Raw genomic sequence first — 57671 nt, 5'->3', positions numbered from 1 at the left:
ACCACTCCGCAACAAAGGAGTGATTCTTATTAAAAGATAAAGGTATTCAACTTTGATTCATGCTCGTATGCGGAGCGGTATACTTGTAGCCAAATCCCCAAACCGTTCGAATTAGCCGTGGCTCCTTCGGGTTCAATTCAATCTTCTTGCGAAGGTTGACGATATGTACGTCTATAGCACGGTCTGTCACGAAGGAATCAAAGCCGCGAATCGTATTTATAAGTTCTTCTCTACTAAATACTTTGCCCGGATACGCAAGAAATAATTTCATCAGCTCATATTCGGAGAATGTTGTTTCAACTAACTGCCCACGAACTAGCAATAGGCGTCTCTCAAAATCAAGCTGAATGAGTTCACCCTCCACGTTCACTTCCACTGCTGCGGAAACCTGCTGTGCTGTCTCATTCTGCATCGTATTCGATCGACGAATCAACGCCTCTACCCTAGCTGTCATTTCGTGCATGCTGAATGGTTTGCACATGTAATCATCCGCTCCAGCCTTTAAAGCCTGAACCCTTTCTGACACTTCACTCTTCATGGAAAGAATCATAATCGGCACGTTAGAGCGCTTTCTAATTAGCGCACAAACTTCCATTCCATCCAGATCGGGCAAGATCAAATCAAGCAGCACCAAGTCAGGATCAAACTCAGATGCAATTCTTAATCCATCATCCGCTCTATAAGCTTGCATGACGGAATAGCCTTCCTCGGATAAATACATAGACAGCATATCACTCATCATGACGTCATCTTCAATAACTAAAACCTTATACATTGTCGTCACCCTTTTTGAGGATTGAGGATTGAAGATTTCTGTCAAAAATTTTTGTATCTCTACTATACCTTAACGTCATTAAAGGAACAATACTTGTTAGAAATTTGTTAGGTTTTATTGTCGAATACCTCTTTTGCATTTCGAAGCCCTTCCAAAAGCCGTTTTAACGCCACTTCCAGCTCAATAATAGCGTTTTGCAAATTGTCCGATTCAAGCTCCGGCTGCTTCACAATACGCTCTACTTCGCAGGCTGCCTCTAACAAATCATAGGCAGATAAATATCCAGCAGCCCCCTTTAGGGTATGAGCCATTCGTTTGACAATTGTTAGCTCCGATTGCTTGACCATCATACGAAGCTGATCAGCGAAGGAATCGTAATCAAGCATAAATTGCTCCATCATATGCAGCAAAATTGGGAGTTTTCCATTTACTCTCGCCAGCGCGCTTTCAACGTCCATCCCATCAATAGATGGCAATGGCTCTCTATTCGCTGCTTCTAATGTACGTGAGCGTTCTTTCAAACCAGCCTTGGCGACTGGCTGTATGTTCGGACTGCTGACTTCCTTGAGCCAATAGGAAATAACATTATGCAGCCGCTCGGAGGAAATCGGCTTCGTCACTACATCGTTCATGCCAAGCTTCAAATAACGTTCGTGATCATTGCGAAGCACGTTTGCAGTTACGGCAATGATCGGGATATGATCGTACTCAGATTGCGTACGGATGATGCGAACCGCATCCGATCCATCCATGACGGGCATATGAATATCAATCAAAATAATATCCCAGCGCTCTTCAGCGAGCTTATTCAGCACTTCTTCGCCATTCTCAGCTAAGCCAACCTCGTAACCCCGCTCCTTCAAAATTTCTATCGCCACCAGTTGATTAATCTTATTGTCCTCTGCTAACAATATCCGCGTATTTGTCATGTTTTGTTGAACCGTCGCTACGAGCGCCTCGATTTCTTGTTCATTCACATCAGAGCCCTTATAATCGAGAACACTTTCAATTGCACGAAGCATAGCCGTTCGCATGATCGGCTTAATTAACAATGTGACCGGTCTTTGCTCAACAGGAAGCTGCATCATTTCATCGCGTCCATAGGAGGTTGTCATTGCAATGGTTTTGACGCCGGCTAGTTCCGCATCGCGGTGGAATTCGAGCCAGGTTTCTGCACCGTACATATCCGGCATCTCCATATCCAGTACGATGAGCTTAGGCAATGCACCAGCTCCAATGCGGCGCAGGCGATCTCTAGCCATTTTCCAAGAATGGAATGGAATTGGCGTCAAGCCGAAGGATTCGACAATATCACTCCAGTGCACTCGCATCTCGTCATCATCCTCTACGATCCACACAGGCTGCTCCAATAAATCCTGATGAGCCTGCAACCGCGTTTCCGTATACTTATGAATAACGGTGAATGGCAGCGTAAAGGAAAACATGCTTCCAACGAGCGCTTCGCTAGAAACCTTCAGTTTACCTCCCATTAATTCAACAAATGATTTCGATATGACAAGTCCAAGACCTGTTCCACCAAACTTCCGAGTTGTTGATCCATCGGCTTGCGTAAATGGTTTAAACAGCTTCTGAACTTGCGCCTCGCTCATCCCAATCCCCGTATCAGAGATGATGAACTTCACGCTTACTCCTTTATCCGTCTCCTCCACCAGCTCCAGCTTCAGCCTTACTTTTCCTCTATTCGTGAACTTGATCGCGTTCATGCATAAATTGAGCAAAACCTGTTCAAGACGCAGGGCATCGCCAATAATCGTTTGCGGCAAATCCTCTGGTGTATCAATAATAAATTCAAACTGCTCTTTACCGCCCATAAATACGCTTAATTGATCGGTTATCCGGTGCATCAGTTCCTCTGGTTGGAACGGCCGACGTTCAATATCCACCTTGCCTGCTTCAATTTTGGAGAAATCCAAAATATCATTAATAATTCGCAGCAGCGTCTCCGACGACGTATTCATCTTGTCCATGTAATCCTTCTGTGACGCAGACAACCCTGTTTTGCGCATTAATTGCGTCAAGCCGATTATTCCATTAAGCGGGGTGCGTATCTCATGGCTCATCAATGCAAGGAATCGGCTCTTCGCTTGGTTCGCTTCCTCTGCTTCTTGCGTAGCGCGAACAAGCTTCTCCTGCACCATCTTCTGCTCCGAAATATCTCTTGCTATACATGAGAAAAACAGCTCTCCGGTGTCTTCATCCTGATGTGGAACGATGACCATGGATACGTGCAGCGGTTCGCCATTTCTCTTCAACAACTGAGCGTCGCTTTCCCAATAACCGAATTTCTTGGCTAATGTGGCTCCTCTCACAAGCTCCGTATACATTTCCGGATGAGAATATTCTTCTACCATATGTACCTCATCCGCGCTGCTTTGCAAGCCCAGCATTTCTCTGCCTGCCCCATTCATATAAACGAGCTTGCCTTCCGAGCTAACGGAGGCTATTAAATCCTTGGCCGACTCGACAATGTCGAGCAAACGGTTGCGCGCCTTCTCCACATGTTTGCGGTCAGAAATATCGAGAACCATGCCTACAACACCGGAGAACCGTCCATTGCGATCACGCAAACCGTTCGAGCTGTGCAGCGTCGGAATTCGTGTTCCATCTTTATGGATAAAGGTCCATTCTCGCTCATAGGAGAAGCTTTCGCTGCGGAGTTCCTTGAATACCTCAAGACCCGGCTGAATCGTTCTGCCGAGCTGTTCTGTAAGCTTCTCGGCTTCCAAGCGAATCTCATCAAGATCCATGAACAACAACGGTGTAGCACTTCCAGCTAACTCCGAAGTCTTATAACCCAGCATCTCTTCTGCTGTTTTATTCAGATAGGAGACCTTATACTGATCATCAAGCACAATAAATCCATACTGATTTTGATTGATGATTGCTTCAAGACGATCGAACATTTCTTGTAAATGCTCCATCATGCCGTTCACGGAATGGCCAAGCTGACCGATCTCATCATACGGCTCAACCTCAAGATGCTCAGCCTCGAAGCTCCCCGCTGCAGCCTGCTCCGTAACGCCCAAAATACGTTCTAACCGTTTCACAATACGTTCGAAGTAGAGGAAGAAAAAGATAACAATAATCGCTTCCGAGACAGCAATCGTCGTGAAAATACGCCAGAAGATTGGCTTTACTTCTTCCTTCAGCTTGGACATCGGTTCTTGTAGTGCAAATCGCCATGGCGTTTCACTCACCTTCGTATGGAAAACCGCATATGAATTGCCTGCTATGCTAATTTTCGAAACACCCTCATTGGAGCTAAGCATCTTATCCGCGATGGGTGACAAGGTAGACTGCTCGTCATCTAAGCTTTTGCTCATCATTTCTTTGTCATCCGAGCAATAAATGATGCCGCCTTCATCATTAAACATGCGAATAACCGAATGATCACCAGCAAATTCAATGAATGGCTGTAGTGTAGCGAATACAATAGAGGCATAGACAACCCCTTGGAGTTCATTCTTTGCCCCATATACGGGCACAACAATAAGCGATTGCGTAACATCTGAGAATGAAGGTTTGAAAGGGTCCGTAATGACCACCTGACCCGTAATGGCCTCTTGGTAAAACGGCTCCTTGCTCATATCCCTTCGTATGCCGTCAGTACGCAAGCTTATGCCAGACTCGTCAATATACCCAATGGAATGGTAAATGAAGCCGCCGCGAATGAGCTCACGCCCAAAGTAACGAAGACGCTCCTCATCTGTTCCAAAACGGACAACCTCTGTTCGGCTCATCACCACAACCTCCGCCTTGCGGATAGCCATCCATGATGCCAATTCATTAGCACGTTTGTTTTCCATGCTGCTTGTCTTCTCTATTTCGGATTTAAGCATCGCATCCTTGACCGCGGAATAGTTGCCCACTCCGGCAATTAACAGCGGGAAGAAAGAAATAAGAACGATAAAGATCAAACCTTTTGTACGCAACGACATTTTTTTCAAACCACTTCCACCTTCCGCTACGCATGAGCAAAATTCGCCCGATATTGACACTATTATATCTCTTTCATCTATTATTTGGATAACAAAAAAACGCTAGAGTCTGCATGCCGCAATATTGCGGTTAGCTGCTCTAGCGTTTCATTATATTTATATCTAGCTAGTCGGCTGCAAGCACCGATTCGATACGGCTAAGCTCCTCGTCGCTGAAATCAAGACGGCTCAAAGCTGCGACATTATCATCAATTTGTTCTACACGGCTTGCTCCGATCAAAGCCGAGGTTACTCTTCCACCTCTAAGTACCCAAGCGAGAGACATTTGAGCAAGCGATTGTCCACGTTCCTGTGCAATCTCATTCAGCTGCTTAATTTTGCTCAACGTGTTATCCGTAATATGATCTGCCTTCAGGAACACGCTTGGTCCTCCAGCGCGAGAATCGACAGGAACGCCGTTCAAATAACGATTCGTGAGCAAACCTCCAGCAAGCGGAGAAAATACGATCGAACCAATGCCTTCCTCATCCAAAACATCCTGCAGACCATTCTCGATCCAGCGGTTAAACATGGAGTAGGACGGCTGATGAATAAGGAAAGGGGTACCAAGTTCCTTCAGAATAGCTGCGGCTTTAGCCGTTTGCTCCGGATTGTAATTCGAAACGCCAACATACAGCGCTTTTCCTTGCCGTACAATATGATCAAGAGCCCCCATTGTCTCTTCTAGCGGTGTATCCGGATCTGGACGATGGTGATAAAAAATATCGACGTAGTCGAGGTTCATCCGTTTCAGGCTCTGATCCAGGCTGGAAACCAAATATTTACGCGAGCCCCATTCGCCATATGGGCCTTCCCACATATAGTAACCCGCTTTGGTGGATATGATAAGCTCATCACGATAGGCTGCAAAATCTTGTTTAAGTATTTGGCCAAATGTTTCTTCTGCTGAGCCTGGAGGCGGTCCATAGTTATTCGCAAGATCGAAATGTGTAATGCCTAAATCAAATGCACGCCGTACCATTGCACGTCCATTCTCAAGACGGTCAATGCCGCCGAAATTATGCCACAATCCTAAGGAAATAGCCGGCAGCTTTAAGCCGCTTCGTCCAACACGATTATACTTCATGCTCTCATACCGATTATTAGCCGCTAAATAGGTCATGTTCGATATTCCCCCAAGCCGTTATTAGAAACGCTCATTGCTCGTTTACAATCATCAAGCCGCTTCCCGTCTATTGTACAACTGTAACTATGCAAATGGAAATGCGACTATTTGATCAGTCTTTTCTCCAGCTTCAAGTGCGGACTGTTTCGTACTGTTTCCTCGAAAAAGCTCGTTTGCTCCCGAACAAGCCGCTCCCATGCCTTAACGCAAAGCGGGTCGAAATGGCGTCCGCTATCCTTAAGAATGATTTCCATTGCTGCATCATGTGACATCGCCTTGCGGTAAGATCGCGACGAGGTCAACGCATCATAAACATCCGCAACAGCTGTCACCCGCGCAAGAAGCGGTATCTGCTCACCTGCAAGCTGATCGGGATAGCCGCTGCCATCCCACTTTTCATGATGAGAACGGATAACGGATAGCTCTTCCGGCATAAAACCTAATCTTTTGCATAAATCGTAGCCCGATACGGGATGCACTTCAATAATTTCACGTTCCTGCGGTGTAAGCTTGCCTGGCTTGTTCAAAATCGTATCCGGTATTCGCAATTTGCCAACGTCATGGACTAATCCGCCCTGCGCGATCGCTCTGAGTTCAGCAGAGCTGAGTGAAAGCTCCTCGCCTAACTTCAAAGCATAAAGGGCCACCCGGTAGTTATGGCCTGCCGTGTAAGAATCACGTGCTTCCGTTGTCATAACCAATTCTCGAACGCTTGAAGACATATAAGTGTTGATCCAATCGCGCGGATTGGCGCGGAACATCAGCTTAATGGAGGCTGTAATGGACTTCGAGCTGACATATTGATTCACAATGCCCCAAACCATGACGATAACAGAACCAAGCAATAGGAAATGGTAAAGCCACCAGCTTATATTCCAAGTCTCTCCAGTCACGATAATAAGCTGCGCGATAATCATCCAGCCTGAGCTGTACACAATGGCGAGCTGTAATGGAAAACGGGAGGATAGGTAAGCCTGGAAATACCGGTAAATCGTCCAGCCATTCAAACTAATCGTGAATAGGCTTGCGAGCCATTTCATCGGTAATTCCTTAAGATGCAGTAATAATATAAGGTCCGGATTAAACCAAAGGATGGTGCACAGAGCAAGGAGCAGGAATGTCCATATAGGCAATAGTATTCGCTGCCATTGCGCAAACCATTTGATGAGAGGCTGATCAACAGATATAGAGGACAACCACAACCATACAACCGCCAGTATAACGCTAAGCTGAGCAGTGCTGCCTGCAGTACTTGAGTGATGCGTTAAAAAACCAGGAGTAGATAAGCCGTGCAGAACAAACAAAGCTGATAGTGATACATAAGATAACGATAGAAAACTAATCTTAATATTACGCATCGTTATGGCGACGAATCCTACAGCAATTGCAAGGATCAGTGATAGCGTTGCAACTAGTGTGACGATATAAAAATGTTCTTGAGGCGCGCTTACACTCTTATCAAGCTCCGTACCTCGCAACACGAAATAGCCTACCAACGGCAAAAGCATTGATAAAACCAAACGTGTGTATACCCACATATTTTTGCGCAAGCTTATTCCTCCTAGATGTCGTTCTGCGTACGTAATTGCTGGTAAACATACCGCCTGTGGGAGGCGTAAAATGCAAAGCTTCATTAAAAGCCTACATGAATCCTGTAGGATAATGTTGGATATTCGTCTTTTACTATCATATCACCCCGCACGCATCCTATAAATAGTGAAATTTCGCGGAAATACGGATAAATGGATCCGACAAAATATATTTTTATTTTAGATTAAGGTTTTTTCATTCTTGTTTTGTTATAGTAGTTGAAGACAGGTAAAACGAAGGGAGTTTATGGAATGAATAACAAGGAATCGCAGCCAAAAAAAGACGCAGATAACGAATTGACTGCGAAAGAAGAGCGTTACGAGTTCGAACAGACAGAAGAGCAGGACAAGCTTTCAGATCAAGATGCAGCTATTGAAGAGGAACTTCAACAAGAAATAAACGAAGAGCTTCCTGAGGCATCAAACGACGATATTCGCGCCGCTACCCTAAATTCGGAGAGCGTTCATCAAGCTCCAAAAGGCGGAAGCGGAAAAGCATGGATGATCGTCTCGGCGGTACTGGCTATTTTGCTAGTTGTCGTATTAATTAAACCGCCATTTGGATCAAGCAATGAAACCGTGGCAACTGTCAACGGTGTCAACATAGGGAAAGACAAACTCTACGATGAGTTAATTAAAGCAGGCGGTCCGGCTACGCTTGAGAATCTTATTACGCAAGAGCTTATTTTCCAAGAAGCAGAAGCAAATAACGTAAAAGTTACAGACGCTGACGTGGATGCCGAAATCGCTCTAATCAAGAAGAGCTTCGGTACGGACGAGCAGTTCAGCGCTGCACTTGCTCAATACAATATGACGCTTGAAAACTTGAAAAACGATACAAAAATCAATCTAACGATTCGTAAAGTTTTGGAGCCAAAAACAGACGTTACTGCCGAAGAAATTCAAACATTCTATGATACGAACAAAGCAGCACTTGGCACGCCTGAGCAAATCCAAGCTTCACACATTTTGGTAGCTACAAAAGAAGAAGCTGACGCTATTCTAGCTGAGCTTAAGCAAGGCGGCGACTTTGCTGCAATCGCGAAAGAGAAATCGATTGACCCAGGATCGAAAGATAATGGCGGAGATCTTGGCCTATTCGGAAAAGGAAAAATGGTTCCTGAGTTCGAAGCTGCTGCTTTTGCATTGAAAATCAATGAAATCAGCGGTGTTGTTCAATCCGAGATGGGCTTCCACATTATTAAGAAGACAGCTGAGCAAGCTGCTGTTGTTCCAACCTTCGAAGAGAAGAAGGAAGAAATTAAGAACCAGCTTATTGCTACAGAAGCAAATGAGCTATCCGAAGCTTGGATGACAGAAATTCGTGCTAAAGCAAAAATTACGAACACACTGACTCCAGCAGCTACTGACGCTCCAAAAGCAGAATAATAGCTAATGCTTTGAATAAAGGGACTGTGCTTCAAAGGTTACTCCTAACCTTTGGGACGCTGTCCCTTTTTTTTGTATAGGCTGTTCAATGTAACAGTAAAAAGCCCTCCTTTGGCCCGGAGGGATGAACCTTAGGAAGGCTTTGGCTTCAGAAGAACAGGTGAACTTCTTCAATAGTATGTCGTTCTTCTGAAGTTAATATATACTATTCTATTACTATCCGTTGGCGTAGATGATTGTTTTACTAGATTCGACCATTTTGTAACATGCAATAAATCGAATTGTCTAGGGGTAGTCGTACGGATGACGGGGAGAGCGAAATGACTCTGTAGGCGGGATTTAGGACATAAATAGTAAGGTAGCAAGTATTGCGATTATGATATGATGATGAAATATGTCATGTACTTATTATTGGAGGGAATCAAGTGAGCAACTACGAAGTACGCAGCTATAAGGATACTTATACCTTGTATGAACTAACGGAAGAAAGCACGCAATCCCGTGTTATCGTATGTCCAGAGCGCGGCGGCATCGTAATTGGCTGTCAACTGCAGGGACTCGAGCTCTTTTATTTGGACAAATCGACGTTTGAGAATCCAACCGCTAATATTCGCGGCGGCAATCCGATTTTGTTCCCGATTAGCGGTCAGCTGGAAAATCAATCCTATGAGTGGAACGGTCAATCGTACACGATGGCTAATCACGGTGTTGCCCGCACAGCAGTATGGGATGTTATCAGCACAAAAACCGATGGTGAGGCTTCTATTACCATTCGCCTGCAAAGCAACGAAGAGACGCTTCGCTCCTATCCTTTTGCATTCGAATTGCTGTTCACCTATGCGCTGCAGGATGGTCAATTACATACACGTCAGGTGTATCGCAATTTAAGCGAAGCTGCTGCGATGCCTTTTTATGCCGGCTTCCATCCTTATTTCGCCATTGATTCGGGCAAAAATATCGCCTATGAAAGTGATGCAACCCGCTATGTTGACTATAACGACAATGTGGAGAAACCATTTGATGGTGTTATCGACTTGGAAGGTCTTGTGGAATCGGTATGCCTGCTTGATACGAAGAAGAGTGAAATCTCCTTCTCCGCCTTGCAAGGCGCTCGCGTCCGTCTGACTTACGATGACATTTTCAAATATATGGTATTGTGGTCCGTTAAAGATCGACCGTTCGTATGTGTGGAGCCCTGGATGGCTATGAACGGTGAGCTTAACCGCCAAGAGGAGCTCGTTATGTTGAATGCTGGCGAAGAACTGCAAGCCAATATGACGATTAGTTGTGAGCGCTAACTCATTTAAGAATTAAGCTCGTGAAGCACGGATACCAACGAACAAAAAAAGAGAGGGATGCCTTGCAAACCATGAGATCGACTTCATGGAGCATGGTTTCCCTCTCTGCTTTTTTCCCATTACATCTACTGCAGCTGATTAATAGCCTTCGCCTTTACCGCCTGTAACGATAGCGATACCAGAGCTTGCTCCAATACGTGTTGCGCCCGCTGCGAACATTTGCAAAGCAGTCTCCCGGTCGCGTACGCCCCCGGATGCTTTCACACCGAGGTCAGGACCTACCGTACGGCGCATTAGCGCAATATCCTCCACCGTAGCCCCGCCCTTGCCGAAGCCCGTTGATGTCTTCACGAAGTCTGCACCAGCCTGTTTGCAAATTTCACTTGCGACAACTTTTTCTTCATCTGTTAGAAGTCCCGTTTCAAGGATAACCTTAAGAATAGCTTGTCCTTTAACAGCTGCGGCTACGCCCTCTACATCTCGCTTTACGCCTTCAAGATCGCCTGATTTCAACAAGCCGATGTTTAGGACCATATCTACTTCCGTCGCTCCATCTTCAATGGCAAACTTTGCTTCTGCCGCCTTAGATGCCGTCATAGTCGCTCCTAATGGGAAGCCAACTACTGTCGTTATGCCCACTCCCGATCCTTTCAGTACTTCAGCAGCTGTAGCTACCCAGCCTGGATTCACGCAAACCGTTGCAAACTGATATTGCTTAGCCTCGCGGCAAATTTGCACGACCTCATCCTTCGTCGCATCCGCTTTAAGTATTGTATGATCGATCATCGCCGCAATCTCCGCTGACGAATAATTCATGTCGTTACTCATTTTTTTCACTCCTCCACTATCCTTCTAAGTCTTCGTATGCTCCCAATATTGCTCTGCCGGTGCGCCACTTCCCTATCCTAACCAAATGGATGAGCAAGATACGCATGATACGTTTCATTATACGAAGCTTTTTTCAAAACAACAATAATTTAAACCCCGAACATGTTTACTATTTTGCAGACCATCTTTCCTACAGAAGTCATGTGGACAAACGAATGGTTGTGTTCTATTCTTTACTATGTACTAACAATCCTATCCAGTCTGAACCGCAGAGAGGTGCGCAGCTTGACCTTGTTTCCGAAACCAAAACGCGAAGCCGATTTATTCAGCAGCGCTTTTCATTATGCCTCAATAGGCATGGCTTTAGTAGATTTAGATGGTCGTTTTATTGTAGCCAACCCCTCCGCTCAAACGATGCTTGGCTATGAAGAGAATGAGCTTGTCCGCCTTACGTATGCCGAAATTACCCATCCCGAGGATTTGGATCAGGATAACCATTACGTGAAGCAGCTGATCGAAGGCGAAATCGACACCTTTCAAATGCAAAAAAGATATATCAAAAAGAACGGAGACCTTCTAACCGCGCTTCTTTCCGTATCCCTTGTATATGATAAGCATGGCAATCCTCGTCATTTTATATCGCAAATGATGGACATTACAGAGAAAACGCAAGCGGTGTCGGAAGTGAAGCAGCTTACGATGCGAATTTCTAATATTTTGGAAAGCATTTCAGATGCATTCTTCTCACTAGATCATGAATTCCGATTCATCTATACGAACATTGCGGCTCAGGAACTATTTAAACGGAGCAAGGAACAATTGCATGGTTATAGTATTTGGGAGCTATTCCCTTGGCTCGCCGAGTCGATTAGCCATCTAGAATATAAGCTGTCTATGGAAACAAATCAGCACCGCGTGTACGAACAGTTTATTCCGCGGCTTAATAATTGGTTTGAGTCGAATTTATACCCGTCCGAATTCGGGCTCTCCGTTCATTTTCGCCAAATTACGGAGCGGAAGCGATTCGCAGACAAATTGCTGGAGAGCGAGAAGAGCTTCCGACTGCTTGCTGAGAATTCAAGCGACATGATATCCAAGCATAACCGAGAAGGTTTGTTTACTTATGCATCCCCTGCCTGCTATATGCTGCTAGGCTTCCGCGATGATGAGCTAATCGGCTCATCCCCTTTTACTTTGTATCATCCTGATGATACGAAGCGAATGCTCGAAAATCAAGAGCTCATTTACAGCAACGTTGAAGCCAATACGATTACTTATCGCATCCGTCGCAAGGAAGGCATCTACCGCTGGTTCGAGACTACATCCCGCGTCATTTACCATGACGGAGATCGCACGCAAACGATCGTTTCTGTCTCTAGAGACGTAACCCCTCGCAAAGAAAATGAGTTGAAAATGATTGAGAAATATCAACTAATGCATAAGCTCTCGCATGTTGATGAGTTGACCAATATTGCAAATCGGCGAATGTTTGATGAGTCCTGGAATAAGGAATGGGTGGAAGCGCAGAATCATCATATGCCCATCACGTTAATGCTGGGCGATATCGACAACTTTAAAATTTACAATGATACGTTCGGGCATCAAAAAGGCGACGAATGTCTCAGACAAATCGCCGCCGCATTGCGGAGCGCCTTGAAGCGTCCGCTTGATATCGTTGCCCGCTATGGAGGAGAGGAATTCGGATTTATTTTACCGCAAACGAGTGAAGAACGCGCTGCAAATATCGCGACTAGACTTCTTGAAGCGGTCAGACAATTAAGAATCCCTCATGCTGAATTATCCGGCTGTCCCCATGTCACGATAAGCTTGGGTTCAGCGACGTGGAAGCCGGGCTGCTCCGCTAAGCAAGATGAGCTGTTTACCTATGCGGACAAAGCGCTGTATCAGGCGAAGCGCGATGGCAAAGATCAATACGTTTCACACTAAGTCACCGCGGTCGTCGCTGCTGCATCACTCGGCTACGATCGCTTTACCATCCTAGACAAATGATCTTGCTTTAATTGCTTCTCATAAACGAAATATACAACTAAGTAAATGACGAAAAACAAGCTGGAAAACAGATACATCGTCGCATAATTGGTCCATGTAGCTACTAGCCCAAGCAGCATCGCGCCGCTGCCGATTCCAATATCGAAAGCATTGTAAAAAGTTGCGGTCGCTACCCCTCTGCGCTGCGGTTCCACCCTATCAATCACCCAAGCCTGCAAGCCAGGAAAAATAGCCCCGAAACCCGCTCCATAAAATACGGCTGCAAGCAGCAGCGTTCCTGTAGATTTGGTCATATAAAGGATTATGCAGCCCACGATACAAGAGATAGCCGCAGGAAACAATACCCAGAACCTTCCCTTCAAATCAAAAATCCGGCCGCTAATAAATCGAATCAGAAATTCGCTTATTGCGAGTACCAAGAAGAAAAATCCGATATTTTGTACGCCCGTTTCTTTGCCGAACAATGTGATAAAGCTGATAACTCCGCCCAGAGACAAGCCCACAAGCAGACCAAGCAAAGAAGGCATAAGCGCCTTTGGCTCCACAAATCGAAGCATGAGAGACGTTTGAGCAGCTGTCGCAATTTGCGCCTTTGCCCTCTCCTCTTTGGAATCCCCTTTTACGAAAGCGGTAAAGACAATTGCGAGCAGCAAAATACATGCGCCAACAATGAACAATACGGAGAAGCCAAATTCCTCCATTAACCATATGCCCAGGAAGGGCCCGAGCGAGATGGCTACGGCATTTCCTGTACCGAAGAACCCCATGCCCTCACCTCTGCGAGAAGCAGGTATAATGTCCGAAGCAACCGTTCCATACAAGGTCGTGGAAATACCGAAGCCCACACCATGCACGATACGAAGCATAAGCATCATCGTGATCGTCACTGCAGCGTAATAGCTGGCCGTGCCGATTAAGCAAATGGCTACACCAACGAGGAGCAGCAGCTTTTTGCCGAACTTATCGGAAGCCATACCGACAAAAGGCCTTAGTAAAACAGCTGAAAATGTAAATAAACCAATAATGAGTCCGATCTCCGCATCCGATCCGCCTTTATTTGCCGCAAACATAGGAAGCGTAGGAAGCAGCATCTCGAGCGATAGGAATAAAAATAAATTAGACAAGATTAATAAAACAAACGGTTTGGTCCACAGCGATTCCTTCACGATATTAATTCCTCTCTTGTTGCTAGTAGTTGCGCCTATATTTCCCATATCGGCAAATTGATCTTCTGCACAAAACGGCACTCCTACATGATATCGGCAAAATTGATGTTCGTGACGATGTTTTATTCAAAGAAGGCAAGCTGACCGACGAAGAGTTTGGTCAAATCAAGCTCCATCTATGATATTAGGGAAAGAGTTCTGTTCGGAGATAGCGTGGTCGATAGCTGTACGTTCGGAAACGAAGCATCTATTCTATTACCGCTGCTCCCCGCTACAGCCTTAGGCGGTATTGATGCGGAGATACGCCCATAATCCGTTTGAACAGGCTAATAAAATAAGAGGTGTTCGTAAACCCTACCTTCTCGCCGATCACTTCTACGGATTTGTTCGTCGTTTGAAGCAGACTGCAAGCCTGCTGCATTCTGCGGGCTGTCAAATAGCCCGTAATGCTGCTACCCGTCTCTTGCCGAAACAGCCGGGACAGATAAGATTTGGACATATGGAGCTCGTCCGCAAGCAGCTCCAGCTGAAAGGGCTCCCCGTAATGATTTTCAATCCATGCCATAACACGTTCCGATTGGCGAATCGGCTTCATATGTTCCTCCTGCTTGGGCCCCGGAATCACCTTTCGTTTAATTAACGACAACACCTTTAACAAATAAAGCGCGCTCTGCTCTTCCTTGCTGCTGGCGGAGGAAGCGAGCAGGCTATTCTGGAATGCGGAGCAAGCGGCATTCAACTCTTCATTGCAATCCATCATATCTATACCCTGCAAAGCGATAAGCCCTTGAAGCATTCGTTTATAGACGTCATAAAGAGCCGGAAACGTTCTTAAGTAGCCCTTCATAAATACAGGGTCGAAATGAAAGACGCTGCGTTCATACGGCCGGCTTTCATCCACTTCCACATAAATATTATGCAGCTGATAGGGCTCGAAATAAAACAGCATGCCGGGCTTAAGCTCGTACGTCTTCTGATTGACGGTAACCGTGCCGTGCCCCTGATGCACAGCCAGCACCTCGAAACCCCTATGAAAGTGGTAGTACCCCACGAAATCTTGCTGCGACCAGTTGCGGTATGACCAAAGAAAAGACAGTCCCCCGTAGTCCATTTCCTGAAACAGCGTCCCCTTCACTAACTGCACCCCTTCATTTCAACAAGTCAACAGAACAACATTTTTAACCATTGTAGCGTAACTTTGCCCATTTGTCAGAGACTATAATGATAGCAAGCAGCTTAATCACAATCATGTGTCAACGAGGAGGATTACTATAATATGAATCAGGCATACAAAGAAAAAATATTGTTGCAATTAACCGAAAAGGTAGAGCGCATGATAAACCAAATCGGAGATAAAACGCCCCATGTGGCAAAAGCCAACGGCATCTATGACAGCACAGACGATAACTGGTGGACGTCCGGCTTCTGGCCCGGCATGCTCTGGATTATGCATGATGCAACAGGGAAAGAGTTATTCCGGGCAGCCGCTTGGGAATGGGACGCCAAGCTGGAGCGCTGCTTCTGCGAGCATCCCGTACAATTGCATCACGATGTCGGCTTTCAGTTTCTGCCGACCGCTGTCATCAAATACGAATTAACGGGCGATCAGGAAGGTCTGCGAATCGGTTTGGAGGCGGCAAACTTCCTCGCGGGCCGCTTCAACGTGAATGGCGAGTTTATTCGTGCGTGGAACGGACAAGAGGCTCTCGGCTGGGCCATTGTTGATTGCATGATGAATATCCCCCTATTGTTCTGGGCAAGCCGCACGACAGGCGACCCGCGTTACAAGCATATCGCGATACGTCACGCGGACACCTTCCTCCGTTACGCCATTCGCGAAGATGGCTCGGTATGTCATATTTTATCTTTTGATCCGGAGACGGGCGCGTTTATAGAACCGCTGGGCGGTCAAGGCTTTTCCGGCTCTTCGGCGTGGAGCCGAGGCAATGCCTGGGCGCTTTATGGCCTCGCGATTGCTTACCGATGCACCGGGCTTGAGCGTTATTTGCACGCGGCGAAGCGAGTAGCGCATTACTTTGTCGCCGCCCTGCCGGAAGACCATGTGCCGTATTGGGATTTCCGCGTAGAAAACATAGAAAACGAGCCGCGCGATACTTCCGCTGCCGCCATCGCAGCATCCGGTCTGCTCGAACTTGCTGAGCTGGTACCATCCGCGGAACGCCGAATCTATAACGCGGCTGCCGAGAGAATCCTGTATTCACTAAGCGTGAATTATGCAACCTGGGACAATCCGGACCATGAAGCGATTCTTCTCCAAGGTACCGGACATAAGCCTGGAAACGCCAACATCAACGTATCACTTATATACGGGGACTACTACTTCGTAGAAGCATTCGCCAAGCTTAACGGCTGGAGCCACCGAATCTTTTAACCTGCCTCATGCCGTTTATTTTAAAGTCATTTTTTGATCTTTGCCTGCTTCTTAATTGCAAAATAAGAGCCATCCGGCAAAGGAACTTCACTCCTCGGATGGCTCTTCGTCATTTATTTAATGATAGTAAATTATCGCTTTATGAGTTGAAAATCATCGTAATGGAAACCAGGTGCTACTACACAAGAAACAAGTACGGGCTCGTCCCCTAGCAGGTGTGACATTTGCCATTCGTTAGCCGGCACCAATGCCTGCGGCTGATGGCCTGCCAACACATCAGGTCCAACAATAATTTCTTTTCTAGTTTCCGGCGCATCTTCTGTGCCGCCAAGCGTTAGCATCAATGGGCTGCCAGAATGCCACATCCACAACTCGTCTGAGTAAACCTTATGCCAATCCGAAAACTCACCTGGATGCAGTAGAAAATAAATCGATGATGCTGCAAAACGTGATCCTGAATATGGAGCGCCTAGCACTTCCTGCGGTATTGTAAAGCCTGCTTTCCAAATCTCCTTGTACCATCCACCCTCGACATGCTCCTTCAAACCAAGCGTTTGTACGAGCGGCGACAACTGTTTTACTCCTACTCCCATCCATTTCAACCTTCTTTCTCTCTTTTACGTACTTTTCGTATATAAAAATCGTTTACTTATTTTATAACGCTTATGGTATATCGTCAATTCATTAAACAGGTGGGAATAGAGGGCTATTTTCATTTTTTCTATGTTAAAATGTAACATCGACTTTTTAATTTTCAATTTATAAGTTATACTTATATTAACGAAATCATTTTGGAGGTGGACAGATGAACAATGGCGTACTTGATTTCCGTCGCTTTAGTCGCAAGCATTTAATGAACTTGTTCCTTATTGTTCCGCTGCTTTTTGCAGCTCTGTTCGCCTACCAAGCTGGCAATATGTTTGAGCTAACAGCTGGTGCAAGCCGAATTAATACGGCAGCGAAATATGCGACATCAACCGTGCGCAAGCAGAGCACCACAGCCAAAACATTTTTACCGGAAAACGTACTCGTTGCCGCCTATGTGCATGCTCTCATGCTTATTTATTGGCGATCCACAACCCTATCCGCACTCGTCACATCTTATCGACAGCGATTGCGCGATCTACTAATGACTCCGATTAAATTCACATCCCATTTCGTTGGTTAATCCTCTCATTTTGTTCGTATACTAACAACAAATGAGGAGGCATACACAATGAATATTAGAGAATCCGATCTGCCCGGTATTGGCCGAAAATACCAAGTTATGGCGAGGAGCGGCGATAAGTTTGTCATTATTATTCATGATGACGGACGCCGTGAGATGTATCACTTTGACTATGAGGATCCAGACGATAGCATTTCCATGGTAACCCTTGAGGATGAAGAAGCAAGACAAGTCGCTGCCATCATTGGCGGTATGACCTACAAGCCGAAAGCGCTTGAAACGATTGAAGTCGCGCTCGATGATCTAACGATTGAATGGTACAAGATTGAACCAAACGCCGCATGCATTGGCAGAACGATCGGCCAGGCCGATATTCGCCAAACGACTGGAGCGACGATTATCGCTGCGGTTGAGAAGGAAGCAAAGCATATTAATCCCGGCCCCGACTATATATTCAAGGCAGATACTACCCTTATCGTTGCAGGTGAACGACAGCATCTGAAGCTTCTTAAGCTGATACTGCAAAATGGGAGCCGTTAATTATGGATCACATGGTGCTGGAAATCGGTCTTGCTGTTATACTCATCGCCTTAGTCGGGCTGTTAGCTGCAAAAATTCGGTTTTCCGTCATCCCGTTTTATATTTTAATCGGCATGGCCGTAGGTCCTCATGCGCCTCACGTAGGCATACTGGACTTTAGGTTTATTCATAGTGCAGAACTAATTGAATTCATGGGGCGGCTAGGCGTGCTGTTCCTCCTGTTCTATTTAGGTCTGGAGTTTTCTGTGGGTCGATTAATGAAATCGGGTCGCTCGATTGCGGTAGGCGGAACCATCTATATTCTTATCAACTTTTCACTTGGTTTGTTATTTGGCTGGATCAACGACTTCCCTATTGAAGAAACGATGGTCATCGCCGGCATTACAACGATTTCGTCGAGTGCTATCGTTGCGAAGGTGCTCGTCGATTTAAAACGGACCGCAAACCCAGAGACAGAAATGATTCTCGGAATCATTATGTTCGAGGATATCTTCCTTGCTGTATATATTTCCGTTCTCTCTGGGCTCGTACTCAGTGATTCGTCAACTTTAGGCGGAGTACTCCTTTCTGCTTCCTATGCATTAGGCTTCATGCTGCTTTTCTTGATTATAGGAAGGAAAGCTGCGCCGCTTCTTAACAAAATTTTCAATATTCGCTCTAATGAGCTGTTTCTGCTGCTTGTATTCGGTTTCCTGTTCCTCGTGGCAGGCTTCTCCGAAACGATTCACGTAGCGGAGGCAATTGGCGCGCTACTCGTAGGCTTAGTGCTGGCTGAGACTGTTCACATGAAACGGATTGAGCATCTTATTTTGCCCTTCCGCGACTTCTTCGGCGCACTATTCTTCTTCAGCTTCGGTCTGACCATCGACCCTTTCGCGCTAGGCGGAGCTGTATGGCTGTCGCTTGGAGCGGTTGGCGTTACACTATTCGGCAACTTCTTAGCCGGCATGTTAGCAGGAAAAAGTGCAGGCTTATCGCCGAAGGCATCCGCCAATATCGGACTGACCATCGTATCTCGCGGCGAGTTCTCCATCATTATGGCGAACCTCGGCAAAGCAGGCGGCTTGCTTGAGCTTCTGCAGCCATTCGCCGCCTTGTATGTACTCATTCTTGCGATAATGGGACCACTTCTGACAAAGGAGTCGAAGCTGGTATTCAAAGGGTTAAACGCAATATTCAGATGGGAAAAGAAAAAGAAAGTACAGGAGCCTGAAAGCGAAGGCTGACGTATCAAATAGAACAAAGGGATCTAGCCATTATCGGCTAGGTCCCTTTCTTTTTTTCAATTAGATCCAAGCGGTTGTTCCACTTCAAGCAATGTTTTAGGGCATGCAATCCGCCGAGCTCTGCCGTATAATCGAAACAGAACAGCTAAAATAAGGAAACGAATTGAAATAACGAAAGGAACGTTTCGAATATGACTGCATCACTGCTATATATTGAAGATGATATCGAGATCGGAGGTTTCGTATCAAAGCATTTGCAAGAGCAAGGTTATAAAGTTGAATGGTTGAAGAACGGCGAACATGCGCTTGAGGCCGCTGCTGGCTGCAGACTTGTCATCCTCGATGTCATGCTGCCGGGACTTGATGGCTTTACCATTGGACAGCGGCTTAAAAAAGCTGCACCGGATATTCCTATTCTGATGCTTTCAGCCCGCACATCCATTGATGATAAGCTGCAAGGCTTGCAATTCGCTGACGACTACCTCACCAAGCCTTTTCATCCCGATGAGTTAACCGCTCGCGTGGAAGTGCTTCTCCGCCGATCGGGCGCGCGCAATGCTGAACCATTGGCTATTAAGCATCTGCTCGTCTATGAGCAGCAAAACCGAGTAGAAAACCGCGAGACTGGGGAAGAAATCATGCTAACAGGCAAGCAGTTTCACATCTTCAGCTACCTGCTGCGCCATTTAGGACAACTGCTTACGAAAGAACAAATTTATGAGGCCGTGTGGGGAGAATCCTTCATTGAAGGAGATAAAACGTTAATGGTGCACATCCGCTATTTGAGGGAGAAAATTGAGCGTAACCCCGCTGCCCCTGAAATCATTGAGACGGTTCGCGGCATCGGCTATCGGGTACGCGCATGAAAAAGCCTAAAAAACATACCGGCGGCATGAAATTCCGCCAAACCTTGTTGTCTCGCTACCTGCTTATCATTTTATTTGCCTTTCTATTTATCCCGATCATATTCCCGATAACTTCTATTCTTTATATGCTCATTCAAGAAAATACACAATCGACGAATATGAACTATTTGAAGTACGGCAGCGGGAAAGACCTAAGCTTAATGTGGCATAAGCAAGCAGCAGAACTGACAGAGAGCGATACCGCTCAGATAGACAGCAAGCTTCAAGAGCTTAAGCGAACTTACCCCGAAGCCTCCTTCTTCTGGGTCGACTCTACCGGTTCAACAAGGCTGCAACTTCCGACCCAAGAACAGCTGCCAAGCAAGTGGACGCCTGCCCGCTCGATTCAATTCATGAAGGCAAGCATCGACAGCGATCCCTTTACGATCGTCTCATTCCTTGGGGCAGACCACAAAGAGTCTGGCTTCATGGTGATGCAGCTGCCGCGTTCTGTTATTCAGCTAGATAAACCGATCGGATCGGGAACACCTTTTTATCTGGGGTTTCTGTTTATTATGTTCGCCTTTTTCTTCTTGTTGTCCTTGCTTTTCTTCCGGCATATTCGCAAGCGTCTGCTCAGCCTGCAAACAGCTATGACTTTGCACGGCGACAATGGTCTGCCCATGCCGATCCTATTAAATAAAAATGATGAAATTGGGCAGCTGGAGGCGGCTTTTAATCAAATGGTTGAGCAGCTTCGGGAGAGCACAGAGCGCGAGCGTGCAGAAGAGGAGCTTCGCAAGCAGCTCATCGCCAGCTTATCGCATGATCTGAGGACCCCATTAACCGTTATGAACAGCCACCTTTATTCCTTGCATAAGGAACCGTTAAGCTCGAGCGCGCAAGCAGCGGTCAAGCAAATGGAGCAAAAAATCATCAGCTTAGACAGTCTCATAGAAAACCTGCTCTCCTACACGCTCATGACCAGCGGACGCTATCCGCTTAAGCTCGAACCTCAGGATTTGCTGCGGTTAGTTCGTGAAAGCGCGGCGTCCTGGTATCCTCTTTGGGAACAGGAAGGTATCGTTGCTGAAGTGGAGCTGCCTGATGGTTCTATGCTTCGTGATGTTGATAAAGCGGGTTTCCGCCGCGTGCTGGATAACTTATTCCAAAATGTAACAAGGCATGCGAGAGGCGGCAAATATATTGGCATCACCGTAGAGCGATATCAAGGCCGATCTGCGCTCGTTATTCGAGATCGCGGCAATGGACTGGAGACTGCTTCGATGGGCAAGGGCGCTGGCATTGGTCTTGCCATTGTCGACTATCTACTGAAAGAAATGAAGCTCGATTGGCATATGGATAACCAAGCAAGTGGTACGACCATTTATATTTATTTAAATTGAGCAGACGCACTGTTGTTTTTTTAAACAAAATTTAAACTTGGGGAACTCTTCGTTTAACCTTCATCCGTTAATGTAAGTACTGAGGTGATTAACGTGAATGAATGGGTAATCGAAACGAAAGGGCTAAGCAAACGTTATAAAGGGCGTTATGCGGTGTCCAACCTGAACTTGAAAATAGCAAAAGGAGATATATATGGTTTTCTTGGACCGAACGGCGCTGGTAAAACAACGACAATCCGCATGCTGCTCGGATTAATCCAGCCATCGGGAGGGTCTGTCCATATTTTTGGACAGCCGTTGAAGAAGGAACGGTTATCCATATTACGCCGAGTCGGCTCGCTCGTCGAGTATCCCTCGTATTATGGGCATTTAAGTGCCGTCGATAACTTGGAAGCTATTCGCCGTATTCTTGGCTCTCCTACATCCAAGATTACTGAAGTATTGGACATCGTTGGCCTGACTAAGGAGGCGAGGCGTCCAGTGAAAGGCTACTCGCTTGGGATGAAGCAGCGATTAGGCATCGCGAGCGCATTGCTTGGCAGCCCGGAACTGCTGCTTCTCGACGAGCCGACAAATGGACTTGATCCATCCGGCATACTAGAGATACGCGAATTAATTAAGCAAATGCCTAAGCAGCATGGCATAACCGTCCTTATATCCAGTCATTTGTTAAGTGAGGTAGAGCTTACGGCAGGGACGGTTGGTATTATTCGGCAAGGGGAGCTCGTCTTTCAAGATACGATCAGCCATTTGCATGAGCAGGCACAAGGCCGAATATCGCTTGTCGTGTCTGAGCCAGAGCTTGCTTTGGCAGTCTTGCAGCGGCAAGGCGTGGAAGCTGTACAAAACGGTTCCGCAATTATGCTGGAGCATACGGATAACCCTGCCCTTGCACGCATCGTAAAAAATCTCGTTGAACGGGAACATTCCATCTACCGCGTCGAGGAGAAACGAAAATCGCTGGAGGATCTCTTCCTGCAAATTGTCGGGGAGGGCAAGCAGCTATGATGCTCAAAGCGCTTTCGGCTGACTTTTTGAAAATACGCGGCAAGGGGCTATGGTTTCTTATCTTTATTGGGCCTATCGGATTGATCGCTATGCAAGCTCTCAATTACGGACTCCGTTATGAATATTTAACGAACAAATATGCGGGGAGACTTTGGGAGGTTCTGCTGCAGGACATTCAAATGTTCGTTCCAATCTCACTATTCCTTGGCGTGACACTCGTCTCTTCCCTGCTCGCAAATATCGAGCATAACACAAATGCGTGGAAGCAGCTGCTCGCCCTTCCTATTTCCAAGGGAGCTGTATTCCGCTCCAAATTTGTCTTAAGCTTCCTTTTGCTGCTCTCATCATGCGTTTTGCTGGCTGTAGGTACCGCTGCGCTTGGTTTATCGTTGCGATTCGAGCTTAAAGAGATGCCTGTAATCGATATTTTGCGACTTTGCTTCCTGCCGTTCGTTGCATCGCTCCCGGCGCTGGCGCTGTTCGTATGGCTTTGTATGACCATGAAAAATCAAGCCATTCCCATTACGTTTGGCGTGTTGATCGCTATCAGCTCCATATTTACAGGTCTGATTTCAAAGGATTGGTCAAAGTTGCTGCCTTTAAACTGGCCAATGCTTGGTTATATGGATCCGCAGCGAGAACTATTCGTTGGTGCAGGTTTTTTACTTGGGTGCATCTTGCTACTTGTTGGCGCCTTTCATTTCATCAAAAAGGATGTGAATTGAAATGATTGGTTTCTTTCGTTTAGTTGCTGCGGAACGGATTAAGTTATTCAAAACCTTCATTTGGATACTCATTCCGCTCAGCTCGCTGCTGTCGCTTGCTCTCGGAATGTTAATATCTTTTGATTCTTCGGATGCATCTGCTCAATATGCCTTACTCATTGCTTCAATGGCTTCGTTCCATGCCATGCTATTTTTACCTATTCTAACAGGCATTCTCTCCGCTTTCGTATGCAGATACGAGCATGTAGGAGGAGGCTGGAAGCAGCTGTTGACGCTTCCCGTGTCTAGAATCGGCCTTTATTTTGCAAAATTCAGCGTAGTCGCTGTTCTCCTTGCCATCACACAGCTATTGTTTCTAGGAGCAGTCATCATAGCAGCGTCCTATCAAGGCATAGATGGCCCACTGCCGTGGGAGATGCTTATGAAAGGAATAGGCAGCGGATGGCTTGCGTGTCTCCCGCTTGCAGCACTTCAACTGCTCGTATCTGTGAGCTGGAGCAGCTTCGCCGCTCCGCTTGTTATTAACGTGATGCTGACGCTGCCTAATATGCTTGTTGTTAACTCTGAACGATTCGCTCCCTTCTACCCTTGGGCACAACCTATGTTAGCGATGCTGAGCTTCGAGGGTGACAACTTCGGCGCTTTCGCGCTTCCATTAGAAAATTTGCTCATTACCATAACGAGCAGCTTTGTTTTATTTTTTGCAATCGGTCTTCTTTATTTCACTCGTAAAGAAGTGTAAGCTGCTCAGGTAAAACTGCAAAAACGGTCAAACCCACTGTGAATGTGGGTTTGACCGTTTTTTATTTAGACATTAGGGAGTCACTTCTCCTGCTCTACTCATTCCGGTCGTCGTCCGACCTATTTTGCTACGTAATAAACAAACTAACAGGAATTTCTCCTGCTATAATTCGCTCTTTTCAGATGAAAACGAATGTAACCGGAATTTCTCCCGCTAATCTAAGCAATATTTTAGAAAACAGCTTATTTCCATCGATTTAAAGGGAGTATTTCCTTCTAATTAAGCGGTAACGGGTACAATTGTAAAATTAGCTGGAGATTTTCCTGTTCGTTATGCCCTCTGACTGCTATCCCAGCATGATTGGTTAATGTAGAAAGAAAATAAAGTATTAGACTGGCTCTAACTATAAAAAAAGCGTAAGCCTGGATGAAAAAATAAAGTCCTAGACTGCTGCTGTTTTATTGAGCTAACGTGTCCCGTTAGTTTAATAGTGTAATAAGATATACAGCTGTTCCCCACATAATAATGGCAGAAACTTTGTTTAGAAAAATGATAAACCTGCCAGATTTATCTAATCTTCCTACTTGTCTTCCCACTAAGGCAAGAGAAAAAAACCAAATCCATGACACCAATATACAAGCAAGTGTAAATGCTAGCTTTTCCATCCCAGAATAGGAAATGGAACTTGTTCCAATTACACCGATAGTATCGAGGATTGCATGAGGATTTAATAATGAAACAGATGCGGCGAAMGCAATTTGCTTTTTAGGAGATAATRCTTCTTCTTGAGTMGTGCTACGAYTCGCTTTACTTTTCCACGTTACGAACCCCATATAAGCTAGAAATAGTATTCCCACCAARAATAATATTGTCTTAATAGTCGGAATGGCAAATATTAATACTGATACCCCTAATATAGCTAATGAGATGAGTGCAGTATCACAAAGTGATGCTGTAATTATTACTGGTAAAGCCCTAATAAATCTCGGTTGCGTAACACCTTGATTAAAAACAAATACATTTTGTACACCTAACGGCAAGATTAGACCAAATGATAACAAAATTCCTTGTATKATTGCTTGAAACATCTAATGATTTTCTCCATTCTCTAAGCTGATTTGTATCCAATAATTTATCATAATGCTTTACTTCAAGCAAACTCCCGTTAGTTGAGCAAATCTGCCCGTTAGCGTAATGAAGGGCTACCATATGGCAGCCCTTTCTGTGTTCAACTATCGTGACCCGTTAGCTTAATGATTTTTTAGCTAATTCTCAAGAATTACTAATGAATAAACAGCGGTACCACATTCGCCACCCATCGCTCTTTGGTTTATTACTTTCCACCCATTCTCAAGCATTTTATTTAATTCATCGAGGTTGTTTTTCTTTTCGGATATGTAATAAACAACGATTGCCTGCTGCATTTTTCAAGTCACCTTTTCCTTTTGATTATTTTTTATTTAACATTAATGTCGGCACAACCTATATTAGCCCATATCTATCCATTTAGACGGAATATCGGAGAAAAAGTTACTCTTGAAATAGCGCATTCTTAAAACCTTATTCAATTTCAACTAATACCCCTTACTTTCTTAACTATACTGCCCGTTAGCTTAATAAAATGAGCAGGCCACCTCAGCGCCTGCTCATCCATATGAATTATTCAACTATCGTTACCCGTTAGCGTAACTGTGACTGGACAAGTTAGTTCATTTTCTTACTGTATGTCTTATTACTTTGGTGATAACATTCAGTGTAAAAAAACCCAGTATTGCCCCGAGAGTATTTAACAATAAATCATCAACATCAAAGCTACCTATTCGAGAAAACAATTGAATGAGTTCAAGACATAAGCTCAATAAAAAAGAAAAAGTAATAAGTTGAACAATGTTTAGCTTTTTCCCAGCAATCACTGGTAACAAAAATCCAAAGGGAATAAAAATGATAATATTGCCCACAACGTTCTTGATAACAATATTTTGGTTTGACGTATGAAAAACATAACCTGATATAGTTTTAAAAGGCACAAAGTTACTACTTAAATTAAGGGTACGTTTGAAATTATTCAAATTAAAATTAAGGAGATAATCCATGATGGTAAATGGAGATGCAACTTTAAACAATATGACTTTTAATAATAAAAGCAAATAAACTAGAAAAGTGATTAAAAATGCTACTCTTATTATCGTAAATTGTTTATCCATAGTATTCATTAATGACCTAATACACACCTTCCATTTTTAAACCTAACTGAGTTTGGATTGAGAACATCTCCATTTCCTGTAAATAGAGAGTCTGAAATTAAGATGCTTTAAATGTTATGGAAGTTGCGCTATACTGCCCATTAGCTTAATGAAGCACCGTTAGTCTAATACTTAATTTTCCGAGTTTATCAAAAGCCAAATATAAAAAAGTCAGATAAAATAAAGAGTTCTACATATTGTACATGACTAATATGTGGAACCCTTTATGTTTAACTATCGTTCCCCGTTAGCCACACATGCGGGCAATCAGGGTTTCCCGGAAAACGCCCATGTCTTATTCAATCCTTTCCCTCCGACCGACGCAGCGTCCCGACCAGCTCTACAAAGTGGCGTCCGCGCTCTTCAAAGTTGCGGTATTGGTCAAACGCGGTGCAGGCAGGGCTCAGCAGTACCGTGTCGCCCGGTGCGGCCAGCTTGTGCGCCTGCGCCACGGCCTCGGCCAAGCCTTCGCAACGGAAAATAGGGGGGCAACTCGGCACTCTGCGCGCTGTATCCTCGATTTGACTGGCCGCTTCGCCGATCAACAGCAACACCTTGACATGATCAGGCAGTAGTCTGGCCATCACGTCAAACGGTACCTTCTTATCTCTCCCGCCGGCGATCAGCAGCACTCGGCCCACGTGCGCGTGCAGAGTGGCGACGGTACGGGCGGGGCTAGAGCCGATTGAATTGTTGTAGTAATGCACGCCGCCCACAGTTGCCACCCACTGGTTTCGGTGCTCCACGCCGACAAAGGTGCGTACCGTCTCTAGGATTGCCTCGTCCGGCACGGTCCCCCTCACGGCGGTCATGGCAGCCATAACGTTTTCCACGTTATACCACCCCGGTAAACGAATGTCACTGATAGGTACCAGACCATCGATCACTCCATCGCGGACTGTGTGCCCGCCGAAATACTTGGTCCGCCCACGCCCGCGCAGTGTGGCGGTCGCCGGGTTGTCGCCGTTAAGGACGGCAAGGTCGCCAGCACTCTGAAAATCCAGCAGGCGGCGCTTGGCGGCGGTATATTCATTCATATCGCGGTGCCAGTCGAGGTGATTTGGCGAGAGGTTGGTAATGACCGCCACATGGGGAGAGCGCGTCATGTCCATCAGCTGGAAGCTGGATAGCTCGACCGCGCACGCGTCCAGCGGCGACATCTCGCCAGCGCGCGTCAGCAGTGGCGTGCCAATGTTGCCGCCCAGATGCACCGTTCGCCCCCCGTTTGCCAGCATGTCTGCAATTAACGACGTGGTGGTGGTCTTACCGTCCGAACCGGTCACGCCGAAAATGGGACAAGGACACAACGCAAAGAACTCCTCCATCTCACTAGTCACACGGCTGCCGCCAGCGCGGGCCGAGTCCAGCGCCGGATGGTCTGGGCGCATGCCCGGAGTGCGGAACACAATATCGCCCCCAACGCGATCCAGGTAATTCTCCCCTAGGCGCAAACCGACGCCTAGAACGTCCCACTCCTCCCGTGGCAGAGCCGGATTGCGGTCGCGTACGGTGACGCGCGCCCCTGCTGAGCACAGCATGCGGATCAGCGGTGAGTTGCTGACGCCGGCGCCGATGATGGTCACGTCCCGACCGGCCAGCGATTGGATATAGGTGTCAAAAGCAGGATTCATAAGCACCTCCGCTTATAGAATGTCATTAAATCAAATATACCACATATTGGAACTATCCTGCCTGCCCGTTAGCCATTCATACAGCGCAATAATTAGCCCTGCAACACAAAGGATGAATTTTCATGGTAGTTGAATAGGGTAACGTGTATTGTTGCTTTTACCTGTCTGATCCAGGTGCTTTACGTTGTTAACTCGGTACTACAAAAGATAGAACTATTGCTATATTCGGTACAACGTTATGCTTGAAAGGTACAAAGCTCCCATTCGAAAAGAAGAGGTGTTAACCCAATGAAACAAAAGCTATTTTACGTTTTAGTAGCTATAGCCAGCTATTTTGCAGGTGTATTCGCTTATATAACTTTTTTGGAACTCGTATATGATCAAAGCCTCGGGAGTGAATCGAGCAAGCTTATCGGCTGGACGCTCCCCTCGTATCTATTCCTAATTCTTCCGTTCTATACCCTTATGTTCCGCTGGAGAAAATCGGCTATCTTGCTGCGGACTGCCCTGCTTATTGTTTTAAGTATTATTGCGGCAGCTTCCGTCACCGTTATGATGGGCCTAGGAATATGGCGGTTACAGGATCTCTTTTCTCCTGAGTTCGGACTGTTCATTTTGCTGTTTGCCAGCTCAGCTTTCATATTTACCATCGGCTCTCTCGTTGCTATAAAAGAGCGGGGTTATCTGGTCTTTTTACTCACTTCACTAATTATCATTTACCTGCCAATTCACATGCTGAACTCGGAGGTCGAGAAACATAGACCTGTTATTCATCACATTCCTCAAAACTTTCACGGCACTGTTGTCATTCAATTTGGGGACCCTAACTATCCGCCTATCTCCAAGAAATAAGGCCCTAATTCTGATTCATGGGTCACCACATAGGTCCACTTAAAATCCTTATCTACGATATAAATGTCCTGCTCGTCTTCCAGATCCTCAGGCATTAATTGTGCTGCATCTTCTATTAGCAAAGCTAAATCGTGCCCCTGATAGAAGACATAACACGCTTTCTTAGTTTCATTGCGGAAGGCTTCCACAGCTTGTACATCACTTAGGCATGGTTTTTTTGAATAGCTGAAAATATGCCATAAATATTGTTCCATATAAATATTTATCTTTTCTTGAGCATCCAAACCCTCTGCAAAAACGTCTTCCCACTCGCGCTTCATGTCACGACCCTCAAGCTCTGCCTGAGCCACACTCATATGTTTTGCTTCAAGTTTGGGTACCAGCTTGAGGTGCTCGATCCTAACCTTACGATCATCAAACAAAAAACGCTTTATATTTTCCTTCAATTCATCGCTGGCATGCTCCAGCATTTCGTACAGTCTACCTGCTTGACGCATTACGATATCGGAGTTAATCTTTGGCCCGGTTTCGAAGAAACCATCAGGATATTGTTTAGTCTCCCATACTCGGACCATGCAGAAATATTTAAACAAATACTCGAATGTATTCTGTTCAATACTCTCATCAACAATGTTTTCAATATGCGATCGGCTTATTTTATCGACAATAATTAAATATTCTTCTGACCACACGAACTCATTGTACCCTCTGCTCAGATGATCGTTACGGATGGATTCGATACATTTAACCGTATAAAAATTAGCTACCCACTGGGAGTAATCTGGAAATGTTACATGGACACTGACTCGAGCATCTGTTTCGTCCTCAATTGAGCATTCCCAATCAATCCTCACATGCCTCTTTTTCGAAAACAATGCTTACCCCCCTTAAATGCTAGGTCTGCTACTCCTCGTGCATGACGATCAACGATCATGATTACAATGAAATATTTCTTCATCGTACCACAAATTATTTGGGTGATGTTTACAATTCACTGGAATTATGATATTGTTACTTTATAACGTAATTACGTAAAACAATAATAATATGAGGTGATGTCGTTTGACAACTTCTAGAGATTACGGAACTGAGCTTGATTTGCTTACCAAGGAAATGCACGAGCTCAAGCAAATGTTAAGTCAAGTGATTAATGCTCGTCCTTCTCAAAAACATTCTCAGACCGCTTCGCTGAGCCAAGATCAACTAACAGATGGAATCGAGCACGATTTAGATTTAGGCACTATATTTTATTCGGGGCAATATCGTGGACATAATGGCTTCAGGTGGGACCCCAGACAACAGGAAGTCCATCACTTACTCGGCCTTGATACGGACAAAGTGGCAAAAATTTTAGCGGCACTCGGGAATAAGCAACGGCTCGACATCTTGTTTGCTGTTTTACAGGAACCGCTCTCCGGCTCTGAAATCGTAGAAAGGCTAAACTTAGGAACCACTGGGCAGCTTTATCACCATACCAAAGCTTTGCTTGGTGCCGATCTTTTAGTCCAAGAAGAACGCGGAGGAAAATATTCGCTGCCTGCTCATCGAACCCTGCCGCTGCTGCTCTTGTTGACTGCCATTACTGACCTGCATGATACGAGCCATTATATAGAACTTACTGAGGCTAGAAATAACGTAGAGGCCTATTTAGGTGAAAATAACGAGGGGTACGATCCGCATTATCTTTTATGGGCAGTAATAGATAATTCGCTGTTTGAGCACCAAGCTGGATATTGTACGGAGCTTAATATCGTACTTCACAGTGATACGAGCATCACCGTTTCTGATAATGGTAGGGGTATTCCGATTCAAGCCTTTCCTCAATCGAAGAAGACTCCGGTACAAGCCGTTCTTACAGAGCTTGGGCATTATAACAAGAGCGCATCCGTGGTAGCCTCAGATGGGCTAAAAGGCATAAATATGCCCGTGGTTAACGCTTTATCCGAACAGCTTTCCGTAGAGGTTCGCCGTGAAGGGAAAGTATTTCGTCAAGATTTTAAACATGGCATTCCGCAAAGTGAACTGCTTGTCTTAGGAATGACTAAAGAAACGGGCACCAGCATTACCTTCAAGCCAAATCCGGATATTTTTAAATATCATTTTGATAAGGCAGCAATAATAGATCGTTTAGCGGAAATACAATTGAAATTCCCCAACCTAAAAGCTGAAATGCTAGAGTAGCTTTAAGATGGGCTCGAGTGATGCAGAAGACGGCGGAATACGTCCACTATCTTCTGCATCACTATTATTCATGGGTTGGAATGTAAACATCGACTTCTTCAGGGAACTTTGGGTTTGCGAAGTGGTAAACCTCCAAAGCGAGCGCTTTAGGGTTATTAATAATGCCATGGTTGTTTAAATAGCTATGAATCGATTCGTATGGATCGCCATCGCATCTGATAGCTCCATACCGGTGTGCAGGGATTGTAAATGAGATCATACCTTCTGGCAATTCACCGAACTCGCTAACCTCCATGCAGAAACAATAAGTGAATATAACCTCAGAATTAAAATGTGCACATATGTATCGTTCAGGGTTCTGTACATTTTGAATTTCAGTTCTGCGTTCTTCGAATCTCTCTCTTGCTTGCTTCAAGATTTCCGAGGTTCCATTAAACGGATGGGTAATGGGGAGCCCCACCAGCTTCATCTCATTAAGCCTGACAAGACAGGGTTGATTTTGTAGACGATTGTTTTCCATCATACAACCTCATTTATCGTGGATTTTAGAAGAATTGTCAAATAGATTTCGAATGAAATGACCTCTTAACAATCAGCTTTTTTCAAGGGTTAATTGCCACGAAACACCGTATTTATCTGCAACCCATCCAAATTTTTCACTAAACGGATAAGCGGCCAAGAGAAATGGCATATAAAATGAGCACCGCACCATAGAGATTCCAAACACTCGGTATGGATGCAGCAGCTAAAATCCCTATACAAGCGGGTAGTATCAACATGATAAAAACGATTAGAATCGTTTGATCGTCCACCGGCATCCTCGTATATGGGTTCCAAAACAATAAAAGGCAACTCAAAATGATACATCCCACAGAAGCTGCCCAAGCACAAATGGAATATTTCATATGAATAAATACCTCCTTTGTACTATTCCATAGTTTGAAACCCACACCGAAATCCAACGTTTAGCCTCATAAAAGACTAACCTCTTTAATCATTCTTTATGTTAAAGATGATATAACTCATTGAACTCCCTTAGTCGATATCGTTTTTTTATGTGAAATACCGAGGTGGCGATATTTGATGGTGACAGTTTCAATTGTTTTCTCATCACCTATCGTAATGGCGTAAATTTTGTCCGCATCTGTTGCCGTACCACTATTCACTTTTTCCATTTGTTTTTGCGGTGATGTTCCTGTTGGGATTATTACCTCGTCTATCGTTTTAAAAGTATAATCCTGTTCTTCCATCCCCTCGAAACGGTCTGAAACTATAAATCCTTTTGAAGGAGTGCTCACTTGCATTTTAACCCGTGCAGGTGCAGTGCCTGCATTTATTAGTACCTCGTCGATTTCAATATCTCCGATTAAACCTTTATTGCCAACTTCAACTAAGACGATATGTCTATCGTTTGTTGAAGAGCTCGCCCCTGCTGCTATAGGCGGGTTGGATTTCGAGTAAACATAAGTACCACCAAATACGAGGAAGCAGCAAACGATTAGTAAAATGATTTTTTTCAGAATGGATCACTCCTTCTTTAGCGTCATTTCACTTTATGTGCTAATATCATGGATTGCTACCAGCAGCTTTTCACGTGTAATACGCCCTTCATTTAGCTGGCGTCTTCCCAGCACCTAGCCGCAGCTTATAATCCAGCAGTCGAAAAGCTTTTACAACAGATTCTTTGGGAGCCACGCCATACCGATCACCGATGTTAACCTCAAAATAGGAGCCATCATCACCTCTATCCCGCACTGACTGTGACAAGCCGATGCCTGTTTCTATAGCGATATCGGTTAGGATCAGCTCAAGCTGCTCCTTCTTTGCTGTCGAGTGAACATGAAACATATTGGAAACAGGTACTTCAGGGATGGTCTTCATTCGATGGCACCCGTTATATAATTCAGCAAGCTCCTGCGCTTCCCTATAATACTTCTCCATATGCGGGAGCCGCCGCTCCATGTAGTAATCTGCGGCGATAATATAAGGATACAGGCTGATTAGATCACCGCCGTGACGTCTTTTCCAAGTCTTCGATTCTTCTGTAAAATCACGAGCTCCGGCTAAGACAGCTCCTGCAATCCCGCCAATTCCTTTGTAGAACGAGATATACACGCTATCGAAGAGCGAGCATACCTCTCGAGCCGACTTTCGATAATAAGGAAGAATCTCGAACAACCTAGCTCCATCCAGATGAAGCTTTATCCCTCTTTCACGGCAAAATGCCGACATGGCTTCAAGCTCTGCAAATTCCGGCAATTGTCCGCCAATTTCCCTCTGCGGCAGCTCCAGAAGCAAACAAGCGATATCTTCCTTCAGGTCAAGCAGATCCTTAAGAAGGACAGGCCTTTCTTCATCCGCCAGTAATACCGATTCAAGATGGTGAAGCTCTTTCATGCCGTCTTTCTCATGAATTTCCAGGTGGCTTAAGGGATGATAGCCAACTTTCTTAATCCCTTTCTCGTCGCACCATATCCGGAGCGCAATTTGCTGTGCCATTGTACCGCTGGGGAAAAAAACAGCCGATTCTTTGCCAAGCAGGCTTGCCATTCGTTCCTCAAAATTCTCGATTAGTACCCCCTTGCCGTACATATCGCTATCCTGCTCATCATCCCATTGCCCTAGCGCTTCTTTCAGCACCTGCACATTCCGTCTTCCATGACCGATTAAAGGGTAGCTGGCTTGATTATATGCTTGAATTAGTGTCGTTGTTTTTTCCATCCTGTAAGACCCCTTTTTTATATTGGTTGTTTATTCCTTCGGCAGTATAGTCCGGTTCATCACGGGAGAAGAAAGGATGACCGACGTGTTCACATTTCCGAAAGGCATGAGTCGCTCTACGAGCTCGCTTAGCCCATCCATCCCCGTTACCGCCGCCTTCAAAATATAGCTGACCGTCCCCGTTACCCGGTGGCACTCGATAATTTCATCATCATTCATGATGCGCTTCTCAAACTCCATCGGAAATACCTTCAATTCGCTCATTTGAATGATCACCTGTATGTTTCTGCCGATTGCAGCAGGCGATACTCGAGCGCCGAACCCAGTAATGACACCCTTCTCCTGTAGACGCAGCAGACGCTCTGATATGCTGGGACGGCTCAGAGCCAATCGTTTGGACAGCTCACTTACCGTCATTCGCCCATCCTCCTGCAGCAGTTGGAGAAGCGTTCGATCCAATTGATCCATTATCACTAGCCCCCTTCATTTTGCAGTAAAAAGGCTGTAATTTAATTCAATGTTATATAAATTTACATCATTTTCATTCTGTTTATCATATATCCGATTCGTGCTGTTTTGTATTCTTATAGTAACAAACTTAAGCAGGTGGTGCATACGTGATGATTCGGAGATCGGATAACAAAATGAAGGAAAACATCAATAAATGGCTTCATATTGCAATAGGCTGCTTCGTTACTACCGGCGGATTAATCATTCTAAAGCATTCGCATATCGTCACTGGAGGAACAGCGGGACTCTCTTTAAGCTTATCTCCCCTGCTGCAAGTCTCATTCCACTATTTATTTGTATTGCTCAACCTTCCATTTTTAATTTTCTCCTACTTTTATATGGGCAAATCCTTTACCTTCAATTCCATTGTTGCTATCGCACTCCTCTCCTCATTAAGCGCTGTGAACGACATATTACCTGCCTTTACGATTCCGTCACTGATCGGATCGATCGTTGGAGGAGTATTCATTGGGGCAGGCATCACCGCCTTGTTCCGTAACGGTGCATCTCTCGGAGGCGCGACGATACTGGCGATTTATTTGCAGAAGAGATATAACGTCAATCCTGGAATGACCAACTTCGTATTCGATCTTCTGGTTGTGATCAGTAGTTTATCTGTATTCTCGCTTCAGAGTGGATTGTTATCTGCTTTATCGATTGCCGTTACATCAGCCTACTTGTCGTTCTATAAAAGAAGGAAGACCGGCTCTAAGCAAGATAAAAAGGAAGTACCGTCTGACGCTGTGACCTCATTATCAACAAGGCTGGATCTTTAGTTACGTTAACAAATGCGGGGCTGAACCTCACTGCGCATCTATAACGTAACTGCTTATCTTGGAGGGTGTGCTTAGTTTCTACATTGCACTTTATACAATGTAGTGGACCCTTTAAAGCAACCTCCCCTGCTACGTTGCAGTTTCTACAATAGAATCCTCAAAATCAATCCAAATTACCTCTTACGACGCTCATTCAGCTGCATTTCTGCAACGTAGCCCTTCCTATCAAGCCTTATGTTAGGTTTCTATTGTACTTTGTGCAATGCAGAGACGAGCTTAAGATTAAACCTATTAATGTAGGCGGCAAATTCAACCTTTAGGTGTGACTCTGAGGAGTGTGGGGTGTGGGGTGTCGGGTGCGAGCTTCTGCTCAGTGTACGAGTCCAAAGCAGGATCCTTATCGGTGATTATTCTGCTAGGAAGCTGCGGCTCCTCGTTATAAAAAGAAGGCTACCGATTCATGAATATCGGTAGCCTTCTTTGCAATTAATGAGCCAATTATTATCTGTTGCCAAACTGCGCATGGTGTAAACGGCTGTAAATGCCGCCCGCCGATACGAGTTCTTCGTGGCGGCCTTGCTCGGAAATTCCTTGCTCCGTGACGACGACAATGCGATCTGCATTTTTGATCGTAGCTAGTCGATGTGCAATAACGAGCGTAGTCCGGCCCACAGACAGCTCAGCCAGCGACTGCTGGATTGCTGCTTCCGTTTCGGTATCGAGAGCCGATGTAGCTTCATCGAGAATGAGAATAGGTGGGTTTTTCAGGAACATCCGCGCAATCGCAAGCCGCTGCTTCTGTCCGCCGGACAGCTTAACGCCGCGTTCGCCAACTACCGTTTCCAGCCCCTGCGGCTGAGCATGGATGAATTCCTCCAGCTTCGCTCTGCGCGCAGCCTCCCAAATATCTTTATCCGACGCGCCAAGCTTACCGTAACTGATGTTCTCTCTAATCGTACCGGCGAACAGGAACACGTCCTGCTGCACGATTCCGATCTGCTTCCGCAGCGAATCCAGCTTCAAATCGCGAATATCGTAGCCATCGACGGAAATGCTTCCGCCTTCAATTTCATAGAAGCGCGGCAGCAGGCTGCAAAGCGTCGTTTTGCCGGCGCCGGAAGGTCCCACGAACGCAATCGTCTCGCCTGCACGGATCGTGAGATCGATATTTTGAAGCACCTTCGCCTCGCCTTCATAACCAAACGTAACATTCCGATATGCAATATTTCCGCTTAAGCGGTCAACCTCCACGGCATTTGGTTTATCCGCAACGTCAGGTGCTGTCTCCAGCAGCTGCACATAACGCTTAAAACCGGCAATGCCTTTCGGATAACTCTCGATAACCGCATTGATTTTTTCAATAGGCTTGAAGAAGATGTTCGTGAGTAAAACAAAGCTAATAAACTCGCCGTACTTCAGATCGCCTTTAATAACAAACCATGTGCCTGCAATCAACACGAATACAGAGACAAGTCTCATCAGCATATAGGTAATCGAAGAGTTCAAACCAATAATTTTGTACGAAATAAGCTTCGCCTCGCGGAAACGCAGGTTGTTCACCTTGAACAGCTTTTTCTCATGGCTTTCGTTCGAGAATGCTTGAACAACACGAATACCGCCAACCGTATCCTCTACGCGTGCGTTAAAATCGGCCATATCCGAAAACAACCGATTCGCAGCTTTCGTCATTTTACCGTTGAACATGAGAACGAGCCAGATGATGATAGGTACAATAACAAAGGTAAGAATAGCTAGTTCCAGATTAATATACGCCATGATGCCGAACGCTCCGACGAGCGTCATCGCAGCAATGAACATATCCTCTGGGCCATGATGGGCAACCTCGCCGATCTCGAATAAATCATTCGTAAGACGCGAGATCAGATGACCGGTCTTCGTGTTGTCAAAGAATCGGAAAGACAGCTTCTGCACATGGTCGAACAGCTTCTTCCGCATGTCTGTCTCAATATTAATCCCAAGCATATGGCCCCAGTATGTAACAACATACTGCAATAAAGTATTAATGATATAAATCACAAGCAAGATTGCGCAGGCTGTAACGATGAGCCCCCAGTTCTCGTCCGGCAACAGCGTATCTATTACATAACTGACTGCCAAGGGGAAGCACAGCTCAAGTACTGCCAGCAGTACCGCACAACAGAAATCAAGAAGAAAAAGCTTCTTGTAAGGCTTGTAGTAGGCAAAAAAGCGTAAAAGCATCGTAAACTCCTTCTTCTTACGTAGTGATAATGATTTTCATTTAAAATGATATACAATCACTACCATGCTGTCAATCCATCGCCAAAATTGATTCGCTCAGGATGGGTATACACATTCATCTCTCCGCCTCTTATAAAACCTACACAGGTGATGCCTAAATCCTCCGCCAAGCGAAGAGCAAGGTCAGTAGGCGCCGACTTGCTGAGCATGATGCCGCAGCCGATTTTTGCTGCTTTCAGTACTGCCTCCGAGGAGAGTCTGCCGCTGAATGCAATCACTTTATCTGAAGTCCGAACACGGTGCAGCAAACAATAGCCGAACAGCTTATCGAGCGCATTGTGACGCCCAATATCCGTTCGTACAGCAAGCAGCTCAGTTGGTGTTCCGATTGCTGCATTATGAACGCCGCCCGTGCTGCGAAATTCGGAGGATGCCTCCTGAAGCTCGCGCATAAAACGAATGCACTGCTCAGCCGATATTTTTGTGCGGGTCATAATCGTTTTGGCCGTCAGCATATCATTGTGAAAATAAAACTGCCGACTCTTGCCGCAGCATGATCCGATAAAACGTTTGGCGTAATGATCCTGGCTTAACGTATGCTTGTGCTCAAGCTCGACATAGGCAAAACCCGCATCCTCCTCGATGCGCAGCGATTTCACCTGCCCGGCTGTACGTATGACCCCTTCGGATGCGAGAAAACCAATGACCAGCTCCTGCAAATGCGATGGCGAGCATACCATAGTTGCAAATTCCTCACCGTCCAGCTTTAAGGTAAGCGGATATTCCGCAGCGATGTCGTCATCCTTCTCCCAGTGGGCGCTGCCATCGTATTTGAGGATGCGCCATTTGGTCGTGTTTGAAAGATCCATTCGAATGCTCCCCTTCCACGCTCAGCTTGCTTATGCTTTATTCCTACCTAACAGCCCTATCTAGGCCGGCGGCTCGATTTCCAGCTCCACAATCCGCTTCTCCATATATTTCGTATCTTTAAAAGCATGATAGGTTTCGGCTTTCTCCACGATAACCGATGCATTATACTCCGGTATGCCTGCAAAGGGCTCATATACACCTTTTGGGAATAGACTATTCCCTTCCGGCCAATACAACTCGATATTGCCCGGTGCAATATCCGCTTGCTTAGCTCTGCCATGGAAGCTCCCGCTTCGGTTATATACAACGATCGCATCTCCTTCGGCGATAGCAAGCTCTGATAAATTCGCTTCATTCATCAGCACGTCGTAGCGTCCAGCATCGTTAAAGGCATCCTTCTCGCCATAAATCATCGAATTGAACTGTTTACCGCGCCTTGTCGTAGCATAGAAATGTCCTTCCGGTATGCGCAGCTCTGGCAGTTCAATCGGCAGCAGGCTGCCCCTCCCATCAGCAGTTGGGCAAAAACCATCCTCACACAGCCATGCCCCGCCCCATTGGAATACATCACCTTGACTTCGCAGCATCTCTACGCCCTCATAGTTCGGTGAAGCCAGCGCAATTTCTCTCCTCACAGCAGCTGCGTCTTTAAACGTGATCGCCGCTTTGAGCTCCGGCCGGATACGTGCAGCTAGATCCGCATAAATTTGCCACTCCGCACGCGCTTCCTCTATCCGTGGCCCTTCGATCGTCGGTGAAAAATAGACCATCCGCTCCGTCGAGGTCGACGTACCGCCGCCTGGCTGTTCGTACCTTGTCATTGCAGGCAGAACGATAACCTCCTCCTGCGCATCCAGCAGCGTCGAGCTGTTCAGCACAATATCTTGATGCACCCGCAAATCAACACTCTCTAAACAACGCTTCACAAAATCAGGATCCGGCATCGTCTCCACAAAATTGCCGCCCGACGTATAAAACAGTTTCAGCTTTCGGTCAGAATGCTCATTCAGCAATGCGTTCTCCAGTGACACCCCTACAATATCACCCTGCCAATCCGGCAGCTTGAAACCCCAAAGCTGCTCCACACGCCGGATATCCGCTCCTTTAAACTCACCGCCAGGTAGGCTGAACGGATCAGCCCCCATTTCGCCTGAGCCCTGAACGCCGCTATGACCGCGAATCGGCATCAAGCCGCAATGCTCCCGCCCGAGAAAACCTCGGAGCAGCGCGAGATTAGCTACCTGCGAAATATTATCCGTTCCGAATCGATGCTGCGTCAGTCCCATGCTCCAAACGAATACACCTGACTTTGCAGCGGCAAGCAGAGCCGCAAAATCCCGCATCCGCTCTCTCGTCAGTCCTGATGATTTCTCCAGCAGCTCCCAACCTTGCTGCTGAATATGAGCCTTCAGCTCCTCATAACCCTTCGTATGCTCACTTACAAAAGCATGATCAATCGCTGAGCCTGACTGCTCCTCCTCCATCTCGAACCAGCTTTTCATGACGCCGTGCATGAATGCAATGTCCCCACCGATGTTCACCTGATAGAAATCGTCTGCCAGCTTCGTGCCAAAGAGAGCCGATTCCGGTATAGACGGTATCCAGTAACCCTCCATTGCCGGCTCGCGATAAGGGTTGATCACGATGATTTTGGTACCTTTGCGCTTCGCCGCATACATATACTTGGTCGATACAGGCTGATTGTTCGCCGCCACACTGCCCCAAAACACGAGCACATCCGTACCGATCCAGTCTTTATAATTGCAGGTAGAAGCTCCTACCCCAATGGAACGCTTCATCGCTGTTTTAGAAGGAGAATGGCAAATGCGGGAGGCGTTATCGATATTGTTCGTCCCGATGAGCCGAGCAGCCTTCCCCGCCACATAATACGATTCATTCGTAATGCCGCGCGCAGTTAAGTAGAACGCCATTTGCTTTGGGTCGATGATTCTCGCTTTGGCAGCAATCCGGTCTAGCGCCTCATCCCATGAAATCCTGCGAAAGCTGCGTTCTCCCTTGCTTCTTATGAGCGGATAAGGCAATCTTCCGAGCTTGCGCAATTGCGTGCTATCCAGCTTTCTCAGCTCATCAATATCTGCATGAAGTACCTCTGCTTTAATCGCAGGCATCGTATTCAGCCGCAGGACGTTCAATCTCGTCGTGCAAATATGGGGACCGTCCAGCGTCTGATCATATAATCCGGACACGCCAAGCGCACAGCCATCACATACGCCCTGCGTCAAAATCCGATAGGCATATGGCAAGTTGTCTCGGTTATCCCACGCTACTTTGAGCGTATCACGAATATGATGGGGCTTAATGCGTCCTAGCCCAAAAGGAGCTTTGCTCACCCACAGCTTCGGGTCTGGCAGCCTCGGCAGCTTAATCGGTCCTGTATGCAATGTTTTCTTCATTAATAATTCACCCCGCTAATGATCATTATGGAACGATTACTATTTACCTTGCTAAACTACTACAAACAAAAGTAAGCGCATACATTAATATCATAAAAATGATTCCACACGAACATTCATCACAGCGTCCATCCTGTCCAGCTTACCTACATAGAGCTCCAAGAGGAAGCTGCCGCCTCCTCCTTGCTAGTCTCTGTTGTCACACCTTCAGTAAAGCTATTATATAGGTAGCACCTGCACCGCCGCCTGCTTCCCGCTCACTTGAATGCCGGATTGCTTCTTGCCGCTCCCCTCCAGATCCTTCAGCATGCGCTCAAGCAGTTCCTTCGCTTTGGGTCCTTCCTTGCCTTGAATTTTTACAACTAGCTGCACACCATTGCCTGAGCCTAGAAGCTTCGCCGCTTGCCGCAGCTTCGTATCATAATCATGGTCCTCTATATGAGCAGTCAAGCGGAGCTCTTTTACTTTGCTAGGCTGCTCCTTCACCTTAACGCCTCGCTTCTCTTGATCAGCCTGCTTCTTCGCCTGCCCTTTGGCCACCAGCTTGCATGGCGGAGGACTGCTCATAAGTGAGGTGCAGACCAAATCCACCTTCAATTCCTTTGCCTTTGCCAGCGCTTCATCACGCGAGATAACGCCAAGATCCTCGCCTCGCAAGCCCGTCAAGTGCACCTCGGAGGCGCGTATTTTTTCATTCATAATAACCATCGATGCCATGTCCGCTTATCGCTCCCTTGCCGTGAATACGGAAAACAGCAGCTTTCACTTGCTAAGCCGCTGTATTTTCCTTCCTTTATTATACGCTTTTATTAGACGTCCAGCGCGGTTTGTTTATGTGCTTTTCCGCCTATGCCTATCTCAGCACTCCTATTCGCTTCAGCTTCGGCCTCATCCCGCTCCGCTTTACGCAGAAACTTCTGGCCTCTCCAGCGAATTAAAGATAGAATGCCGCGGATGTACTCATCCAAGATCATACAAGCATAAATCCCGATGAGGCCATAGCCAAGCTGAATCCCAACAAAGTAAGCTAGTCCCGTAGCAATCAGCCACATCGAGAATACTGAAGTCCACATCGTAAAACGAGTATCGCCTACCGCATTCAATGAGTTGCCGAGCGCCATATTAATCATTTTACCCGGCTGAAGCAGTAAATTCATTCCGAGCAGAGATACGCCTAACGCTACAATTTCTTTGTTTTCTGTAAACATTCCGAGCAGCTGCCGGCCAAACAAATAAATAAGGAACGCGTTGACCGTCACCACCGCAAGCCCGATCCACATCGCTCGGAAGGCGATGCTGTATGCCTCTTTGACCCGGCCCGCTCCAAATAAATGGGCAATTTGAATTTGTACAGCCAGCGCAATCGAATAACCAAGCATGAAGCAGAAGGATTCCAACGTATTCATATACGTCCGCGCCGCCAGCTCATTCGAGCCGAGTATAGCCAAAAAGCTGAAAATAAGCAGCTGCGTAAACACCCAGCAAGACAAATTCACGCCAAGCGGCCATCCAATACGGAGAATTTCACCGAACAGCTTGCGATTAAATACATTAAAATCACGTAAAGCAATCGTACGCTCAAAGGAGCTAAGGAACATAATGAACAGTACGATCGTTGCGAGCAAGCGGCATAACACGGTTGAAATCGCTACACCCATCAAGCCCCATTTTGGAAAACCAAACGCACCGAATATGAACGCATAGTTGAAAAAAACATGCACAACATTCATTCCGATTGCCGTATACATAGGCCCCTTCGTATTGCCTGTATTCCGAATCGACGTGCTAAGTGCTGACATTAACGCTATCAATACCATGCCGCCACCGACTATTGATATATACGTCTTCGCTAGTGGAATCAGATTTTCTGGAAGCTGAAGCACTGCAGCGATCTCTCCTGGAATGAGGATCAGCAGCCCGCTAAGTAAAAGTCCAATGATGGCGCTCACTTTCACCGCCATAATGGCGATCGTACGGGCGTCCTCGCCATTTTTGGAACCAATTTTTTGCGCAATGAGTATGCCCGCTCCACTCGCTACGGTTATAAACAAGGTCGTCAACGCTTGAAACAGCTGATTAGAGAAGCCGACCACCGCTACCGCATCATCCGATATCCGGCTCACCATCAGTGTGTCCGCCGCACCGAGTAAAAACTGTAAAAACAGCTCTATGAAAATCGGCCAAGCCAGCATCCAGAGCGAAATTTTTTTGTTAGGTAAAGCCATCCTGTTGTCCTCCTGCACCGACCGCTTATTAGCGACCGTATCCGTTGTTTATCATCAATCGTCATATCAAATTATAGATGCTATACTGAGCTTGATGTATCACTTTTACAACTGAAACTATAACGATTCAAACTTCAATATTTTAAGGAGAAAATCCTAACATGACCATCATTCATATGACCATTCCGCCGCTGCCGCATTATATCATTGGAGGTTATACCGTTGCCCCTTCAGGCCGCAAGCATCCAAGCAGATGCAACATTAATGTGTTTGATTTGCTTGTAGTCACGCGGGGCTGCTTATACATGGGAGAAGAAGATCGGCATTACGAAGTGAGTGCAGGGCATGCACTCATTCTCAGGCCGGATGCTCACCATTACGCTACGAAGTCTTGCCAAGAGCAAACGGCTTACTATTGGATTCATTTTCAGACGACTGGCGCATGGAGCATATTCGATCAATCCGTGCCAGAAGTGCCGGCAGACAGTGCCAAAACAAGAATACTCACGTCAAACGTTTATACGACACAAACCTTTACCAAGCGACTGCCCCAGTTTGCTAAGCTGCTTCAGCCCTCCAAGATGGACAGCCTACTGCGCCAATTGGTTCAGCTCAATATGAATGATCATATCCCCAGCGTAAAATGGAAGCAGCAGCTCGTGTTTCAAGAGGTTATCGAGCATTTATCCGCATCCATGGAAGCCGATGGGCCATCTCCCTCTATCTTGTGCGCAGAGCAGGCTGCTTCCTATTTGCGAGAACATTATCGTGAGAGTATAACCGCGCAGGAGCTGGGAGATAGCATCAACTTTCATCCCGTTTACATCGCGAGATGCATGCAGAAAGAATTTGGCTGCGCTCCATTTGATTACCTCATGCGTTTCCGGATCGAGCAGGCCAAGCTGCTGCTGCTTCAAACCGATCTGCCTATCGCTCGCATCGGCGAGCAGGTTGGCTTCAATCATGCTGCCTACTTCACATCTTGCTTTGCCAAATACGAGAGCATTTCGCCGCGCAAATATAGACAACGATTTTCACATGGATAAGGATGAGCGCACTCCCTCCACAGCTTCAGGCCGAACGCGGGGCTGCTCCTTCGCTATTTTGGACACTTACCTGCTGCAATCCTGCTCGTAAAAAAGGAACGACTCCCTCTAAGAGAACCGTTCCTTCGACTAATCATCTATTTATTATGCATTGGATGATATACCATCATTACCACTTACAGCAGCAGTATTCGGCTTCCTGCCCCAGCCTGTAAGCCACTTGCCTAACCGAATGGATGGCAGCTCAATGAAATAGTAACTTAGCGCCCCCGCTCCGAACGAAGCAACAAAGGCGAGTATGACGATAAACGGTGTCTCCACCTCGCCATTTAGCAGATGGATGAGCGATAGGAGTATAATCATATGATACAAGTAAAGACTGTACGAGATTTTCCCCAAAAACAATAACGGCTTTCGCTGCAGCTGCCTTGATAAACGAACCGACGATAGCGCTGCAATAATGAAGATCGAAGCGCCGATAGCCGTCATCCAATCGCCGCCGTGCGGCATGAGCATGTCATGGAAGTCCTCGCCATAACCGATCCATTTGAACGAATAGAAGCAGAGCCCTACAACAAGAAGCAGCATTACCCACCAGCCTTTTAATCGTGCAAAGGCGGCTTTTAACTCTTTCTGATATTTGGCCAGCAGCGCCCCAATAATAAAGAAGGAGGCATAATGCAGCGAGATCACAAAGTTCGTCGTATATCTCGTTTCAAAATTTTCAAGCAATTTTTCAGCACCAATGGACAAGACGAGTGCCAGCGGCAGTCCCACTTTCCAGCTGCTTTTTGCAATGATGAACATAATAAACGGGAACAATAATGAGATGCGCATTTCATGAACGAGCGTCCATATAATCGGATCATACCTCGTTGTATTGTAGTTTCCAACAAACAGCAAATGATGAATGATCGAGGTCACATTCGGGGGTATCACCCACAGATTGTTATAATAGCTCGTCAAATTCGTCAGCTTCGACACATAAACGATTTCCCTCATTAAGATGGCGATAATCAAAGCAACGAGAAAAGGAATGTAAATGCGGCAAATCCGCTTAATTACATATTTTGAATAGGGCTGCTGGCGGTTGCTGAAGAACGGCAAGGAAAGCACAAATCCGCTGAGCAGAAAAAACATAATGACCGCTTCATGACCGCCCCATACCGCATGCAGCGGTGTGTATTTAAACAGGTTAAGCGGGTAATCTAGAAAGCTGAGATCCGAAGTATTTTGCGCGATTGGCGCAAATACCAATAAGAAATGACCAATCATCACGGCTAATGCCGCCAATCCCCTAAGTGAATCTAATTCCTCATAGCGCTGCAAGCTGCAATTCCCCCACATTTACCGAATCTATATAATGTCATTGACGATTATAAGGGATAGCAGCCTGCTTTGTCCGCAACTATTTTCACATGCCTTTTAACCTATGAATATGACCTGCGTTTTCCTCTTCGGAACAGCTTCACCACTCCTAAGATGCACAAACAGACAAGCAAGCCTGTACAGCCCCCTACAAAATCAAGAACAACATCAGTCGCGTTGCCCGTACGCTCATCGGAGCCTAATTGATTCCATTCATCCATAGCCGGAACAGCAATGGCGACCAGCAGAGTAAGTATAATAGAAAGGAACCAACGCTTACGGGTCAGTGCTCGCAGAAACATAAAGAGCAACGCAGCAAACGTCGCATACACAAACAAATGTGCGCCCTTTCGAAATAGAAATTCAATGAAATTAAATGGCCGATCATGTGAATTAACGATGCTCGTTCGATAGGTAATCGTAACATCCGGCAGCCATCTTACAAGCTGATCGTATGTAAAGTGACTGCGCAAAAACGGCTGAATACTTTGTTGCTCATACGTCTGGGATGAAAATAGGAATAAAAGCCCGAGCCACCCTACTAATAATAGCCCCCATATAATGGTTGGCTTCCATCTAGCAGGTCTATACATGTTCACTTGCACCTCCTGTAAAACAACCAGCTTACTTTTTTCATCCTTCTATCATACTTGAAAAAAACACACAAACAAAATTTTAGCATGGGGGTGCTAAAAATCGGCATGCCAAAGAACGGCTTACTCGCAAAAATGAAGCAGCCGGTGGCGCTGGAACAACGTTTGCATTTGAGAAATAAAGAAATATAACCCATCATTTTTCAATATAACTGAGATAAAAGTCCTATTTTCATATAGTCAATAAGCCTTAAGTTTGGTATTATAACTAAAAAGAAGTGAAACGAGGGTGAATGTTATGTCTAGTTATTTAATGTTTACTGAGTTGTCTACACCATTAAAACTGTTCGGAATAAGGATTTTTAAGGATGAAAACGGAAGTTATTGGTATAAGTATAAACAAAATAAGCGAAAGCGTATATTTAAGTAGTTGTATTTTCATCTAATAACAGAGCAAGAGACGCACAATTCTTCTCATTTCTACAGCCTCTCTCATACCTTACGCAATCATAGCAATTAAGAACAAGATCAAGCGCCTGGCTTGCTCCCAGCACTTCTTCAGCTTGGTAGGACTGGCTCACTAATAGTTTATCGATCATTTCCTGCCGCAGCAGCTCAATCGTCTGCTCTAGCTTTATTTTGTGTAGAACAGTATCTCTATTAATGGTCCCTCACCTCTCCCTGAGCATGCGTATTTCGAACGATATCAACGGGTATTTCCCCGCTATACATATTGCTTATCCTTCTCATCACTTGACTAGCCGCTGCAAATTCGCCTTCTTTTTTATAACTATCCGCGAGCGATTCTACAAGTCCCTGCAGCATATATTCCAACCTGCTTCGTTCCTGATCCGCCCAGTTATCATACAAGCCTGCAAGCATTTCCTCTACAGGATAGATGAGCAGTTCTTTGACAAGACTAATCTTCCTTGTTGCTTTTTTCTCCAAATGCGCCTCTTCAAGCGACTGAATCCATTTCAGCATGTCACACTCTACAGCCGCGTGCAGCTTAACATGACTGCGATTTGCAACAATAGGATTCACACCCGCCGTGTCAAACAATCCCTTCAAATGAGAGAGACTCACTCGCAGCAAATTGCTTGCCTTGCTAATCTCAGCAAGCGGCCATAACGCATCGCATAACTGTTCCCTTGTTGGGTTCGGGTGAAACAATAAATAGACAAGCAATCTCTTCGCATTACGCTGCTGCCAGCCATTAGGTATTTCCTTGCCATTAATAGATACGCGAAACGTACCGATTAGCTTGACCTCGAGCAGTACTTTCTTGCTTGGAGCAGTCTTGTAGGCATCGCCAAACATTTTAATCGCATCGATTCTCATTAATCCAAGCAGTGGATCACCAACATTTGGACTCTCCCTGTCAATTGAAGGGTTGGAGAGGAAATCTAATAATTTCTGAGCTGCATAGGGAAGATTATCTATAAAAACCATACTAGCCGCATCAGGCACCGTTACCGAGAACGCATTCGGAATAAACTGCGACGTAATCTTTGACATATAGGATGGGTATATCGTATCTTTGTCTCCCGCCATAACAAGGCAAGGCTTATTCATCGCGGATAAGTCATCCAATGGATTCTCTGCTGCGAAGAGCTCTATTAATTTGAAGTAAACGTCCATGTCACACTGCAAGTATGCTTCTCTTATCCATGATACTTCTTCCCTGTCCTGGGGCAGACAAGTTACTAGACTAGTCATCTGCTCAGCAAGTCCAGCTGCCACCCCATTCTCAGCATAGCTCCTACGCAGCTCAACAGAACGCTCCATCGCCTCCGGAGGATAAAATCCAATCGTCGACATAAGAACAATCGTCTTGACCCGCTCCGGGCGGCTCACACCATACCTAGCAGCTAAGCTTCCGCCAAAACCATGCCCAACTAAATGCGCATCTATTATGCCGCATTGGTGGAATATGCCTTCGAGATCATTGCAAAGCAGCTCCCACGTTAATTCAGAGCCATCATGCAAGCACCCGCCATGCCCATACAAATCATAACGTACAACATGATACCGTTCAGTTAGCACAGCAGCGAGCGGTTCCCACATACGAGCATTAAGACCTAATCCATGTAAGAGTACTATAACTTCTGCATCAGGATCAGAAGTACAATGATCGAATTGGTAGAACGAATTAAATATGTCCATAGTCCCCCTACATTACCACTACTGTATGATTTTAGGTTAGTCTGTAATGCTAGTGTAATGTATATTTTAGTACTATGGTAGTGGTTTTGCTAGTGAAATGAGTCATTTTTTTACATATTCCAAGAAATTCTTGTAAGGGGAGACAAAAAACATGCAAGACAAGATGTTCAAACGCAGCTTTTTGCTGATGATGACATTGTTGCTTGCTTTAGGTAATGCTTTTAACGTTAAAATATATCAAGAAGCTGATTGGATAATTCATCATACATTTTAATCCTAACGACGATTCACAATGACAAGAAATGAACTAAACGTGCACTGAACAGCTCACATGCCTCAAGGATGGTTTATTAAGGCAGATTGGGGTAAAGGGAGCCTTTCGTCCTCCTAAAGCTTCAGCAGCTAATTAGAGGCTATTAGCACGGTTCCTACATGCCGAGATGTGCAAAAAAACGCTAAGAAGGGGCAGAAGAAGTCATTGTGACTTCTTCTGCCCCTTCTTTTATTTTGCAAAGCTGATGTATCATACTCCTTTTACATCAAACCCTCTGCAATAGCTCTTCCTGCTTCAAGCTCTTTGTTAAAGGCTTCTCTATAGGAAGCAAGCACATCCGTGCTATAACCATTCGTTGTCAGCTTAGCCTTTGTATCCGTCATGATGACCTCAAACTTTGCAGAACAGTTGTCTACTTCTTGAATTCCCTTAGCTTTGATCTGTGCTTTAACAGCTGGATCCGTTGCCGCAACATACTGCAAGCCAATGTCCATAAGAGTTACCTTACAGCTTTCTTTCAGCGAATTAAGCTTGCTCTCTGCTTCTGCCGTAATTTGCTCATATGTAGGCTTAACTGTTCCACCGCCAGCATTACCCGAACCGCCTGTACCACCAGAACCTCCAGTTCCACCACCCGTACCTGGAAGAACAACTCCACCGCCGGCGCCTTGCTCAGCCCGGTAAGCTTCTGACTCGCCGCTAACTGTCTTCGTCACCGGATCGTAGCTAATCTGCGTACCTACCGATTCTGATAAGAAACGAATCGGCACATAGATCGAGCCTTTATAGGCATACAGGGATTGTCCAGCCGGCAATACCTTCGTCTTTCCATTAAACACAAGAGTTGCCTTCACTGGCTGTATCGCGATAGTAATGCTCGTTTGCGGCTTTTGGCTGCCAGCAGCGGCACTCTGCAATTGCTTCTTCAGAGCAGCAAGCTCCTTCTCTGTTGGCTCGGAGATAGTCGCTTTCGCACCATCCCAATTCACTGTTTTTAGCAGCGCATAAGAAATATAACGAATCGGTACATATGTACTTCCTTGATAAATAAATGAATATTGTCCATCGGGCAGTTTTAGCGCTTGTCCATCAAATTTCAGATTGATAGGCTGCGTCTTTGTCTTAATCGTTGCTGTTGCTGCGGATGCAGCGGTTACAAGTACAGATGATAGCATCATAACAACTAGAAAAATAGATAATAAACGTGACTTTTTCATAGGTCCTCCTCAGAATGTTAAAGCTTACTTGTTTAGCGAGTTTGCAATTACAGTAAGCGCATTGGCTCTAGCCCCAGCCTTCGCACTCTCGTATTGCGCGCTCCAATCCGGAAAGGCTTGTTCACCTAGATCGGCTGCTTTATACTCGCTCTTGGCATTGCTTATTAATTGATTGAACTTGGCATCACAATCGGCTTCCGCAGAAAACACCTTATTCAGGTATTTACTTTGAATAGTAGCAAGTGTGGCCTCTTCATCCCCACTAAGCTCTTGCGCGATCTGCTTGACCAAGCTATTGCTGGTTGCTTGACACGAGGATTTCAGCTTTCCCAGCTTTACTGTGACCGAAGCATCTATCTCTTTTTTCTTTCGGGACTTTTCTTCCGAATTCGTAGATTCCTTATCCGGCTTTTGCCCCTTGTCTATGTTATTAGACGCGTCAGCTGGCGGTAAAGTTGCAGTCGGACTAGGCTGATTGACTTCCTCAGGCTGCGTCGTTGGAACTAGCTCCGGTATTGGTGTTGCGTCTGGTTGTGGAGTCTGTTCAGCCTGATTCGTAGGTTGTTCGTCCGGTTGCTCCGTAGCCTTCAATGGATCCTGTCCTGCATTGCTATCTGCAGCTTCATCAAGACGCCCATTCAGTTCATCTACCTGATTTAATTTCGAATACAGACTCATACTGCCATAAATAACAATACCGATAACAACAAGTGCACCTGCAATGATCATTAATGTTTTGTTCGATTTTTTCATTGTTTTGGTTTCATATGGGCCATTACTTAAGTAAAGGTCACATATGATTCTCCTTCATTTATTTTCAAATAAAAAAGCTGACGCTTCATAGTGACGGGGCGTCAGCTTGCGGATATAGCAGTTTCAGATCTAATAGTGACGCGCTACATGCTTGTTCATGAGACAGCGACAGCTGCTAGTTTATTTTTGTGATAAACAATTCTCAAATAAATCTCCATACGCTTTTTCTCATCTAAGCAGTCTTCCCACAACAATTCATGGAACCCCATACAGAGCTGATGCCATTCACGTACAACGTTTGCGCGCATGAACATAATAATAACCTCCATGTTTCCACATAAACCACGACGGGAGGCACGATATTCGGTAGCTGGCTGGCAGTCTTTTAAAAGATAAGCCCCTTTAGCTTTGCGTCACCACTTTTCAATGGTTTTGCCTTTATCGTGTGGTTATGCGGTTGTTTTGTTTAACGGTATGTTAACAAAATTGTGTGGGGATGTATAGGGTTTGTTTGAGTTTAAAACTGAAAGTACTAGTTTGTTTCAGATCTGTAGTCTCCGCTAATTATACGTTCCCACCAGCTCTTATTTGTCATGTACCACTCAATTGTTTGTGCTATGCCAGTCTCAAAGTTGAAAGTCGGCTTCCAACCTAGTCTTTCTAATTTAGATGGATCAATAGCATACCTTTTATCGTGGCCCAGTCGATCCGTCACATATTCAATTAACTGCTCTGATTTTCCTAGAGTCTTAATAATTGTCTTCACGACTTCAAGGTTGGTACGTTCATTATGACCACCTACATTATACACCTCACCACTGACACCTTCATGCAGAACCAAATCTATCGCGGTGCAATGATCATATACATGGAGCCAATCACGAACATTCATACCATTTCCATACACAGGTACTTTCTCGTCGTTACAGACACGTGAAATCGTTAATGGAATAAGTTTCTCAGGGAAATGGTAAGGACCATAATTATTTGAACACCGTGTAATATTTACCGGAAGCCCGTAGGTCTCATGATAGGCACGTACCAGTAAATCAGAACCTGCCTTACTAGCACTGTACGGGCTGTTTGCTTGCAATGGTGTCTCTTCAGTAAAGAACGTCGTAGGGTCAAAATCTAAATCACCATATACCTCATCCGTGGATACATGTACAAACTTGGATATTCCATGTTTCTTGGATGCATCAAGTAAGGATTGCGTTCCCATTACATTAGTACGAACAAATATCCCTGGATCTGTAATCGAACGATCTACATGGCTTTCAGCAGCAAAATGAACAACATATTTAAAGTTTTCACCTTCAAATATAGACATGATTACATCACGATCTGCGATATCAGCCTTTAGAAAACGATAGTTCTCTTTGTTCTCAATATCCTGATGTTTGGATAACTCCCCAGCATAGGTCAATAAATCTAAATTAACAATTTCATACTCAGGGTATTTATTAACCATGTATTGAACAAAATTACCACCAATAAAACCAGCACCGCCTGTTACAAGTACTTTACTTTTTGTCATTCCTTCACCTCAAGTGATAATTCATTCAAAAATCTCCTTAGAGCATCTTGCCATAAAGGAAGTCTTCTAAATCCACTGTCTTCTAGTTTTTGCTTTGACATTCGGGAGTTAGAAGGTCGAACTGCAGGAGTGGGATATTCTTTCGTTGTTATTCCTTCAACTGCAACTTTTTTACCCGATTTTTCAAATATCTCTCTTGAGAAATCTGCCCAACTGCAAAAGCCTTCATTTGAAGCATGATATACTCCATATTTATTAGTTTGAATCATATCTAATAATAGTATAGCTAGATCTACTGTATATGTAGGAGAACCATATTGATCAGAAACCACATTTAGTTGATCACGGCTTTCTGCTAACCGCAGCATCGTTTTCACAAAATTGTTACCGTTGATGCCGAATACCCAAGATATACGAACAATAAAAGAGCTTTCAACTAAGTTTTGAACCGTTTGTTCACCTTCATATTTCGTTAAACCATAGTAACCAACAGGTTTAGGTAGATCTGACTCTATGAACGGAACATCACCTTTGCCGTCAAATACATAATCAGTGCTTACATACATAAATTTAGCACCAAGCTCCCTAGCAACAGTTGCAAGGTTTTTCGTCCCTTGAACGTTAACTTTCAAGCACTCTTCTTTGTCACTTTCTGCTTTATCCACTGCGGTATAAGCTGCACAATGAATAATTGCATCCGGTTTTATTTGGCTTATAAGTGCTTGTACTGCAGAATAATCTGTAAAATCCAATTCAGAGCGGCCTGTTCCAATTATGTCAAAACCTCGACCTTGCCCTTCTCGAATAACATCAAAACCAAGTTGTCCATTACGACCTGTAACTAAAATTTTCATTTATCTATTCTCCGAACTGAAAATTATGTTCTGCATCTTTCAGAAGAGGAGCCTTAGAATCCTTATCCGACAGGATTGGAGTAATTTCCAAAGGCCATTTAATACCAATATATGGATCATTCCAAATAATTCCCCGATCACACCCAGGAGAATATACCTCATCAACTTTATATTGAACCTCTACATCTTCAGTTAATGTCATAAATCCATGAGCAAAACCTTTTGGTATAAGCAATTGTTTTTTATTTTCAGCATTTAATTCGATACCATACCATTGACCATACGAAGGGCTACCCTTACGAATATCCACGGCTACATCAAATATAGATCCTCTTGTACAACGAATAAGCTTTGTTTGAGCTTTTGGATTTAATTGATAATGTAATCCTCGTAATGTCCCTTTTGTGGCAGAAAAGGATTGATTATCTTGCATAAATTCTAAATCAATTCCAAACTCTTTAAACTTTATTGCGCTATAGGTTTCCATAAACCAACCTCTGTGATCGCCAAATGTGGTTGGTTCAATAAGTAATACACCATCTAACTTCGTATTAGTATATTTCATTGTTATCCACACTTTCTTATCTAGTATATAATCTCACCTTTAGCAACTTTCAATAAATATTGACCATATCCAGTTTTGCTGAGCCTTTCACCACTGAGCAATAATTGTTCTTTAGTAATCCATTGGTTTATGTAACCAATCTCTTCTGGAGCTGCTATTTTAATACCTTGATGATCCTCTATGGTTCGTACAAAGTTAGTCGCATCCACTAGGCTCTCATGTGTACCAGTGTCTAACCATGTGTAACCACGTCCTAATAAAGAGACCTCTAACTCATTTTTCTTTAAATAGGCTTCATTAACTGAGGTTATTTCCAATTCTCCACGAGAAGATGGGGTTATACTTTTAGCGATATTAATGACACGATTATCATAAAAGTATAATCCTGTGATTGCATAGTTGGATTTTGGATTTTTAGGTTTCTCTTCCACACTTAAGACCGTACCATTTGTATCAAACTCTACAACCCCGAATCTTTCCGGATCCTGCACATGATAACCGAATACTGTTGCGCCTTTTACTTTACTAGCGGCGTTTTTTAAAATCTTACGAAGGCCGCTACCATAATAAATATTGTCTCCTAAAATCATAGCCACTGAGTCATTACCAATAAATTGTTCACCAATAATAAATGCCTGAGCTAAGCCATCGGGACTTGGCTGTGCTTTATACTGTAAAGTAATTCCGAATTGAGAGCCATCACCTAATAAGCTCTCAAACCTGGGTGTATCTTCAGGAGTAGAAATAATTAGAATTTCACGTATTCCTGCTAACATTAATGTAGATAAAGGATAATAAATCATTGGCTTGTCATATATCGGTAACAGTTGCTTACTCGTTACCATTGTTAAAGGATAAAGACGTGTTCCACTTCCACCTGCTAGAATAATACCTTTCAATATCATACACCGCCTACTTATAAATTTAGACCCACTGTATCAAAGCTTCGCGCTAACTCTGACCTAATAGTCAGAGCTTTAAGAACGACAATCTGTCCATTATATCGGCCTAAAGCTTAGAGAATTACTCCTTCTTGTATGCTGCACAATGAATATTAGCTTCAACGATGCACCCTCTTCTCCTGTTGACAATAAGAGAGTATCTAACATTTCTTACAATAATAATATTTTCAAATTAAATTTAATCTAATAATCAGTTGTCCAGTCGCAACTAGTCGATGTAGCTTATAAAATAGCTACTAAGTATGGAAATATTAGCTAGAATTTTATTTATAATCGCTCTTTATTAATTTCTTTTTTAAAATAAACCAAGTTGCAAATGACAGTATACCCAGTACGAAGTAAGAAACAACAAAGGAAACAGCGAATGCTTCCATACTCGATGAATAAATTAACAATAAGTTTAGCAGCAAAAAGCTAATAATTAAATTAATTGAATTATAAGGAAAACGACTCATTGCATCCAGTGGATTCCTCAATAACAAATAATAGATATTCGGTAATATAGCAATTGCTACAATCCTAATGATAGGTACGCTAGGTTCAAATTCTTTACTAAATAGCAAATTCACTAAAAATGGTGTAAATATTTCAATGAACATCACTACTATAAGACCTACTATAAAATAAATTTTTGACAGTACATTTATCTTTGCCTCTGCTTCACCGAAGCGTTCACCCACAATACTTTTACTAACAAACGACAAAAGTACTGCTCCTATCATCCCAAAGAAAGGCTGAATCATAGTATTTATTGTTATTGCGACTGCAAAATAAGCGGAATATTCTATACTCATTTTGTGACTAATAATTATTAATGGTATCGCAGTAAAACCAAATAGAACTATTTCTCCGGGAATTCTGGGAAGACAAAAAAATAACAGTTCTGTAAATATTGGTCTTATTTGGTTAAATGACTTAATTTTAGCAAAAATATAATGTATTCGCCACAATCTTATACACATATAAAGACCATAGGCTCCAGTTATAATACTTGATGAATACAAAAAGGATATTACGCTCGAATTAACTATTATTGCTACAAACAATGAGCTTAGTTGAACAAATATTTGAGAAGTACTATACATCACAAATTTATCAAGCCCTCGATAATAAGAAAAAACAAATGTAGTAAAAGTAATTGAAAGTGCATATGAAAGTATGGCAAATATATAATGTGAATGACTTCTATCCCCAAACAACATTAATGCTAGAATCTCATTAAAAAAAATAACTATAATTAATGTTATAAACGATAAAATAAACATGATAGACATCGACACTATTATATACCTTGATTTATTCAATCTATCATTTTCTTGATCTAACTTAGAAAGATATTTTGGGATGGCAATCCCTAATCCTGCAATCATAATAAATCCAAACACTGCTGCAGCCCTTTTAGCTATACTATACTCAGCAAAACCAACAGGTCCTAATTCGATACTTAATATCTTATTTATCCCAAGCGCAACTAATAAGATAACAAATTGACCTACTGAAGTTATTACAACATCTTTTCCAAATTTAGATTTCCATGCTTTCTTAATAATAGACATCACTAAACCTCTTTTTTAATTTACTCCTTGGAAGAAACGCATGCTTATGAAAGAAATCAATTAACAACTCTAAGTTACTTCCCCCTATTTAAAATCGTTAACCATAAATAAACCATAAATACAAACATCGATAATATATAAGAAGAATATGACCACGGAGAAATAATAAAAGAATAGAATATAAAGAAATATATTGATGACAATACAGTCATCGTCATAATGTTACGTCCATTAAGATTAATAATTCTGTTTAAACTAAATCCCGAAATAACACCTATTGCACTAAAAAAAAGAAGGCCGCCAACATAACCAAAATCACTAATTATTCCAAAGAAAGAAGTAAATACATTAGTAAAATACCCATTTGTAAAAGTTATCCCAAATTTGTATACACCCTGAAGCCTTTCAGTAAAACCTAAAGTATTGTATATCCCCACAAATGTGAATTGTCCTGGTAATTCACTTTTCAAAAACAACTTACTACTGAAACCATAGTCGAAAGCGGGTATATTTCCAAATGCATAAACCATAAATTTCTGATAAACTATACTTCTCGTAGATTCACTAAAATCCCCAATTCTCATTAACATAGATATATATAAGAAAATAAGAGCAATAATTAATGACAAGATGAATTTAAAAAACGTTCCCATCCTGAATGATGGTAGTTTTTTGTTTTTTTCAACAAACCCCACAATATATCCACTTATCCACAACAATACACATGCAATCAAACCTGCTTTCCCATTATTGAAAAGCAGCGAGAGCAATACTGGTACGAATGTTAGAAATGTTATCGAGGTGTCAAATTTATTTTCTCTATAATTAGATGCATAACCGCCACACAAGGGACCAGCATATACAAATACTAATAGAAGTTGCATTATTACATTATTAGAACCTTCGCCTCCACTATACCTTTGATAGGCCATAGTCTCATTCATATCAAGGATTGCATTTAAGTTCAAAAACGATTGAAATGTAAAACCATTGGCAATTATATCAATAATTATTCGAATAATTCCCATGGTAATACATAAAATTATAAAATACCATGAAAACCTTGACAGACTTTTCTTAGGTCTACTTACTAGGGATACTTCCCTACCTCTAATCAACTGCACACTTAATGCGTTCCCGACTGTATTTCCTAATCCAAAAAATACACATGCTGCTAATATCCATAGAACACCGGAATAACTCCAGTTATACTCATATTTAAACACAAACATACTGAAGACTATAAAAAATGACCAATATATCACCATAGTGCTCGTTGGCGACCACCAACTTCTCGTGATTAACCAGCTACCAACTAGCATAACCACTATAATGACCAAAATCGCAAATATAACCATGGATATACCTCGTTTATTTCTTTAATAATTTCCATTTATCATAATAATATATATATGAATTTCTATGTATTTCTTTCAAATTATCATTACTAAGATTCATACTTCCATCTTCTTTATGATAAATTAATATATTTTTATCATAGCTAATAGTAATCCCCTTTAATTTACATTGCATAGCTAAATCACTTTCTTCACAAAATAAAAATATTTTTTCATCGAAAACTGGAAATATCTTATCAATAGCGAAAGAACTAAATATAATAAAAGATCCATGACATGCATGAATATTAACTACCTGCTTATTCATTGCTCTATATATCAATCTTCTAAGAGATGTATCTAGTTTGATAAGCACTATTGCAGTTAATAGGATAATTAATTGTTTACTTGTGAAGGCCGTATACAATAATCTTTCTATTATAGGCATATATTTATAATTTAATGGATTCTGCTTCTTGCTGTTAACACAAACTATCTCTGGTGCTATTATCCCTTCCCTGTAATTAGATAGTATAGAATAATTAAACTTTTTCATAATAGTATCTGGG

The 57671-nt window shown here is 44.3% G+C and carries 54 protein-coding genes, 2 pseudogenes and 1 riboswitch (1 of these 57 running past the window's edge); of the genes and pseudogenes, 18 read left to right on the top strand and 38 right to left on the bottom strand.

What is annotated here, in order from left to right; all coding sequences use genetic code 11:
• Positions 1-46: 46 nt before the first annotated feature.
• From AC787_RS18955 to AC787_RS18940, 4 genes are all read right to left on the bottom strand, one after another.
• A complete protein-coding gene (locus tag AC787_RS18955; protein ID WP_054026213.1) occupies positions 47-775 on the bottom strand; it encodes a response regulator transcription factor in 729 nt (242 codons plus the stop codon).
• A 107-nt stretch (positions 776-882) separates the two neighbouring features.
• Positions 883-4734, bottom strand: coding sequence for a response regulator (locus AC787_RS18950; protein WP_235561083.1), 3852 nt, complete (start codon positions 4732-4734; stop codon positions 883-885).
• A gap of 166 nt (positions 4735-4900) precedes the next feature.
• Entirely contained in the window at positions 4901-5896 is a 996-nt protein-coding gene (gene mgrA / locus AC787_RS18945; RefSeq protein WP_054026211.1) for an L-glyceraldehyde 3-phosphate reductase, read from the bottom strand.
• Positions 5897-6003: 107 nt separating this feature from the next.
• Complete coding sequence (locus AC787_RS18940) at positions 6004-7449, bottom strand: HD-GYP domain-containing protein (protein ID WP_235561011.1); 1446 nt, start codon at positions 7447-7449, stop codon at positions 6004-6006.
• Between the two features lie 291 nt (positions 7450-7740).
• On the opposite strand from AC787_RS18940, the gene AC787_RS18935 reads away from it, so the two are divergent.
• Both AC787_RS18935 and AC787_RS18930 read left to right on the top strand, forming a co-directional pair.
• The gene (locus AC787_RS18935; RefSeq protein ID WP_054026210.1) at positions 7741-8877 is read left to right on the top strand and encodes a peptidylprolyl isomerase; all 1137 of its coding nucleotides are present in this window, start codon (positions 7741-7743) and stop codon (positions 8875-8877) included.
• A gap of 425 nt (positions 8878-9302) precedes the next feature.
• On the top strand, positions 9303-10175 hold the full coding sequence (locus AC787_RS18930; RefSeq protein WP_054026209.1) for an aldose epimerase: 873 nt from the start codon (positions 9303-9305) through the stop codon (positions 10173-10175).
• Between the two features lie 138 nt (positions 10176-10313).
• Here the strand turns inward: AC787_RS18930 and deoC are convergent, their stop codons facing one another.
• Positions 10314-11003: a deoxyribose-phosphate aldolase gene (deoC, locus tag AC787_RS18925; RefSeq protein ID WP_082360850.1), complete on the bottom strand. Its 690-nt coding sequence runs from the start codon at positions 11001-11003 to the stop codon at positions 10314-10316.
• Positions 11004-11288: 285 nt separating this feature from the next.
• Between deoC and AC787_RS18920 the strand changes: the two genes are divergently transcribed.
• Positions 11289-12950 carry a PAS domain S-box protein gene (locus tag AC787_RS18920; RefSeq protein ID WP_054026208.1) on the top strand — a complete coding sequence of 554 codons (1662 nt, stop codon included), beginning with the start codon at positions 11289-11291 and terminating at the stop codon, positions 12948-12950.
• 32 nt (positions 12951-12982) lie between these two features.
• Here AC787_RS18920 and AC787_RS18915 read toward each other — a convergent pair whose 3' ends face one another.
• Entirely contained in the window at positions 12983-14179 is a 1197-nt protein-coding gene (locus AC787_RS18915; protein ID WP_235561010.1) for an MFS transporter, read from the bottom strand.
• Between the two features lie 53 nt (positions 14180-14232).
• On the opposite strand from AC787_RS18915, the pseudogene AC787_RS35415 reads away from it, so the two are divergent.
• Positions 14233-14355 (top strand): annotated as a pseudogene (locus tag AC787_RS35415) (HD domain-containing protein); the annotation flags it as partial.
• Positions 14356-14450: 95 nt separating this feature from the next.
• Here the strand turns inward: AC787_RS35415 and AC787_RS18910 are convergent.
• Positions 14451-15314 carry a helix-turn-helix domain-containing protein gene (locus tag AC787_RS18910; RefSeq protein ID WP_054026206.1) on the bottom strand — a complete coding sequence of 288 codons (864 nt, stop codon included), beginning with the start codon at positions 15312-15314 and terminating at the stop codon, positions 14451-14453.
• 141 nt (positions 15315-15455) lie between these two features.
• Between AC787_RS18910 and AC787_RS18905 the strand changes: the two genes are divergently transcribed.
• Complete coding sequence (locus tag AC787_RS18905; protein WP_054026205.1) at positions 15456-16571, top strand: glycoside hydrolase family 88 protein; 1116 nt, start codon at positions 15456-15458, stop codon at positions 16569-16571.
• 131 nt (positions 16572-16702) lie between these two features.
• Here AC787_RS18905 and AC787_RS18900 read toward each other — a convergent pair whose 3' ends face one another.
• The gene (locus tag AC787_RS18900; RefSeq protein WP_054026204.1) at positions 16703-17164 is read right to left on the bottom strand and encodes a cupin domain-containing protein; all 462 of its coding nucleotides are present in this window, start codon (positions 17162-17164) and stop codon (positions 16703-16705) included.
• Positions 17165-17376: 212 nt separating this feature from the next.
• On the opposite strand from AC787_RS18900, the gene AC787_RS18895 reads away from it, so the two are divergent.
• The 8 genes from AC787_RS18895 (at position 17377) to AC787_RS18860 (ending at position 24231) form a co-directional block, all read left to right on the top strand.
• Positions 17377-17739, top strand: a complete 363-nt coding sequence (locus tag AC787_RS18895; protein WP_054026203.1) for a hypothetical protein — start codon at positions 17377-17379, stop codon at positions 17737-17739.
• A 48-nt stretch (positions 17740-17787) separates the two neighbouring features.
• Positions 17788-18279 carry a cation:proton antiporter regulatory subunit gene (locus AC787_RS18890; protein ID WP_054026202.1) on the top strand — a complete coding sequence of 164 codons (492 nt, stop codon included), beginning with the start codon at positions 17788-17790 and terminating at the stop codon, positions 18277-18279.
• Positions 18280-18281: 2 nt separating this feature from the next.
• Positions 18282-19505: a cation:proton antiporter gene (locus AC787_RS18885; protein ID WP_054026201.1), complete on the top strand. Its 1224-nt coding sequence runs from the start codon at positions 18282-18284 to the stop codon at positions 19503-19505.
• 191 nt (positions 19506-19696) lie between these two features.
• The gene (locus tag AC787_RS18880) at positions 19697-20371 is read left to right on the top strand and encodes a response regulator transcription factor (protein ID WP_054026200.1); all 675 of its coding nucleotides are present in this window, start codon (positions 19697-19699) and stop codon (positions 20369-20371) included.
• Positions 20368-21756: a sensor histidine kinase gene (locus tag AC787_RS18875; RefSeq protein ID WP_054026199.1), complete on the top strand. Its 1389-nt coding sequence runs from the start codon at positions 20368-20370 to the stop codon at positions 21754-21756. The genes AC787_RS18880 and AC787_RS18875 overlap by 4 nt, the downstream gene beginning before the upstream one ends.
• A gap of 93 nt (positions 21757-21849) precedes the next feature.
• Positions 21850-22764 carry an ATP-binding cassette domain-containing protein gene (locus tag AC787_RS18870; RefSeq protein ID WP_054026198.1) on the top strand — a complete coding sequence of 305 codons (915 nt, stop codon included), beginning with the start codon at positions 21850-21852 and terminating at the stop codon, positions 22762-22764.
• A complete protein-coding gene (locus AC787_RS18865; protein WP_054026197.1) occupies positions 22761-23489 on the top strand; it encodes an ABC transporter permease in 729 nt (242 codons plus the stop codon). The genes AC787_RS18870 and AC787_RS18865 overlap by 4 nt, the downstream gene beginning before the upstream one ends.
• A 1-nt stretch (position 23490) precedes the next feature.
• Entirely contained in the window at positions 23491-24231 is a 741-nt protein-coding gene (locus AC787_RS18860) for an ABC transporter permease (protein WP_054026196.1), read from the top strand.
• 479 nt (positions 24232-24710) lie between these two features.
• On the opposite strand, the gene AC787_RS18855 is transcribed toward AC787_RS18860, so the two are convergent.
• The 4 genes from AC787_RS18855 to murD form a co-directional block, all read right to left on the bottom strand.
• Entirely contained in the window at positions 24711-25319 is a 609-nt protein-coding gene (locus tag AC787_RS18855) for a LysE/ArgO family amino acid transporter (RefSeq protein ID WP_054026195.1), read from the bottom strand.
• 177 nt (positions 25320-25496) lie between these two features.
• On the bottom strand, positions 25497-25655 hold the full coding sequence (locus AC787_RS34130; protein WP_161807551.1) for a hypothetical protein: 159 nt from the start codon (positions 25653-25655) through the stop codon (positions 25497-25499).
• A gap of 285 nt (positions 25656-25940) precedes the next feature.
• Positions 25941-26444 (bottom strand): VanZ family protein, encoded by a 504-nt coding sequence (locus AC787_RS18850; RefSeq protein ID WP_054026194.1) that lies wholly within the window; start codon positions 26442-26444, stop codon positions 25941-25943.
• 329 nt (positions 26445-26773) lie between these two features.
• Positions 26774-28105 (bottom strand): UDP-N-acetylmuramoyl-L-alanine--D-glutamate ligase, encoded by a 1332-nt coding sequence (gene murD / locus AC787_RS18845; RefSeq protein WP_054026193.1) that lies wholly within the window; start codon positions 28103-28105, stop codon positions 26774-26776.
• 288 nt (positions 28106-28393) lie between these two features.
• Between murD and AC787_RS18840 the strand changes: the two genes are divergently transcribed.
• Positions 28394-28957: a hypothetical protein gene (locus tag AC787_RS18840; RefSeq protein ID WP_054026192.1), complete on the top strand. Its 564-nt coding sequence runs from the start codon at positions 28394-28396 to the stop codon at positions 28955-28957.
• Here AC787_RS18840 and AC787_RS34860 read toward each other — a convergent pair.
• Positions 28933-29832, bottom strand: coding sequence for a DUF4275 family protein (locus AC787_RS34860; protein ID WP_054026191.1), 900 nt, complete (start codon positions 29830-29832; stop codon positions 28933-28935). The two genes, AC787_RS18840 and AC787_RS34860, sit on opposite strands and share 25 nt — an antisense overlap.
• A 256-nt stretch (positions 29833-30088) precedes the next feature.
• On the opposite strand from AC787_RS34860, the gene AC787_RS18830 reads away from it, so the two are divergent.
• A complete protein-coding gene (locus AC787_RS18830) occupies positions 30089-31138 on the top strand; it encodes an ATP-binding protein (RefSeq protein ID WP_235561009.1) in 1050 nt (349 codons plus the stop codon).
• Positions 31139-31202: 64 nt separating this feature from the next.
• Here AC787_RS18830 and AC787_RS18825 read toward each other — a convergent pair whose 3' ends face one another.
• The 6 genes and pseudogenes from AC787_RS18825 to AC787_RS18805 form a co-directional block, all read right to left on the bottom strand.
• Positions 31203-31661 (bottom strand): GyrI-like domain-containing protein, encoded by a 459-nt coding sequence (locus AC787_RS18825; protein WP_082360847.1) that lies wholly within the window; start codon positions 31659-31661, stop codon positions 31203-31205.
• Positions 31662-31730: 69 nt separating this feature from the next.
• Positions 31731-31817: pseudogene (locus AC787_RS33345) on the bottom strand (VOC family protein); the annotation flags it as partial.
• Positions 31798-31950, bottom strand: coding sequence for a hypothetical protein (locus AC787_RS35410; RefSeq protein ID WP_162531873.1), 153 nt, complete (start codon positions 31948-31950; stop codon positions 31798-31800). The gene AC787_RS35410 and the pseudogene AC787_RS33345, both read right to left, overlap by 20 nt.
• A 210-nt stretch (positions 31951-32160) precedes the next feature.
• Positions 32161-32388: a hypothetical protein gene (locus AC787_RS18815; RefSeq protein WP_235561008.1), complete on the bottom strand. Its 228-nt coding sequence runs from the start codon at positions 32386-32388 to the stop codon at positions 32161-32163.
• A gap of 358 nt (positions 32389-32746) precedes the next feature.
• Positions 32747-33859, bottom strand: coding sequence for a threonine aldolase family protein (locus tag AC787_RS18810; RefSeq protein ID WP_054026187.1), 1113 nt, complete (start codon positions 33857-33859; stop codon positions 32747-32749).
• A 30-nt stretch (positions 33860-33889) separates the two neighbouring features.
• Complete coding sequence (locus AC787_RS18805) at positions 33890-34327, bottom strand: Lrp/AsnC family transcriptional regulator (protein ID WP_054026186.1); 438 nt, start codon at positions 34325-34327, stop codon at positions 33890-33892.
• Positions 34328-34479: 152 nt separating this feature from the next.
• Here AC787_RS18805 and AC787_RS18800 point away from each other — a divergent pair, with 152 nt between their 5' ends.
• Complete coding sequence (locus AC787_RS18800; protein WP_054026185.1) at positions 34480-35145, top strand: YitT family protein; 666 nt, start codon at positions 34480-34482, stop codon at positions 35143-35145.
• Positions 35146-35646: 501 nt separating this feature from the next.
• Here the strand turns inward: AC787_RS18800 and AC787_RS18795 are convergent.
• From AC787_RS18795 to AC787_RS18775, 5 genes are all read right to left on the bottom strand, one after another.
• Positions 35647-37365: an ABC transporter ATP-binding protein gene (locus tag AC787_RS18795; RefSeq protein ID WP_054026184.1), complete on the bottom strand. Its 1719-nt coding sequence runs from the start codon at positions 37363-37365 to the stop codon at positions 35647-35649.
• 59 nt (positions 37366-37424) lie between these two features.
• On the bottom strand, positions 37425-38234 hold the full coding sequence (fdhD, locus tag AC787_RS18790) for a formate dehydrogenase accessory sulfurtransferase FdhD (protein WP_054026183.1): 810 nt from the start codon (positions 38232-38234) through the stop codon (positions 37425-37427).
• Positions 38235-38294: 60 nt separating this feature from the next.
• Entirely contained in the window at positions 38295-40649 is a 2355-nt protein-coding gene (locus AC787_RS18785) for an FdhF/YdeP family oxidoreductase (protein ID WP_054026182.1), read from the bottom strand.
• 219 nt (positions 40650-40868) lie between these two features.
• A complete protein-coding gene (gene infC / locus AC787_RS18780) occupies positions 40869-41357 on the bottom strand; it encodes a translation initiation factor IF-3 (protein WP_054027137.1) in 489 nt (162 codons plus the stop codon).
• A 101-nt stretch (positions 41358-41458) separates the two neighbouring features.
• The gene (locus tag AC787_RS18775; protein ID WP_082360845.1) at positions 41459-42874 is read right to left on the bottom strand and encodes an MATE family efflux transporter; all 1416 of its coding nucleotides are present in this window, start codon (positions 42872-42874) and stop codon (positions 41459-41461) included.
• A 161-nt stretch (positions 42875-43035) separates the two neighbouring features.
• On the opposite strand from AC787_RS18775, the gene AC787_RS18770 reads away from it, so the two are divergent.
• Complete coding sequence (locus tag AC787_RS18770) at positions 43036-43920, top strand: AraC family transcriptional regulator (protein ID WP_054026181.1); 885 nt, start codon at positions 43036-43038, stop codon at positions 43918-43920.
• 144 nt (positions 43921-44064) lie between these two features.
• Here AC787_RS18770 and AC787_RS18765 read toward each other — a convergent pair whose 3' ends face one another.
• From AC787_RS18765 to AC787_RS18755, 4 genes are all read right to left on the bottom strand, one after another.
• Complete coding sequence (locus AC787_RS18765; protein ID WP_054026180.1) at positions 44065-45249, bottom strand: acyltransferase family protein; 1185 nt, start codon at positions 45247-45249, stop codon at positions 44065-44067.
• A 101-nt stretch (positions 45250-45350) separates the two neighbouring features.
• Positions 45351-45881 carry a VanZ family protein gene (locus AC787_RS18760; RefSeq protein WP_054026179.1) on the bottom strand — a complete coding sequence of 177 codons (531 nt, stop codon included), beginning with the start codon at positions 45879-45881 and terminating at the stop codon, positions 45351-45353.
• 422 nt (positions 45882-46303) lie between these two features.
• Positions 46304-46501, bottom strand: coding sequence for an aspartyl-phosphate phosphatase Spo0E family protein (locus AC787_RS35405; protein WP_414730989.1), 198 nt, complete (start codon positions 46499-46501; stop codon positions 46304-46306).
• A 40-nt stretch (positions 46502-46541) separates the two neighbouring features.
• Positions 46542-48047 (bottom strand): alpha/beta hydrolase, encoded by a 1506-nt coding sequence (locus AC787_RS18755; protein ID WP_054026178.1) that lies wholly within the window; start codon positions 48045-48047, stop codon positions 46542-46544.
• A gap of 151 nt (positions 48048-48198) precedes the next feature.
• Here AC787_RS18755 and AC787_RS35090 point away from each other — a divergent pair, with 151 nt between their 5' ends.
• On the top strand, positions 48199-48321 hold the full coding sequence (locus AC787_RS35090) for a hypothetical protein (protein ID WP_268760180.1): 123 nt from the start codon (positions 48199-48201) through the stop codon (positions 48319-48321).
• Between the two features lie 260 nt (positions 48322-48581).
• On the opposite strand, the gene AC787_RS18750 is transcribed toward AC787_RS35090, so the two are convergent.
• The 10 genes from AC787_RS18750 to AC787_RS18710 all read right to left on the bottom strand — a co-directional run.
• The gene (locus tag AC787_RS18750) at positions 48582-49538 is read right to left on the bottom strand and encodes a copper amine oxidase N-terminal domain-containing protein (RefSeq protein WP_054026177.1); all 957 of its coding nucleotides are present in this window, start codon (positions 49536-49538) and stop codon (positions 48582-48584) included.
• Positions 49539-49562: 24 nt separating this feature from the next.
• A complete protein-coding gene (locus tag AC787_RS18745; RefSeq protein WP_054026176.1) occupies positions 49563-50291 on the bottom strand; it encodes a hypothetical protein in 729 nt (242 codons plus the stop codon).
• A 155-nt stretch (positions 50292-50446) separates the two neighbouring features.
• Positions 50447-50605 carry a hypothetical protein gene (locus AC787_RS34125; RefSeq protein WP_161807550.1) on the bottom strand — a complete coding sequence of 53 codons (159 nt, stop codon included), beginning with the start codon at positions 50603-50605 and terminating at the stop codon, positions 50447-50449.
• A 48-nt stretch (positions 50606-50653) separates the two neighbouring features.
• Positions 50654-50738, bottom strand: a riboswitch (cyclic di-GMP riboswitch).
• An 85-nt stretch (positions 50739-50823) separates the two neighbouring features.
• Positions 50824-51828, bottom strand: a complete 1005-nt coding sequence (rfbB, locus tag AC787_RS18740) for a dTDP-glucose 4,6-dehydratase (RefSeq protein WP_054026175.1) — start codon at positions 51826-51828, stop codon at positions 50824-50826.
• On the bottom strand, positions 51825-52682 hold the full coding sequence (rfbD, locus tag AC787_RS18735) for a dTDP-4-dehydrorhamnose reductase (protein ID WP_054026174.1): 858 nt from the start codon (positions 52680-52682) through the stop codon (positions 51825-51827). The genes rfbB and rfbD overlap by 4 nt, the downstream gene beginning before the upstream one ends.
• A gap of 4 nt (positions 52683-52686) precedes the next feature.
• On the bottom strand, positions 52687-53247 hold the full coding sequence (gene rfbC / locus AC787_RS18730; RefSeq protein ID WP_054026173.1) for a dTDP-4-dehydrorhamnose 3,5-epimerase: 561 nt from the start codon (positions 53245-53247) through the stop codon (positions 52687-52689).
• Between the two features lie 20 nt (positions 53248-53267).
• Positions 53268-54146 (bottom strand): glucose-1-phosphate thymidylyltransferase RfbA, encoded by an 879-nt coding sequence (gene rfbA, locus AC787_RS18725; RefSeq protein ID WP_054026172.1) that lies wholly within the window; start codon positions 54144-54146, stop codon positions 53268-53270.
• Between the two features lie 326 nt (positions 54147-54472).
• Complete coding sequence (locus AC787_RS18720) at positions 54473-55765, bottom strand: oligosaccharide flippase family protein (RefSeq protein ID WP_054026171.1); 1293 nt, start codon at positions 55763-55765, stop codon at positions 54473-54475.
• Positions 55766-55839: 74 nt separating this feature from the next.
• The gene (locus AC787_RS18715; RefSeq protein WP_054026170.1) at positions 55840-57123 is read right to left on the bottom strand and encodes an O-antigen polymerase; all 1284 of its coding nucleotides are present in this window, start codon (positions 57121-57123) and stop codon (positions 55840-55842) included.
• Between the two features lie 13 nt (positions 57124-57136).
• Positions 57137-57671, bottom strand: partial view of a glycosyltransferase family 2 protein gene (locus tag AC787_RS18710; protein ID WP_054026169.1) — the 3' portion only. The gene runs 293 nt beyond the window's last position; 535 of the gene's 828 nt are visible here — the last part of the coding sequence; its start codon lies off the right edge, out of view; its stop codon occupies positions 57137-57139.

The sequence above is a fragment of the Bacillus sp. FJAT-28004 genome, assembly GCF_001280845.1.
In the GTDB taxonomy this organism is placed as follows: domain Bacteria; phylum Bacillota; class Bacilli; order Paenibacillales; family Paenibacillaceae; genus Pristimantibacillus.
This window is presented reverse-complemented; position numbering and strand designations above follow the sequence as displayed.

Bases quoted from the DNA above. Each gene is read 5' to 3' on its own strand.
- AC787_RS35090 (WP_268760180.1), top strand. From the start codon at position 48,199: ATGCAAGACAAGATGTTCAAACGCAGCTTTTTGCTGATGATGACATTG.
- AC787_RS18885 (WP_054026201.1), top strand. From the start codon at position 18,282: ATGGATCACATGGTGCTGGAAATCGGTCTTGCTGTTATACTCATCGCC.
- AC787_RS34125 (WP_161807550.1), bottom strand. From the start codon at position 50,605: ATGTTCATGCGCGCAAACGTTGTACGTGAATGGCATCAGCTCTGTATG.
- mgrA (WP_054026211.1), bottom strand. From the start codon at position 5,896: ATGACCTATTTAGCGGCTAATAATCGGTATGAGAGCATGAAGTATAAT.
- AC787_RS18880 (WP_054026200.1), top strand. From the start codon at position 19,697: ATGACTGCATCACTGCTATATATTGAAGATGATATCGAGATCGGAGGT.
- AC787_RS18865 (WP_054026197.1), top strand. From the start codon at position 22,761: ATGATGCTCAAAGCGCTTTCGGCTGACTTTTTGAAAATACGCGGCAAG.
- AC787_RS18720 (WP_054026171.1), bottom strand. From the start codon at position 55,765: ATGTCTATTATTAAGAAAGCATGGAAATCTAAATTTGGAAAAGATGTT.
- AC787_RS18890 (WP_054026202.1), top strand. From the start codon at position 17,788: ATGAATATTAGAGAATCCGATCTGCCCGGTATTGGCCGAAAATACCAA.
- rfbB (WP_054026175.1), bottom strand. From the start codon at position 51,828: ATGACAAAAAGTAAAGTACTTGTAACAGGCGGTGCTGGTTTTATTGGT.
- AC787_RS18795 (WP_054026184.1), bottom strand. From the start codon at position 37,365: ATGCTTTTACGCTTTTTTGCCTACTACAAGCCTTACAAGAAGCTTTTT.
- AC787_RS18950 (WP_235561083.1), bottom strand. From the start codon at position 4,734: ATGTCGTTGCGTACAAAAGGTTTGATCTTTATCGTTCTTATTTCTTTC.
- infC (WP_054027137.1), bottom strand. From the start codon at position 41,357: ATGGTTATTATGAATGAAAAAATACGCGCCTCCGAGGTGCACTTGACG.
- AC787_RS18810 (WP_054026187.1), bottom strand. From the start codon at position 33,859: ATGGAAAAAACAACGACACTAATTCAAGCATATAATCAAGCCAGCTAC.
- AC787_RS18800 (WP_054026185.1), top strand. From the start codon at position 34,480: ATGATTCGGAGATCGGATAACAAAATGAAGGAAAACATCAATAAATGG.
- AC787_RS18840 (WP_054026192.1), top strand. From the start codon at position 28,394: ATGAAACAAAAGCTATTTTACGTTTTAGTAGCTATAGCCAGCTATTTT.
- AC787_RS18825 (WP_082360847.1), bottom strand. From the start codon at position 31,661: ATGATGGAAAACAATCGTCTACAAAATCAACCCTGTCTTGTCAGGCTT.
- AC787_RS18805 (WP_054026186.1), bottom strand. From the start codon at position 34,327: ATGGATCAATTGGATCGAACGCTTCTCCAACTGCTGCAGGAGGATGGG.
- rfbC (WP_054026173.1), bottom strand. From the start codon at position 53,247: ATGAAATATACTAATACGAAGTTAGATGGTGTATTACTTATTGAACCA.
- AC787_RS34130 (WP_161807551.1), bottom strand. From the start codon at position 25,655: ATGCAGCAGGCAATCGTTGTTTATTACATATCCGAAAAGAAAAACAAC.
- fdhD (WP_054026183.1), bottom strand. From the start codon at position 38,234: ATGGATCTTTCAAACACGACCAAATGGCGCATCCTCAAATACGATGGC.
- AC787_RS18715 (WP_054026170.1), bottom strand. From the start codon at position 57,123: ATGGTTATATTTGCGATTTTGGTCATTATAGTGGTTATGCTAGTTGGT.
- AC787_RS18900 (WP_054026204.1), bottom strand. From the start codon at position 17,164: ATGGGAGTAGGAGTAAAACAGTTGTCGCCGCTCGTACAAACGCTTGGT.
- AC787_RS18760 (WP_054026179.1), bottom strand. From the start codon at position 45,881: ATGTATAGACCTGCTAGATGGAAGCCAACCATTATATGGGGGCTATTA.
- AC787_RS18935 (WP_054026210.1), top strand. From the start codon at position 7,741: ATGAATAACAAGGAATCGCAGCCAAAAAAAGACGCAGATAACGAATTG.
- AC787_RS18750 (WP_054026177.1), bottom strand. From the start codon at position 49,538: ATGAAAAAGTCACGTTTATTATCTATTTTTCTAGTTGTTATGATGCTA.
- AC787_RS18775 (WP_082360845.1), bottom strand. From the start codon at position 42,874: ATGGCTTTACCTAACAAAAAAATTTCGCTCTGGATGCTGGCTTGGCCG.
- rfbD (WP_054026174.1), bottom strand. From the start codon at position 52,682: ATGAAAATTTTAGTTACAGGTCGTAATGGACAACTTGGTTTTGATGTT.
- AC787_RS18755 (WP_054026178.1), bottom strand. From the start codon at position 48,047: ATGGACATATTTAATTCGTTCTACCAATTCGATCATTGTACTTCTGAT.
- AC787_RS18815 (WP_235561008.1), bottom strand. From the start codon at position 32,388: ATGGAAGAACAGGATTATACTTTTAAAACGATAGACGAGGTAATAATC.
- AC787_RS18785 (WP_054026182.1), bottom strand. From the start codon at position 40,649: ATGAAGAAAACATTGCATACAGGACCGATTAAGCTGCCGAGGCTGCCA.
- AC787_RS18770 (WP_054026181.1), top strand. From the start codon at position 43,036: ATGACCATCATTCATATGACCATTCCGCCGCTGCCGCATTATATCATT.
- AC787_RS18860 (WP_054026196.1), top strand. From the start codon at position 23,491: ATGATTGGTTTCTTTCGTTTAGTTGCTGCGGAACGGATTAAGTTATTC.
- murD (WP_054026193.1), bottom strand. From the start codon at position 28,105: ATGAATCCTGCTTTTGACACCTATATCCAATCGCTGGCCGGTCGGGAC.
- AC787_RS18895 (WP_054026203.1), top strand. From the start codon at position 17,377: ATGAACAATGGCGTACTTGATTTCCGTCGCTTTAGTCGCAAGCATTTA.
- AC787_RS18905 (WP_054026205.1), top strand. From the start codon at position 15,456: ATGAATCAGGCATACAAAGAAAAAATATTGTTGCAATTAACCGAAAAG.
- AC787_RS18850 (WP_054026194.1), bottom strand. From the start codon at position 26,444: ATGAATACTATGGATAAACAATTTACGATAATAAGAGTAGCATTTTTA.
- deoC (WP_082360850.1), bottom strand. From the start codon at position 11,003: ATGAGTAACGACATGAATTATTCGTCAGCGGAGATTGCGGCGATGATC.
- AC787_RS18955 (WP_054026213.1), bottom strand. From the start codon at position 775: ATGTATAAGGTTTTAGTTATTGAAGATGACGTCATGATGAGTGATATG.
- AC787_RS18875 (WP_054026199.1), top strand. From the start codon at position 20,368: ATGAAAAAGCCTAAAAAACATACCGGCGGCATGAAATTCCGCCAAACC.
- AC787_RS18745 (WP_054026176.1), bottom strand. From the start codon at position 50,291: ATGAAAAAATCGAACAAAACATTAATGATCATTGCAGGTGCACTTGTT.
- AC787_RS18830 (WP_235561009.1), top strand. From the start codon at position 30,089: ATGTTAAGTCAAGTGATTAATGCTCGTCCTTCTCAAAAACATTCTCAG.